The organism is Roseimarinus sediminis (genome assembly GCF_050433125.1).
In the GTDB taxonomy this organism is placed as follows: Bacteria; Bacteroidota; Bacteroidia; order Bacteroidales; family Prolixibacteraceae; genus Roseimarinus; species Roseimarinus sediminis.
The window spans coordinates 57,672-115,342 of record NZ_JBNPXV010000011.1 but is presented as its reverse complement, the minus strand read 5'-3'; the positions used below and the strand labels follow the sequence as shown (position 1 = coordinate 115,342).

The window sequence follows — 57,671 nt, the reverse complement described above, 5'->3', positions numbered from 1 at the left end:
TAAAATTCGCGAGGAGTATGACGGGAACAAGGAATTACGCAATGCAAAAATCGACCTGCGTAAAGCCGAACAGGAACTCGCCATACGCGATCATCATTTTGCTTTTACATCAAAACTAAATAGTATGCTTTCACGCGAACAGGTGGCTCAGGTGAAAGACGGATTAACTTATGGTGTACTCAACAATACTTACAATGGTTTTGTCGACATGATCCCTGACTTGAGCAACGAAGAAAAACTGCAAATCCTCACCTGGCTCACCGAAGCCCGCGAACATGCCATCGATGGTGGTACTTCGCGCGAAAAACATGGCTGGTTTGGAAAATACAAGGGAAAAATTAACAATTACCTCTCGGGAAGGGGTTACGACCTGAATAAGCTAAGTAAAGAGTGGCAGGAAAGGTTGAAGGAACAGGGAGTAAAATTATAAAAGACTGCTGAGGTGATGGTTATTAACAGGAAGAAAAGGATGAAACGATTGGTTTTTGGCTTTCACATAGCCGAATTGCTTCTGTTTTTATTTTTAGCGGCCCTTGTGATCAATGCAAAAAATGTATTGGCTGCCGATAGTAATTTGCCTCCTGTGCATCGGGGTGAAAATGGAAAACTTGAATACCTGTCTGATTCTTTAGGCAACCGGATTCCCGATTTTTCTTTTTGCGGCTATCGTGCTTCTGAAGCGGCCATCCCCCTGGTTCCGGTGAAAGTTATTGTGGAACCAATGGCTGGTGATGCCACGGCCTCCATTCAAAAAGCCATCGACTTTGTTGCTTCCTTGGGCCTCGATGAAAACGGATTCAGGGGAGCGATTCTCCTTAAAAAAGGAGTCTACCGGGTGTCCGGCCGATTTCTGATTAACACCTCGGGCATCGTTATACGTGGTGAAGGGTATCGCCCGGGAGAGACTAAAATTATTGCCGACGGCTTAAGCCGCGAAACCCTTTTCCGCTTTCAGGGCGGACAAGCTCAAACCGGCAAACAAAACATCGTCATCAGCGATCGTTATGTTCCTGTAAATGCTACAAGTTTTCAGCTAGATAATGCGGCTGGTTTAAAAGCCGGCGATCCGATTTTTATTACCCGTCCTTCTACCTGGGAATGGATCGATATGTTGGACATGCGCCAGTTTGGAGGACAAACCGGCTGGCTTGGCTGGCGCGAAGGCGAACGCGACCTGGTGTGGGATCGCACCATTACCGCAGTGTCAGGCAGCACCGTAAGCATCGATGCGCCCATCACTACCGCTCTTGATCAAAAATATGGCGGGGCTTTTATTACCCCGTACCAGTGGAATACACGGCTTAGCCATTGTGGAATCGAAAACCTGGCGCTTGAATCGGTTTTTAATGCTGAAAATCCGAAAGATGAAGATCATTGCTGGAATGCCGTTTCGTTCGAAAATGCCCGCGACTGCTGGGTTCGGCAGGTAACCTTTACACATTTTGCCGGTTCGGCCGTAGCAGCTTACGAAACAACATCGCGCATTACGGTGGAAGATGCGCTTTCGTTTGAGCCGGTTTCCGAAATTGGTGGTATGCGCCGATATACTTTTTACAATGCGGGTCAGCAAAATCTGTTTTTGCGCCTGTATGCCGAAAATGGCTACCGCGATTTTACCACCGGAGCCTGTGCTGCCGGTCCCAATGCCTTTGTGCAATGCCTGTCGCACCTGCCACACAGTTTCAGCGGCACAGCCGATAGCTGGGCTTCGGGCGTGCTGTTCGACATTGTGGATGTGGATGGCAATTCGCTCGGCTTCTCCAACCGGGGGCCGCTCGATCGTGGCGCAGGCTGGACTGCGGCCAACTCGATGTTGTGGCAATGTACAGCCTCCGATATTTATTGTTTTACACCTCCGGGAGCGCAAAACTGGGCCTTTGGAACCTGGGGACGTTACTGGGGCAACGGCTACTGGTACGAAGCCGATAGCCATGTAAAACCCCGCAGCCTGTTTTTTGCTCAGCTGGCCGATCGAATTGGAAAAGATAACATTCCCGAAGCTCCGGTTATCGAGTACACCACCAACGCAACCAGCAGCCCAACGGTTGAACAGGCCGCCGAAATTGTAGCTTATTTTCAAACTCCCGTTCAACCTATAAAAGAATGGATTTACGAAGCCTCGGAGAGAAATCCCATTTCCACCAAAGGCAATTCAGCTCCAGCTGTCGATCGTGTAAAATTGGACGTAGAAAAGAAAGCTGAACTTCAATCCGATAAGCAGAAATTTGAAATTAAAAACGGCTGGTTGCTGGCCGATGGCCGGGTATTAACCGGCGCCAGAGCACAGGTACCCTGGTGGAGCGGTAGTTTGCGTCCGCGCGATGTAAGCCGGGCCAAAATGGCGCTTACCCGTTTTGTGCCGGGGCGTGTAGGCAAAGGATATACCGATCGCTTGACCGAAGTAGTGGCCGAAATGGAAGCATCGAACCTGGTAGCCGTGGAACAAAACTATGGCCTGTGGTACGAACGTCGGCGCGACGACCATGTGCGTGTTCGCCGTATGGATGGCAATGTGTGGGCACCGTTTTACGAACAGCCTTTTGCCCGCAGCGGTCAGGGACAGGCCTGGGACGGATTGAGCCAATACGATCTGACCCGCTACAATCCCTGGTATTGGAACCGCTTGAGCGATTTTGCCAATATGGCCGAAGCAAAAGGAAAAGTGTTGGTTCATCAGAATTATTTCCAGCACAATATTTTGGAAGCTGGTGCGCACTGGGTCGATACGCCATGGCGAAGCACCAATAACATTAACGATACCGGTTTTCCCGAACCACCACCATTTGCAGGCGATAAACGGATTTTTATTGCCGACCGCTTTTACGATGTCGAGCATCCGGTGCGTCGTGAGCTGCATCGTAAATACATTCGCCAGTGCCTCGATAATTTCGCAGGAAACACCAATGTAATACAAACGACCAGTGAAGAATTTACAGGACCATTGCATTTCGTCGAATTCTGGATCGATGTCATTGCCGAATGGGAGGCCGAAACCGGAAAAAATGCCTGCATCGCGCTGAGTACAACCAAAGATGTTCAGGATGCAATTCTAAGCGACCCGGAGCGTTCTAAAGTGGTCGATATCATCGATATTCGTTACTGGAGTACGCGTGCCGATGGTACCGTTTTTGCCCCTAAAGGCGGGCAAAATCTGGCACCCCGTCAGCACATGCGCAAAATGGACCGGGGCAAGCGTTCCTTCGAACAGGTTTACAACGATGTATTAAGTTACAAAACACAGTATCCCGATAAAGCGGTGATATATTCAGAAAATCAATCGCCTTCGTATGCCTGGGGTGTTTTTATGGCCGGTGGTTCACTGGCTCCGCTTCCCCCGATTGAAGCCGATGGTTTTCTTGAAAGTGCAGCAAGCATGCAACCTTCTGAAAGCAAACAGAAGGGGATTTTTATTCTTCAAAATAAGGAAGGTGAACAAATACATTACAGCACTACTCAACGCAATGAAATAACGATTGATATGACGCCTTTTAAGGGCAGATTCGACGCGGTACTTATCAACACGGAAAGCGGAGAAGCACAGGTGCTTGAAAGTAACATCAAGGCCGGAACCACTGTTCAACTGAAGATGACTCAGCAAGGAGTTTTGTGGTTGCACCTTAGCAAAACAGAGAAAAATTAAACTGGTAACATAAGCAAAAACTTAACAAATGAAAACAAAAATTAAAGCTGCAGTTCTGGCCTTTACAGGTTTACTGGCCATTTCAACAGTTCAGGCTCAATATCCTACGCTTTCGGAGGAGATGAAAGCAAAGGGAGAAGCATACATGAATGAAGTAGAACGTCGTTCGGATGTGGCCTGGGAAAAAGCGTGGCCGGTAATTCAGGAAGAAATGCAGCATGGGCGACCCTACACTCCCTGGGCCGGTGTTCCCAATGCACTCACCAAAGCTGAAATCCCCGCTTTCCCGGGTGCTGAAGGAGGAGGCATGTTCACTCCCGGAGGTCGCGGAGGAAAAGTGTTTGTGGTAAACAACCTGAACGACAATGGCCCCGGTTCATTGCGCGAAGCCCTTGAAGCCGGTGGTGCACGCATTGTAGTTTTCAATGTAGCCGGTATCATCTGGCTGAAAGATCCGATTATCGTCAGGGCTCCATACATCACCATTGCCGGACAAACAGCTCCCGGTGACGGTATTTGTGTAGCCGGCGAATCGGTAAAATTTAATACCCATGATGTAATTATTCGACACATGCGTTTCCGCAGGGGGGCAACCGATGTACAGCGCCGCGACGACGCACTCAGTGGCGATGTAATGGGTAACATCATCATCGACCACGTTTCGGCCAGCTGGGGACTCGACGAAACCATCTCGATGTACCGCAACATGTGGCAGCCCGAACCGATCAAAAATCCGTCGAAAGTAGAAAAGCTGCCAACCGTCAACGTGACCATACAGAACAGCATTTTTGCCGAAACACTCGATACCTACAACCATGCTTTTGGAAGCACCATTGGTGGCTTGAACAGCACTTTCATGCGTAACCTTTGGGCCAATAATGTGGCCCGAAACCCCTCAATTGGCATGTGGGGCGATGTGGGTTTTGCCAACAACGTTGTCTTCAACTGGTGGAACCGCACCATGGATGGAGGCGACTACCGTTCGATGTGGAACGTGATCAACAATTACTACAAGCCGGGTCCGATTACCCCAAAAGATAAACCCATTGCCTACCGCATTGCCAAACCCGAGAAGGGAAGCATCGATTCAACCTTGTTTGGCCGTATTTACGCCCATGGAAATATTGTTGAAGGCAACGAGGCGGTTAGCAGCGATAACTGGAACGGTGGAATTCAGCCACGCGGCAAAGGCATTAACGAAGATGCAAAGGAATTGCAGCAGATCCGCTCCTACAAGCCATTTCCGATGGCTCCCCTGAAAATTATGCCTGCACAGGAGGCGTACGAATTTGTGCTTAACAATGTTGGTGCGACCATTCCGCGCCGCGACCCGGTGGATGCGCGCATTGTAAAACAGGTGCGTACCGGTGTCATTGAATATGAGGACGGATTGGAGGATGAGTTGAGTGAATACCTTTCACGCCGCCGCCTTCCGGCCGATTCATACAAAAAGGGAATTATCACCAGTGTTGATCAGGTGGGTGGATATCCCGAATACAAGGGCAAATCATACAAGGATTCCGATAACGATGGCATGCCCGACTGGTGGGAGAAAAAATACGATCTGAACCCGAACGACGCTTCCGATGCCAGTGGAGACATCAATGGCGATGGTTATACCAACATCGAAATGTTCATCAACGGCATCGATCCTGAAACGAAAATCGACTGGAGGAATCTTCAGAATAATTACGATACCTTACGCGAAAAAGGGGTACTTCATCAATAAATCAAGCTACTGAAAATGACTAAAAATATTGGATTAATTATAGCGCTCATCCTTTCGTTTTCGGCCTGCACAATTTCAAAAACCGAAGATGATCATCAAAAACTTCAACACCTGAAAGTTTCAGAAAACGGTCGTTTCATTCAGCAGGAAAACGGCGATCCCTTTTTCTGGCTGGGCGATACAGGCTGGCTTTTGTTTACTAAGTTGAATAAAGAAGATGCCGAAGCCTACTTCGACAACCGAAAAGCAAAGGGTTTTAATGTATTGCAGGTGAGTGCAATTCATATGCTGAATGCAAAAAATGTGTATGGCGATTCAGCCTTAATTAATAGGAATTTGTCTCAACCATTGCTGATCGACGATCATTACGATTATTGGGATCATGTGGATTACCTGGTCGATTTGGCAGCCCAAAAAGGACTGTACATGGCTTTGGTTGCTGTTTGGGGAAACAATGTGAAAAACGGCGGCGTTTCGTATGACGAAGCAGAAGCGTATGCTACGTTTTTAGCCGAGCGCTATGGCGATCAACCCAATGTGATCTGGATGAACGGTGGCGATACTTTTGGAAGCGATTCAACTGCTACCTGGAAGGTGATTGGCCGCACACTGAAAGAAAAAGCCCCGCAGCAACTGGTCACTTTTCACCCACGTGGTCGTTGTACCTCGGCCGATTGGTTTCATGACGAAGACTGGCTCGATTTCAACATGATACAATCGGGGCACCGGGCTTACGACCAGGACGATACCGAGCGTGGATATGGTCAGGATAACTGGCGTTTCATCAACGACGACTTTGCCATGTCGCCGGTGAAACCAACCATCGATGGCGAACCTTCGTACGAAGGTATTCCGGTTGGACTGCACGATCCGGCCTTTGGTTACTGGGACCACAACGACATTCGTCGCTATGCATACTGGTCGGTGTTTGCAGGGGCTTTTGGTTTTACCTATGGTCACAACGCCATCATGCAGTTTCATAAGCGTACCGACGGAACACCGGCTTTTGCTGCCAAAGATTACTGGGACATTGCCCTCAATTCAACCGGTTCGTACCAAATGCAATATCTAAAGGATTTGATGTTGTCACGTTCGTTTTTCGATCGGGTGCCGGCGCAGGAATTGCTGGCCGAAAATGGAGAGAAGTACGACTATCAAGTGGCAACCAAGGGCAGCAACTATGCCATGGTTTACACCTATCGGGGTGGAACAATCAAGGTCGATCTTGATAAAATGAAAGCCGAAAAAGTGGCCGTGTCGTGGTACAACCCGCGTACCGGTGCTGTTCAGAAAACCGGAGAAATAAATGCTGCCGGTGTAAAAGAATTTCAGACACCCGTAAATGTTCATGTTGATGGTAATGATTGGGTGCTGATTCTGGATTCAGTAAATTAACAGGTTACGGGATAAATTTCATTATGATGCTAAATCAATCTCCCACAAAGACACAAAGACCACAAAGAATTAGCAAAGGGATAAGATATTGACGTGATGAAATAAAGAGAATAATTACAACTATTTGTTTTGAAATATTTATCCATTGGATAAATATTTCAAAACTTTGTGGACCTTGGTGTCTTTGTGGGATAAAAATACATTCCGGTTTTAGTATAACTACAAAAAAAGATGAAAACAGCTAATTGGATATTATTGTTACTGTTGACAGGATTGCTTTCCTGCCAACAAGCAAGCGAAGAAGAAGCCTATCTTTTTACCACCTTTCGCGAACCCGCTACCGAAGGCTTGTATCTGGCTTACAGTAACGACGGATACAACTGGGAAGACCTTGGCGGGGCTTACCTTGAACCCGGGGTTGGCAAGCAAAAAGTAATGCGCGACCCATCGGTGGTGCAGGGCCCCGACGGAACTTTTCACATGGTGTGGACTTCGTCGTGGAAAGGCGACCTGGGTTTTGGCTATGCTTCAAGCAAAGACTTTATCAACTGGTCGGAACAGCACATGATTAATGCCATGGCCTTCGATACTTCGACCGTAAATGTATGGGCACCCGAAATATTCTACGACGATGTGGATGACCGTTTCATCATTATCTGGGCTTCAACCATTCCGTTTAAATTTGAAAGGGGAATTGAGGAAGAGCGCAACAATCACCGGATGTACTACACTACGACCAAAGATTTTAAAACATTTACCGAAACAAAGCTTTTTCTCGATCCCGGTTTCAGCGTCATCGACTGCGTGATTGTGAAACGTAAAAAGAACGATTACGTATTGGTAGTGAAAGACAACACCCGACCGAACAGGAACATCAGTGTTGCTTTTGGTGAAACTCCACTGGGACCCTTCAGTTCTTATTCAGAACCTTTTACAGGTTTTCTTACCGAAGGACCAACTGTTGTAAAAGTCGACAACGACTACCTGATTTATTACGACTCGTATGGCGATAAGTCGTATAAAGCAGTTAAAACAACCGATTTTGTTGAGTTTACCGATATCACGGATCAGATCAGCCTGCCCGAAGGACACAAGCACGGAACCATTGTTAAGGTGAAACAAGCGCTCATCGATCAGTTGCTCGAAAACAAGAAATAGCATGTATCCCCGTGAATCAGAATCTTTCATCCGGGTGCAAATAAAAAGTGAAAACGTTTAATCAGAAAATATGAGAAGGATAATTATTGGATTCAGTTTGCTGTTGGCAACATTTTGCTTGTCGGCTCAGGATACTGTACGATATACAGGAACAACACTTTGTAACTCCGATTATCATCACGGACAATTAAGCCCGATCGTCGGGGTACATAATATACAAGTACTGCGTGCCAGTCGCGAGCATCCCCAAATGGCCGATGTGTATGGCTGGACCTATAACCACGGTCCCAACATGGCTTATTGGAACGGCACATTTTTCGTTCAGTACCTTAGTAACCCGGTGAGCGAGCACGAAGCGCCCGGACAGGTTTATCTGAGTACTTCGGAAAACGGATACCACTGGGAACAGCCCATTGTATTGTTTCCGCCCTACAAAGTGCCCGACGGAACCACCAAAGAAGGCGTTGAGGGGGTGGCTAAAGATAACTATTCGGTCTTGCATCAACGCGTTGGATTTTATGTAGCTCCGTCTAAGCGGCTGCTTACCATGGGCTACTTCGGAATTTGCATTACCCACGAAGACAGTCCCAACGATGGCAAAGGCATTGGTCGTGCGGTTCGCGAAATCTACAAAGATGGTTCGCTGGGCCCCATCTATTTCATTCGTTACAACAAAGGATGGAACGAGGAAAATACCGACTATCCTTTCTATCAATCATCAAACGATAAAGGTTTTATCGAAGCCTGCGATGCCATGCTGGCCGACCCGTTGATGATGCAGCAATGGGTCGAAGAAGCCGACCGCGACGATCCGCTCATTCCGTTGAAAGAACAATACAAAGCATTTTCGTATTATCACCTGAACGATGGAAGGGTCGTAGGACTTTGGAAACATGCACTCACATCGATTAGTAACGACGGTGGGCAAAGCTGGGAATACACCCCGACCCGCGCACCGGGTTTTGTAACCAAGGCGGCAAAAATATGGGGACAAAAAATGAGCGATGGTACTTATGCCACCGTTTATAACCCGTCGCAATTTCGCTGGCCGCTGGCTGTTTCGTTAAGCAACGATGGGCTGGAATACACCAACCTTCATCTTATTAACGGCGAAATAAGCACCATGCGCTATGGAGGACAATTCAAATCGTACGGGCCTCAGTACATTCGCGGAATTCTCGAAGGAAACGGTACACCGCCCGATGGTAAAATGTGGCTTACTTACAGTATGAATAAAGAAGACATCTGGGTTTCGTCGGTGCCGGCTCCGGCTTTAACAGCGGCCGAAAAACACGCCAACGATGTGTTTGCTAAAATGAAGGATGGCAAAGAACTCGATAGCTGGAATATTTACGCCCCACTTTGGGCTCCGGTGAAAATTGAAAAGGATGCCAAGGGGGAAAAAACCCTCGTGTTGCGCGATAAGGATCCTTTCGATTATGCTGTGGCCGAAAAAATAATTCCGGCTTCTAAAAAATTCAGTGTTGAATTTGAAATTAACCTGGCACAAAACGATCATGGCTTACTGCATGTCGTATTGGCCGACGATAAAGGAAATGCCGCCATTCGTATGTTTTTCAACAACGAAGGTAATTTCATGAATAAGGATGGTTATGGCGTAAACCGCAACATGGTTTACGAAGCCAACCGCGATTACAAGGTGAAGGTGGTGGTCGATCTGAACCGCAATTTTTACGAAGTGTTTGTCGATGGCGAACGTAAATCGGGGCGCTTGTGCTTTCAGAAAGTGGAACATATTTCGCGTGTGATGTTCCGCACCGGCGAGCGTCGCTACTATCCAACGGTCGATTCGCCGCGCATGCAGTGGTTCGATGTCGAAAACTCTGGAGCAATCGACAAAGAAGCCGTTTTTACCATCAAATCGTTTAAAACTTCTGTAGAGAAATAAAACATTTAGAACTATGCTGAATTTTCGCAATCAAATTATAACAGCCTGTTTTGTTTTAGGCTTTCTGTTTACCGTGCAGTCGTCGATGGCCTGGGGTAAAAAATCAAAATCGGTATTGAAGTACGACGATTTTAAATCGTATGTCGATTACTTCAACCGCATGGAAGATGAAAATGTGGTTCAGGCCATTCCCGATGCCGAATCGTGGGACTGGATGCAACAAAATGTACCCTTGTTTGAGTGCCCGCAGGATAATTTTGAGGAAATGTTCATCTATCGCTGGTGGACACTTCGCAAGCACATTAAGGAAACACCGGTTGGCTATGCTTTTACCGAGTTTTTGGTGCAACGCAGTTATTCCGATAAATACAACCTCATTGCCTGTGCTATTGGTCATCACACCATGGAAGCGCGCTGGCTGCACAACCCCGATTATTTAAACCAGTACCTGCATGTGTGGTATCGGGGCAACGAGGGCGAGCCCATGGCAAAACTCAATAAATTCAGCAGCTGGACACCCTACGCCTTACTCGAAAAGTACAAGGTGGACGGCGACAAAGCTTATATGCTCGATATGTTGCCCGATATGATAAAAAGTTACCAGGAATGGGAAGAAATACGCCGGCTCGATAACGGATTGTTCTGGCAGCACGATGTGAAAGATGGCATGGAAGAGCAGATCAGTGGTGGCCGCAGAGTGCAAAATGCCCGCCCCACCATCAACAGCTACATGGCCGGAAATGCGCTGGCCATAGCACAAATGGCTGAAATGGCAGGCGATATGGCTAGCAAAAAGCTTTACGAAGCAAAGGCCGATACCTTAATTGGGTTCATTGAGAGTAAGTTCTGGAATACTGAAATGAATTTTTACGAAACCATAAAAGAAGATGGAAATTATGCCGGAGTACGCGAAGCCATCGGATATATTCCATGGTATTTCAATATTCCTTCGCTTGAACATACCGTAGCCTGGGAACAAATTATGGATGAGGGAGGCTTCTTAGCACCTTTTGGCTTAACTACAGCCGAACGTCGTCACCCTGAATTCAGAACTCACGGATGCTGTAAGTGCGAGTGGGACGGGGCTGTTTGGCCTTTTGCCACCTCGCAAACGCTTACCAGCCTGGCTAATTTGCTGAATAATTATGAACAGGATGTGATGAGCGATTCTGTTTATTTCTTTCACCTCGAACGCTATGTCGAGTCGCAGTATTATCGCGGCCGTCCGTACATTGGCGAGTACCTCGACGAAGTAACCGGCTACTGGTTGAAAGGCGATCAGGAGCGCAGCCGCTACTACAACCATTCAACTTTTAACGATTTGGTGATCACCGGCCTGGTTGGTCTGCGTCCTCGTGCCGACGAGGTAATTGAAATCAATCCTCTGCTGCCCGAAGGTACGTGGGATTATTTCTGCCTCGACCACCTGAAATACCAGGGAAAAACCCTCACCATTGTGTGGGATAAAGACGGGTCAAAATACAAAAATGGCAAAGGCTTGTATGTACTGGTCGATGGTAAGGAAGTTGGCCGCACCAGTAAGTTGGAAAAATTGGTCATTGAATAGGATTTAAAAAACCAGAGTATGAAGAAAATTCAAACGATATTTTTAGTGATGTTGTTGATGAGCGGCAATTTGTTTGCCACAACAGTTGGCAACAGCCAGGAAAAGCTGGCACAGTATGTCGAGGAGGCAGGCGAATGGGTGGCGGCTCTGAACTTAAACGATGTGGCCAAAGAACAGCGGCTGACTGATGCCATTGCCATTCATCGAAGCGCTGTAAAAAACTGGCACGATACGCACCCGGCTTCTACAGTGCCCGAAGGAATTAACCCGCGCACCGGCGACAAACTTACCGAGCTCGATCGCCAGATGATTGCCGATTCGGCCATCCCGGCGTCGGTACACGAAAACCTGATGAAAGCGCTGCGAGCCGATTTGACCGAAGAGCAGGTCGAACTTATTTTGGATAAATACACCATTGGAAAGGTCGATTTCACCATGCGCGGCTACAAGGCCATCGTACCCGATCTTACTGCCGAAGAAGAGGCCAAAATACTTGGTTATATGAAAGAAGCCCGCGAAATGGCCATCGATTATAAAAGCATGAAGCAAATTTCGGCCATCTTCGAAATTTACAAAACAAAATCGGAGCAGTACCTGATCAGCAACGGACGCGATTGGCGACAGCTTTACAAAGATTTTGTCAAATCATTAAAAGAACAAAAGAAATAGAAGGATATGAGACAAATAGCACTTTTATCGATATTGTTGGTTGTGATTTTTTCAGCTTGCAATCAGCCGCAAAAACAAAATGTTGACTGGAAAAAGGGAATTGTTGAAGAACAATTTATTTATGACGAAGCTCCATTTCCTTCATGCCATTCGGGTACACTGGCCGAAACGCCCGAAGGGCTGGTGGCTGCATGGTTTGGCGGGACCCGTGAGCGCCATCCCGATGTGTGCATCTATGTAAGTCGGCAAATCGAAGGGGAGTGGACAGCCCCCATGGAAGTTGCCAATGGTGATTGGGACGACGGCGTTCGTTACCCGACCTGGAATCCCGTTCTGTTTCAATATCCCGATGGCGAGTTGCTCTTGTTTTACAAAATAGGGCCCAAACCCTCAGAGTGGTGGGGCATGTTGAAACGCTCGACCGACAATGGAAAAACATGGGGCGAGGCCGAAAAGCTTCCCGAAGGGTACATAGGTCCTGTGAAAAACAAGCCCGTTTTACTGGCCGATGGTACCTTAATTTGCCCTACCAGTACCGAAGGTAACGGCTGGCATGTGCATTTCGAAATGACCAAAGATCAGGGTAAAACATGGACTAAAACCGATAATATTAATAACTATAAGGTGCACAACATCATTCAGCCCAGTATTTTAACCTATGCCGACGGGCGAATGCAAATTCTTTGCCGCAGTAAAAATTCGGTGTTGGTTTCGGCCTGGTCTGATGACAATGGCAAAACCTGGGGGTTGACACAGCCTTCAGGCTTACCCAACAACAACGCCGGAACCGATGCAGTTTCACTGGCCGATGGCCGTCAGCTGGCGGTTTACAACCATGTGAAAACACCCATTGGTGCTTCAAAAGGGCATCGCACTCCGCTTAATGTGGCCATTAGTGAAAATGGAAAAGACTGGTTTGCCTCGTTGGTACTCGAAGATTCCGAAATCAGTCAGTATTCATATCCCGGAGTGATACAAGGTGCCGACGGAATGGTACACATTATTTATACCTGGCGCCGTGAAAAAATGAAATACGTAAAAGTTGACCCGTCGCTATTGAATATGATTGAAATTGAGGACGAAAAATGGCCGGAGTAAAATAATGAGTGAATGAAAGAGTGAATGGATGAATGGGAGAAAACGATTGCTTCCAATTGCATTCAATCGCTTCCATTTCTTTCAAAATATAATTAAATGAAAAAAACAGCAGTCGTACTTTTATTATTAATCGGAATGTTTACGCGGCTTTCTGCTCAAACATCTGATGATAATTTTCAGCAAGCATTGAACGAAGTGCTGAACGACATTGAGTATCAGTATAAGGTGAAACTGCGCATTTCGGGTGGTAGCATCGAGGGTAAAGTACTCGACTATGCCCGTTGGCGTTATCGTCCCGATGTGGAGCAAACCTTGCAGAATGTGCTGGCTCCCTTTGATATGGTGGCCATTCCCGATGGAGACAGAAAGTACAAAATTCAAGGCTATCAATACCATCGTCGCTCAGTAAACGAAGCGCAGGAAACGCTTAATTTTTTAGCGTCAAAATATTCAAATAAAACGGAATGGGAACAGCGGCGCATGGCAATTAAAGCTTGTTTGCCCGATGCTTTGCGTTTGTCGCCTCTGCCCGATGCTGCTGAAAGTCAGCCGGTTTTAACGGAGCTACGAAAGCACAAGGGCTACACGGTTCAGAATATCGGTTTGGAAGTATTGCCCGGTGTTTATGTGGCCGGCTCCATTTACCGGCCCGCAAAAATCAAAGGTAAAATACCGGTAATACTAAGTCCGAACGGGCATTTTGGAAACGGGCGCTACAACGAGCAAATTCAAACCCGGTGTGCTGCCCTGGCACGCATGGGCGCCATGGTGGTGAGTTACGATCTGTTTGCATGGGGCGAATCAACGCTTCAGTTCGACGGTTCGGCTCATCGAAAAAGCCTTGCCAATACCATGCAGGCATTGAACAGCATTCGCTTACTCGATTACCTGCTGTCGTTCGATTATGCCGATACCAACCGGGTGGGCATTACCGGCGGCTCGGGCGGTGGAAGCCATTCAATGCTGATGGCAGCCATCGACGAGCGCATCGATGTGAGCGTTCCGGCGGTGATGCTATCGGCTATTCATTATGGTGGATGTCCCTGCGAAAGTGGAAATCCCATTCATTTGTGCGAAGGAGGAACCAATAATGTTGAACTGGCAGCACTTTTTGCCCCCAAGCCTCAGTTGGTTATTTCCGACGGGGGCGACTGGACGGCCAACGTTCCCGAAATGGAATTTCCTTTCCTGAAGCGCATCTATGGTTTTTATGGCGATGGGGCAGTGGTCGAAAATAAACATTTGGCCGACGAAGGTCACGATTACGGCCCGTCGAAGCGGGCAGCGATGTATCGTTTCATGGCCGAACACCTCGATCTTGATGCTTCAAAAGTTTTCGATCAGAAAGGACTACTTGATGAATCGGACATTACGATTGAAGATCAAAATCAACTGAAAGCTTTTGGCGAAAATGGTGAAAATCTGCCCGGCCATGCGATTTATGGCTTTGCATCGCTCGAAAAAATGTTTCAAGGCGAAGATGAAAAGGCTTGGATTGGAAGTGGTGCGCGTTACAAAATTGGCGTTTGCGACTGGATGATTCTCAAACGGCAAAAATTGGGAGCTTTTTCGCGTACGCACGAGATAGGCGCCGATGGCTTGCTGCTCGATATGGGAGGTTTAGGCAACCGGTCGACTTTCGATAGTAAGTTGTTCGACCCCATAATGCGCCGTAAGTTTCAGGATGAATTGAATAAATACCATCTCGAAGTGGCCGGTATTGCCATGTCGGGATTTTATGCCCAGAATTTTGCGGCCCGCGATGTTGAACCCATGATCGACGATTGTATCAATACCATGCACCTGATGGGAACTAAAGTTGCTTTTCTGCCGCTGGGCGTTGAGGGCGACCTGAATAAACATCCCGAACGTCGCGATTCCATTGTGGCCAAATTGCATCGTGCCGGACAGAAAGCAAAAGCTGCCGGTGTGGTAATTGGTATCGAAACTGCGCTTGATGCCAAAGGTGAACTGCAACTGCTGGGCGAAATCAATTCAGATGGAATAAAAATATATTACAACGTGGCCAATGCCTTGCAAAACGGCCGCGATTTGTATAGCGAACTGGAGACACTTGGTGCCGAAAATATTTGTCAGATACTGATAACGGACGAAGACGGTGTTTGGTTGGAGAACAACCAGCGGGTTGATATGACGAAGGTGAAACAAACCCTCGACCGTATGGGCTGGGGAGGCTGGCTGGTGATTGAACGCTCGCGCGACCAGAATAATCCGCGCGATGTAGTGGGCAACTTTGGCGCCAACACACGGTACTTGAAGAAAATTTTTCAGGAGTAGATGAAAAAAAAGATTGAAGGAAAAAGATTGAAGGAAAAAGATTGACGATAAAAGATTAAAAGAGATTGAGAGAGAAAAGATTGATGGTGTGAGGTTTACCCTGTGAAATAACGCTTTGCGTTAAAATCTCCGATTTTATTTCACAGGGTAAACCTGTAACCTGAAACCCGAAACCTGAAACCTAATTACTTAACAGAAAAAAATGAAACAACTACTAACAACAATCATTCTGCTTATTGCAATCATCCCATTGTTTGCAGTAAATATTTATGTGTCTCCTAAAGGAAACGACAAGCACGACGGCACGAAAGACAGCCCACTCCAAACGATCATGATGGCCCAACGTAAAGCCCGTGAGTTGCGACGACTGAATGCTCCCGAAATACAAGAGGGCATCAACATCATTGTGGCCGACGGAACTTATTTTCTCGACGAGCCTTTGCTGTTCAGATCTGAAGACTCTGGCAACGTAACAAGTATTACTACGATTAAAGGTGCTAGCGGAACTTTACCTCGCATAAGTGGTGGCATAGAAGTAAATGATTGGGAAAAGGCCGGAAAAGTCAACGGATTTACCAATGCATCGCGAAATCTGTGGGTTGCCGACATGCCTCGTAAAGCCGGTCGTAGCGTCGAATTCCGTCAGATGTGGGTTGACGGGGTAAAAGCCAATCGCGCATCGAATCTCGATGATGGTGAACTCGACCGCATATTGGCTGCCGATCACGAAAACGAGGTATTTTGGATTCCGCTCCCCGATGTGGATTTAAGCAAAACCCGACAGCTCGAAATGGTCATTCATCAGTGGTGGGCCATTGCGAACCTCAGGGTAAAAGATATTGAAATTGTAGGCGATAGTGCAAAAGTTTCGCTTTTTCAGCCCGAAAGCCGTATCGAGTTTGAACATCCATGGCCGGCACCCTTTATCGATTCCGAAAAAAAATACAATGGTAATTCGGCCTTCTATTTTGTTAATCATCCGGCATTGCTTAACAATCCCGGCGAATGGTATGCCGATACCGACAATGGAAAAATTTACTACTGGCCTCGTGAAGGTGAAAATATGGACCGGGCAGAGGTGCTGGTTCCTTTTCTAGAAACGCTGGTCAGCATGGAAGGAACGCTGGATCATCCGGTTGAATACATCCATTTTGAAAACCTGTCATTCGAACACACTACCTGGATGCGCCCTTCGGAACGCGGGCATGTGCCCTTGCAGGCCGGTTTCTACCTTCTCGATGCGTATAAGCTGAAAGAACCCGGAACACCCGATAAAGCCGGGCTCGAAAATCAGGCATGGCTGGGCCGTCAGCCTGCTGCAATCGAATTGCGCAATGCACAGCATAACCGCATTTTCAAGTGTAAAGTAATGCACGCTGCAGCAACGGGCATCGATCTGGTTACCGGCACCGCTTACAATGAAATAGTAGCCTGTAAAATTGAAGATATAGGGGGTACCGGTATTCAGGCTGGTTTCTTTGGCGATGCCGCGTTCGAAGCGCATTTGCCCTATAACCCGGGCGACGAACGAGAAGTTTGCCGTTTCGAAACCATTTCGAACAACCTCATTTCGAATGTTACCAACGAAGATTGGGGCTGTGTAGGAATCAGTGTTGGCTTTGCCCACGATATCAACATTGAATACAACGAAGTGAGCCACCTGAATTATTCGGGTATTTGTGTGGGGTGGGGCTGGACCAAAACCATCAACTGTATGAAAAATAATCGTGTACATGCCAATTATATTCATCATTTTGCCCGCAACATGTACGATGTGGGTGGCATTTACACCTTATCGGCGCAACCCAATGGCGAAATTAGCGAAAACCGGATCGAAAAACTTTTGAAGGCGCCATATGCCCATATCCCCGATCATTATCAATACATTTATTACGACGAAGGTTCGTCGTACATCCGGGCAGTAAACAACTGGACAGAGAAAGACAAGTTCTTTTCAAACACTCCGGGACCGGGCAACGAGTGGATCAATAATGGTCCCGATGTAGATGAAGCCATAAAGAACAAAGCCGGAATTCAGGCAGCTTACCGCTGGTAGCACGATAGTGCTGATTATAATTACCAACAACATAGCAGTATTTTCAAAAGAATAAAACCTTTAAAATGATTATAAGCGAAAGTATTAAAAACCTGAAAGGGATCGTTCCGCCTCTTATTACCCCGCTCACAGATGTTGATACGCTCGACATTGCGGGGCTGGAACGTTTAATTGAACACGTAATTGCAGGCGGTGTGTCCGGCGTTTTTATTTTGGGAACTACCGGCGAATTTTCGAGTATCAGTTACCGCTTGCGGCGCGAACTGATCGAGCGCACCTGCAAACAGGTAAATGGTCGCATCCCTGTGTTGGTAGGCATTACCGATACATCAATTGTTGAAAGCCTGCAGCTGTCTCAAAAAGCGGCCGAATGTGGCGCCGATGCCCTGGTGGCTGCACCACCATACTACTATGGAGCAGCACAGCCCGAGTTGATCGAATATTACGAGAGTCTGGCACGGAAAGTTCCGCTGCCACTATATCTCTACAACATGCCGGTTCACACCAAGGTAATGATTGACCCGAATACCGTTCGCAAAATAGCCGAAATACCCAGTGTGGTAGGATTAAAAGACAGTTCGGCTAACATGACTTATTTCCGTCTGTTGCAATATGCCATGCGCAATTATAAAGATTTTCAGCTTTACGTTGGTCCCGAAGAGATGATGGCCGATGCGGTGGTATTAGGCGCTACAGGCGGTGTGAATGGCGGAGCCAATATGTTTCCAAAACTTTATGTCGATTTGTATAAGGCAGCCCTTGCCCACGATTTCGATACCATCAGGAAGTTGCAGGAAAAAGTACTGCAAATCAGCTCATCGATTTATACGGTAGGCCGTTTTGGATCATCGTATCTCAAAGGACTGAAGTGTGCGCTCTCGGTCATGGGCATTTGCGACGACTACCTGGCCGACCCCTTCCATCGTTTCAAAAAAGATGAACGCGAAAAAATCATGAAGAACCTTGAAGCACTTGAAATAGGAAAAAGTCAATAAGTCAAGAGTCAGTAAGTCAATAGGAAAAAGTCACTAAGTCATTAAGTAGAGTGCGTTCCTTTTTCCCAATGACCAATGACTTTTTCCTTTTCCTTTTTTCAATGACTTTTTCCTTAATGACTTAATTATGAAACTACCACTCACCGACCTGATTGTTTTTATTGTGTACATGGCAGGCGTAGTGCTTTTTGGCAGCCTGTTCTATTTTCGTAACCGCAGTGCCGACCAATATACCTCGGGAGGAGGTAAAATACCCGGTTGGGTAGTGGGCATGTCGATATTTGCCACTTTTGTAAGCAGTATCAGCTTTTTGGGGCTGCCCGGCAAAGCCTATCAAAGCGATTGGAATGCTTTTGTATTTAGTCTTTCAATTCCTGTCGCTTCGGTTATTGCTGTATTGTTTTTTGTACCCTTGTACCGTAAAATGAACAGCATTTCGGCTTACGCCTATCTTGAAGAACGCTTTGGTCCCTGGGCACGTATCTATGCTTCAATGTGCTACATTCTCACCCAGGTAATGCGTGCCGGTTCTATTTTGTATTTGATGGCTTTGCCCTTAAATGCTTTGTTTGGCTGGGATGTTTCAACAATAATTCTGATTACAGGAGCCAGTATTGTGGTGTATTCGATGTTGGGAGGAATTCAGGCCGTGGTGTGGACCGATGCCATACAGGGAATTATCCTTATAGGCGGCGCATTGATCAGCATTGGGGTCTTGTTGTTCAATATGCCCGAAGGTGCCGGACAAATGTTCGAAATTGCAGCCGAAAACAACAAGTTCAGTCTGGGAGATATGGGCTGGAGCATTTCCCGTTCAACTTTTTGGGGCATGATGCTGTATGGCCTGTTTATTAACCTTCAGAATTACGGTATCGACCAAAATTATGTGCAACGTTATATGGTAGCCCGAAACGATAAGGAAGCCCGTCGCTCAACACTTTTCGGCTCTTTATTGTATGTGCCGGTTTCGCTGCTGTTCTTCTTTATAGGGTCGGCCTTATTCTCGTTTTACAAAGCACAGCCAGAGCTTTTACCTGCTACTTTGCAGTCGCTCGACATGGCTGACAAAGTTTTTCCATATTTTATCGTCAATCAGCTTCCGGTCGGTTTGACAGGAATTCTTATTGCCTCGGTGTTTGCAGCCGGTATGAGTACCGTGTCGACCAGTGTGAATGGAACAGCTACCATTGTGCTGAATGATTACTACAAGCGCTACATCAATCGTGAAGCCAATAATAAAAAGTCGATGGGAGTGCTGTATGCTTCATCGTTAATATTCGGTGTGTTTGGCGTTGCAGTGGCTTTGGCAATGATCAGTGTTAAAAGCGCTTTGGATGCATGGTGGGGACTGGCCTCAATTTTCAGTGGAGGTATGCTTGGTTTGTTTTTACTGGGGGTGCTGGCACGCAAAGCAAAAAATGTCGATGCAGCCATTGGTGTAATCATCGGTGTTTTGCTTATCTTGTGGATGAGTTTATCTCCCATCTATTTCACCGAAGGGCTGTGGTTGAAACTGCAAAGTGGCTTCCATACCAATTTTACCATTGTTTTGGGTACAACGGTAATTTTTCTGGTTGGTTTTCTTTTTTCAAAAAGAAAATTTAAACAGAAAGAATAATTTCGCAGTTTATTTTTGAAGCTGAATGCTGATGGAACTATCTGATCGTATAGTATGGGATAAAATGCGTGAAGGCGATGAGGCAGCTTTTGCCTCCATTTATCAGCAATATGCCAAACAACTCTATTTGTATGGTTTGAAGTTTACGGGCAACACGGCTTTAATTGAGGACTGTATTCAGGATTTGTTTATAAGCATCTTCAAGAATCAACGAATCAGTTCAACCGACAGCATTCGCTTTTATTTAATCCGTTCGTTCAGGAATAAGTTGCTCAGGGCCATGAAAAGAGAAGGCCTGCATCATAATGAAAACGATTACACCAACGACTTTCTGGTCATCTATTCCATTGAACGAACCATTGTCGAAAAAGAAACTTCCGACGAACAGCAGGCATTGCTCCGGAAGGCAGTCAATGAGTTGTCGGCCAGGCAAAAAGAGGCGGTCTATCTTCGCTACACCAAGGGACTTACCTATGAACAGGTGGCTGAAATTATGGATATGGAAATTGTATCGTGTCGGAACCTGATCAGCAAAGCCATAAAAAAATTACGCGAAATCGTAAAATAATCTCAAAAAAACGATGATGTTTTCATAATTGATGTCTTTCTATTAATGTAAACGTTTACATTAATAGAAAGAATGAGCAAAAAAGAAAAATATACTGTCACCGATCTGATCAGTGATCATTCGTTTATCAACTGGGTGATCGATGGTACAGCAAGTGAAAGTCAAGCCTGGACTGATTACCTGGCTTCCCATCCCGGTCAGCAGGCCGATTTTGAACAGGCAGCCTCGTTTATTCGATCGGTGTGGGCCGACGAACCAGCCATTGAACCTGAGCGCATCCTGATGATGTGGCAAAAAATACACCTGAAACTAGCCAGAAAACGTCGTGTATTGATTTTAAAACGCTGGATGACAGCTGCCGCTGCCATTGTTGTTCTGGCGGTATCGGCCTATACTTTCCAAAAACAGCAACAAGCTTCGTTTATTCCGTTCGAAGAAGGAAGCATCGCAGCCAATGAATCTATCCAGTTACTTACAGGCGATGGTCATGTGAAAGATATCGATGGTGAATCGTTGGTAATCAGGCAGCAAAGCGATGGAACCCTCCTGGCCGATGCCGACACCATTAGTATTGAGCAGCCATCTACGGAGATGAAGATGAACCAGTTAACAGTTCCTTACGGAAAACGCACCGACCTGTACCTGTCTGATGGAACCCACATCTATGTAAACTCAGGCAGCAAGCTCGCTTTTCCTTCGGTTTTTAAAGGAAAGCAGCGTGAAATATTTTTATCGGGCGAAGCCTATTGTGAAGTGGCGGCCGACAAACAACACCCTTTCATTATTCATACCGATGACATTGATGTCAGAGTGACCGGAACTGCATTTAATGTACAGGCTTATGCCAACGAAAAACATACGCAGACTGTTTTGGTGCATGGCGAAGTAACACTGGTTAACCGCGGGGGAATTTTAAAGGATAAATTGATCATGAAGCCCGGTGAAAGTGCTGTTTTTGACAAGGCCAGCGGCAATTATTCGGTGAAAAATGTCGAAACCGAACAATATACTTCGTGGATCAATGGTTACCTCATTCTCGAACACCGTCCGGTAAGCGCCATCTTCAGAAGTCTGGAGCGTTATTACAATACTTCTATTCGTTACCACGACAAGGCCGAAGCAATTACCTTTTCGGGAAAGCTCGATCTGCGCGACAGCATTGTCGATGTGCTTGGGACCATTGGCTTCGCTTCAGAACTTGAAGTGATGGCAGGTGAGAACAGTTACGAAATTCAACGTAAAACAGAAGAATAAAAAAATAACCGGGATCCGTCGCCAAACCAATCCCGGTCAAAATAAACACCCTTAGGGTGAAGTACTAACTTAAAGATTACAAATTTATGAAAAACCTAACGATTAAGCGAGGTCATCGAGATGACTTCCGAAAACTATTTTTAACTATGAAAATCTCTGTCATCCTGCTGTTTTGCTCCATGCTCAGTTTTGGTGTGGAATCTTATTCGCAGAACAAGCGTTTTACGCTTGAAATGGAACAGGCTTCTGTGAGGGATGTAATCCACTCCATTGAAGCGCAAAGTGAATTCATTTTCTTTTATCAGGATCAGAACATCGATCTTGATCAAATAGTTTCGATTGAAGGAGAGGATTTAAGTGTTGAAGAAATTCTTGACCGTTTGTTTGCTGAAACCGGAAATACTTACATGGTGAAGGACCGCCAGGTAATTATAGGGAAAGCCGAAATGCAGCAGGCTCAGACGGAATTGATTGAAAGCGAAATGCAGGCGGCACAGCAAAAAAAGACGCTTTCGGGTGTTGTAAGGAATGAAGAAGGTGTTGGACTGCCCAGTGTAACAGTAATTGTTAAAGGAACGACCATTGGTGTAACTACCGATTTCGATGGAAAATTCAACATTGAAGTGCCTCAGAATGCCGAAATCCTGATATTTTCTTTTGTCGGGATGCAGTCACAGGAGCTTGCCATCGGTAATCAGCAAACTTTTGAGGTCGTAATGAGCGAAGACGACATGGACCTTGAAGAAGTCATTGCCATTGGTTATGGTGTGCAAAAGAAAGCTGACCTCACAGGCGCCGTAAGTGTTGTAAAAACCGAAGAAATAATGCAGGCTCCTACAACCAATGCCATGGAAGCCATTCAGGGGATTGTACCTGGTATGATGATTTCGCGTACTTCGGGTGCGGCTGGTGCCAGTGTCGATATTTTAATCAGGGGAAACCGATCCATCAACGGAAGCAACGCTCCTTTGTTTGTTGTCGACGGTGTGCAGGGCGTAAATTTTGAAGACATTAACGCAAGCGACATTGAGTCAATCAACGTACTGAAAGATGCCTCTTCAACTGCAATCTATGGTGCCCAGGGTGCCAATGGTGTAATCATTATCAGCACCAAAAAAGGTGAAGCAGGAAAACCACGTGTGTCATACAATGGATACAGCGGGATCAATGGTTTTACAAAATATCCCGAAAGCCGCATGGGCGACGATTATCTGAACCTGCGCAGGGAAGCCAACCGTACAGCCGGTATTTGGAACTCGGCTGCTGATGATGAGAAAATATTTGCTGACTATGAAATGGAAGCCATCCGTAACAACGAATGGACCAACTGGAAAGATCTGGTATTACAAAATGGAGTATTGCAGAACCATGTTGTTACTGTTTCGGGCGGAGCCAATCAGTTAAAAACATTACTCACAGTTGGGTACATGAATGAGGAAGGACCATATGCCAACGACGAAATGGACAAATACACAGCCCGTTTAAATGTTGATTACGAACTGGCTTCATGGGCAAAAACAGGTCTTAATTCACAACTTACCTATTACGACATTGATCGCCGTACCGACCCGATCACGATGAGCCTTTATACTTCACCTTTTGGTGACGCTTACGATGAAGACGGTAATGTGAATATTTATCCCATCGAAGGACGAAGCATTATCAGCCCGCTGGCCGACGAAGCAGCTTCGGTAACCGCCATCGATAACCGTTTGCGCACCAATACCAATATGAATGCTTATCTCGAGCTTACACCGGTGAAAGGCCTTTCGTACCGAAGCAACCTGGCGCTTGCGCTCAGCAGTTCACGCAATGGTTCTTATTTCGACAGTGAGTCGATTGCCAAAATGGGTAGCAGTAGCGAAGCAACTTATCGCGCATCCAATTCCCGCTACCTGAACTTTGACAACATCCTGACCTATGGTGCCGATTTTGGCGACCATTCGCTGAAAGTAACCGGTTTAACCAGTTACATTAAGAGTACATCCGACTGGGTGGAAGGTTCAGGTTTGAATCAGATGCTTCCTTATCAGCTTTTCTATTCCTTACAGGGAACCGAAGAAGGAACCAAAGAAGTTTACAGTGGTTATGTTGAATATGCCAACTTTTCGGTAGCAGGTCGCTTAAATTATAGCTTTAAAGGAAAATATCTGCTCACCGGAACAATGCGCTACGACGGTGCCTCCCGTCTTGCCGAAGACAATCGCTGGGATTACTTCCCTTCGCTTGGTGCAGCCTGGAGAATCAGCGAAGAAGATTTCATGGCCGATGCTGATCTGGTCAGCAACCTGAAGTTAAGGGCCAGTTATGGTATGGCTGGTAACTCTGCCATTGCTCCCTATGGAACACAAACTTCAATGAGCCTGAGCAGCAGCTTCTCGTTCGGCGATGTAACCGCACCTTATTATTCAATCAATACTTACGGTAACTCCAGCCTTGGATGGGAAAAGTCGAAAACCAGCAACATCGGTATTGATCTGGGGATGTTCGATAACCGGATCAGTCTTACTGCCGATTATTATATGACCACTACTTCCGATATTTTGCTGAGCCGTACCCTGCCCTGGTCAAATGGAGGGAAAAACAAAAACGTTTACCAGAATATAGGTGAAACCAAAAATAAGGGCTTTGAGTTGGCTCTGCGTACCGTCAATTACGACAGCAAAGATTTTAAATGGAATACTGCTCTTACTTTCACCACTACTTCGGAATACATTTCCAAATTAATTGATGAGGAAAATATCTACTGGGTGAACGGACAGCATACTTCACTCATTATTGGAGAACCCATCTACACCTTCTACGATCACGTGTCGGAAGGAATCTGGCAACTTGGTGAAGAAGCTGAAATGGCTAAATTCAACGAAAATGGTCATAATTACAAACCTGGCGATATCAAAGTAAAAGACCTGAACAATGACTACATTATCGATGGTGATAACGACCGTCAGCCGGTAGGTTCAGAGACACCTGCCTGGGAAGGTGGCTTAAACAACACCTTTAAATATAAAAACTTCGATATGGGATTTTATATCTACGCCCGCGTAGGACAGGAAATCTGGGGTGAAGTGCTGGGACGTTACAATCCCAACGGTTTGGAAAACGGACCTGCCTTCATCGATTACTGGACACCCGAAAATCCGAGCATGCAGTACCCGCGTCCCGATGCCAATATAAACGGACTCTACCAGTACCAGCATGCCAATGTGCTTCATATCACCAATGGTTCATTTGTTAAATTGAAGAATGTATCACTGGGTTACACCCTTCCCTCGGCATGGATGGATCAGCTTTCGATCAGTAAAGTGCGTTTCTATGCAACCGGAGCCAATCTGCTTACCTGGGTGAAAGATGAAAGGCTGAAAAATTACGATCCCGAAAGAGGAGGGTCAGAATCGTCACCTTTGACCCGTCAGCTGATTTTTGGTGTAAATATCGATTTTTAATTGAGTCATGTTGAATTTTAAAGAAAGCAAAATGAATACAAAAAATATAATCATAAAATTTCTGCTGGCTGTAATCTTTACAGTGAGTTTAGCTTCGTGCGAGTTGGATGAGTACAATCCTTCAGGGACTACCGCCGAAAGTGTATGGGCCAGTTCCGACGGCATTGAAACCCTGCTGGCTTCGGCCTATCGCTGGCAACGTAAGGTGTTTTACAACGAATATGGTTTTGTTACCATGGAAATGGGGGTCGATATTTGGGAAAGTAATTCCTGGCGTCAGCTTACCCAGTACGAAGGACTGCAGCCCGATAACGACAGTAGTTGCGGTGCCCTTTGGCAATATTGCTATGAAGGCATCAACATGTGTAACATTGGAATTCAGTACATCGAAGAAGGAATTACAGCCTACAGCGATGAGGAACTGAGAAAGCAGCACTTGTCTGAATTTAAGTTCCTGAGGGCTTTTTACTACTGGTTTATTGTTGAAACCTGGGGACCTGTTATTCTGAAAACCGAACCAACCAACAGTCCGATACTGACTGCTACCCGCAGTTCGGTAGCCGATTTTTATGAGCTTATCCTTAGCGATCTTCAGTATGCTACCGAAAATGCAGCCATTGCAGAAGCACTTCCCGGCCGCGTTACTAAAAAAGCCGCCTACGGAATTCTGGCACGTGCAGCATTAAGTGGTGCATGGCAGGTCGAAGAAAAGAAGAATGAATACCTGACGCTGGCAAAAAATTCTGCCGACGAACTTATCAGCAATGCCGAAGCATGGGGTGTTGAATTGTACAGCGATTATGCCGACGTTTGGAACGAGGACAACAACAAAGACAATAAAGAAGCTCTCTACCGTGTTTCTTTCAGCACCTTCGATTATAATAACGAAGGCGATGGAAACAAATGGTGGACACTTTACAAATTCAATTACAACCAATCGGGGCAGTCGCAAATGTCGTATGAATATGGCTACCGCGACAAGGACTGGGGAAATCCGAATTTCACCTATCCTTCAAAATACCTGTTCGATATTTACAATGCATCGGTCGACAGCCGTTTCGAGAATTCCTTCCGGACCTTGTGGAAGAATAACCTGAACGATCCCATCGACCAACCAGCAACTGGCGATACGGCCATTTATATTAGCATCAACTCCGATCCAATGCCTAATCCTGCCAAGGATTACATGTACCTGAACATCGATTCGATTTACAATGCCGACGGAACCGTACGTTCATACAGCAATCCTTTCCCGGCACTGAAGAAATTCGACAGTCCGAAGTACAATGGCTATTATAAAAAGACCCGTTTTGGTTTACTCGATCAATTTGTGATGCGTTACTCCGAGGTCTACCTCATTGCTGCCGAGGCAGAACTTTTATTGGGCAATGCTTCTTCGGCTGCCGATTATGTGAATGTAGTCAGAACCCGTGCTGCCAAGGATGGCAATGAAAGCCAGATGCAGGTTAGTGCAGGTGATGTGACCATCGATTTTCTGCTTGAAGAAAGAGCCCGTGAATTCTGTGGCGAAGGCATACGCTGGTTCGACCTTAAACGTACCGGGAAATTATACGACCAGGTAAAAGCATTTAACAAAGGCCCGGCTTCGGGTTATGTAAAAGAATACCATGTATTGCGCCCGATTCCAAGCGAAGAACTGGATGCATTACTCAATCGTGACGAATTTGTAGATGGATTATCCGGCTATAACTATTGATTTTCTTAGTGTTAGTTTAGTTAAATTAGTTTAGGTGTGAGGGGGGATCAGTTGGTCCCCCTTCTTTAAATCTTTATTTCAGTTCTGAAAACGATTACACCAATAGTATTTGTGCATTTCGTCCCTTAAAAGTACGGCATTGATGAATAAGACGGCACTTTAGTAGAACAATAATCTATTGGTGGAAAGTTCAATGAGTGAGCAGTCTGTAGGCATGAAGTCATATTTGTTACTGTCTCGGGATTCTCCTGCGAAAAAGCAAGCAAAATATTCAACACTGCGGTTTTCCTGAGTATGAACCTGACCGTGAAAGTCGGATAAAAACACCAGTCACCCTATTTTAATGTTAAAAAACGATGATGTTTGTGCAAGCGATGTCTTTCTATTAATGTAAACGTTTACATAAGCTAAGAGAATGAATAGAAAACAGGCATGATAATACATAGTCACCATCGAGTTACAAGAGCATGTCAGCGCAACTTCCTTCCCGGTTAAACCCGATTTGATAGGACCTATCGCTGCTGTGTCAGAAATAAAAAGCTTTGCCTGATTAAATGAGGCCTTAGCAACTAAAGAAGCTAACAAGTTTGAAACAAATACAATAAGCAAAGCGGGATTCGTCGCCACATAGATCCTGAGAAAATAAACACCCTTTGGGTGAAATACTAACTTAAAGATTACAAATTCATGAAAAATCTAACGATTAAGCGAGGCCATCGAGATGGCTTCCGAAGATTATTTTTAACAGGCAAAATTACAGCCATCCTGCTGTTCTGCACCATGCTTGGTTTTGGTGCAGCATCTGATTCGCAGAACAAAAATTTTTCGCTTGAATTTAACGGGAAGGCCGAAATGCAGGCTGCCCAGCAGACAAAAAATCTAAGCGGCATTGTTCGCAATGAAGATGGAAGTGCACTGCCAAGCGTTACCGTCATTGTAAAAGGAACCACCATTGGCGTCACCACCGATTTTGATGGTAAATTCAACATCGAAGTACCTCAAAATGCTGAAGCACTCGTTTTTTCTTTTATAGGAATGCAGGCACAGGAAGTAGCCATCGGTAATCAGCAAACTTTTGAGGTGATCATGAGCGAAGATGCTTTGAATATTGAGGAAGTCATTGCCATTGGTTATGGAACCATGAAAAAGAGTGATTTGACGGGTGCTGTTACTTCTGTTTCTTCCGAAGAAGTGACCATCGCTCCAACCAATAACGTAATGGAAGCCTTGCAAGGCAGGGTTGCAGGTATGGACATAGTAAAAACCAGCGGACAAATTGGTTCCGACGTTGAAATTCTGTTGCGTGGTTCACGATCAATATATGGTGATAATTCACCGCTATTTATAATTGATGGAATTCCGGGGAGCTATAATCAGATCAATCCAAGTGATATTGAATCGGTCGACATATTGAAGGATGCTTCATCAACGGCCATTTACGGTTCTTCCGGATCGAATGGTGTTGTGATTATCACAACCAAACGTGGCAAAGAAGGCAAGGCCACCGTAAATTTTGATGCCCATTATGGCGTTAGCGGCACTCCCGAATTTTTACATGGAATGACGGGTCAGGAATGGACCAGCTATCAGCGCGAATCGTATAAATATATCAACGGTGATTATCCGGTAGATATGTCGTCGATTCTTACCGATGCAGGCATGTATAACGCATACAACAACAATCAATGGATTGACTGGGTTGATGAAGCAATTGGCGACGGAGCCACCAATCAAAAATACAACCTCTCGGTTACCGGAGGTACTGATAAAACAAAAATTTACTCGGGCATTAATTATGTAAAAGATGAAGGACTGCTGCCCAATGAAAGTCTTGAGCGGTATGCAATCAGAATGAACATTGATCAGGAACTGGGAAAATATGCAAATGCAGGTTTTACTACTAATATCAACTATTCCGACATGGATAGAGGGGTAAAAAATACCTTTACAAAAGCATTGTCGTCATTTCCCCTGGGTGAGGCTTATGATGAAGAGGGGCAGTTAATTCATGAATATGCCAATGGACAATATTCGCCATTGAGTGATTTTATAGAAAATCAGTTTGTTAACAACACCAGATCTATTTATGCAAATGCCATTGCTTTTCTCGAAGTTTTACCTTTTAAAGGTCTCAGCATTAAATCGGTAGTGAATGGAACGCTCAGTAATGCGCGTACAGGACAATACTGGGGTGAGCAGGCCAACGCCAACCGCCCGTCTTATGCAGGTTCACCCCATGCATCCATTACCAACAATAGTGCTTATAGTTATACCTGGGAAAATATTGCATCTTACAAGGCAACCCTTGCTCAAGATCATTCCTTGGCTGCAACTTTTGTAACTTCGTATGCTTCAAATGTTCATGAAGGGAGCATGGCATCGGGAAGTGGACAGGAACTTGATTCGTGGACGTTTTACCGACTGGCATCTGCTACTTCACAGCGCATCGAATCGAGTTTCTCAAAGACAAATAAAATGTCATATGCCGCAAGGTTGAATTATTCATATAAAGGAAAATATCTGCTTACCCTGTCAAATCGATGGGATGGTGTAAGTTGGTTCTCCGAAGGCAATAAGTGGGACTTCTTTCCCGCCGGAGCATTGGCATGGCGCATCTCCGATGAAGCCTTTATGGATTTCTCTGATGAATGGCTGAATAACCTGAAATTGCGTGTGGGCTATGGTAAAACCGGTAACTCAGGCGGCGTGTCGGCATACAGTACACATACCAATGCATATGCATACACCGGATATGGAGTGTCTGTAGATGGTGAAATTGCACCTTTTACCCAATATACAGGTACTTATGGTAATCCAAGTCTGGGCTGGGAAAAATCTTACAATATGAATATTGGATTGGATTTCGCTCTTTTGGATGGTCGTATCGATGGAGCTGTTGAATATTTTAATACCAAAACCACTGATTTGTTATTCAAGCGTACTATGCCCATTACAAGCGGTGTAACCGGATGGGGTGCCCCATTGTCAAGCTGGGAAAATATTGCTGAAACAAGCAATAAAGGTATTGAAGTAACATTGAACTCAACGAATATTCAGACAAAGGATTTTAGGTGGAATACCACCTTGTCGTTTACGCATAATAATGAGCAGATTGATAATTTGCCTGGTGGAGATCTTATTTCTGAAAGCCTTTTTGTTGGCAGCCCAATCAACTCAATCTATGGCTACAAATATCAGGGTATTTGGGGAACAGATGCATCGGCTGAAGAATTGGAAGCATATGGTGTTAAACCAGGTTGGATAAAACTGGAAACAGTTGAACAGGAAGACAGTGATGATGGTGGTGTGCACAAGTACAGTGCCGATGATAAGCAAATTATTGGACACTCGAATCCAAATGTTGTGGCCGGTTTAAACAATACAATTACCTATCGTGATTTTGACTTCACCGTATTTGTAATGGGCCGCTTTGGACAAACCATTGAAAGCGATTTGATTGGATGGTACTCGGCAAAACCTGGCGCCACAACAAATCAACCGTCTGGTATTGATTATTGGACAGAAAATAATCAAACAGCCTATTTCCCTGTACCGGGATCTGGAAGTGAGCAAAGCGAATTCTTGTCAGCTTACACCTATCAGGATGGTTCGTTTATGAAAATTAAGAATGTAACCCTGGGATATACCTTACCTAAAAACGTAAGTCAGAAAATCATGATGAGTAGCTGTCGAATTTTCGCCACTGCCTATAATCCATATATCTGGATAAAAAGCAAGCAGTTGCAAAACACCGATCCTGAAACAAATGGTTCAGACGCTTTCCCGCTCTACAAACAATTCGTTTTTGGTGTAAACATTACATTCTAATTGATTTACAAATAAGAAAATAAAAATAAAATGAGAAATACATTTAAATATATGAAGTTGGCAGCAATAGTGCTGCTTGTTGCCATCTTTCAGGGGTGTTCACTCGAGGAAGAAAATCCAGGCGGATTTACAATGGAGATAATGTCTCAAACAATTGATGGATATGAAACCTTGATCAATCAATGTTATTTTGGGATGGAACGTTATATGTATGGCACCGATTCATGGATGCATTATAGCGAAGCTGAATCAGATTTATGGACATTCAGGGGGAACGAATCAACATCGTATACCCAATGGTTTTGGTTTTTTGCCGGATCAATGCCCAATACAACTTATACCAATAGTTTATGGAATGGCATTTACGATGGAATTGGTTCGTGTAATTCGGCCATTTATTATGCGCAAAACCCACCTTATAAAACAGAGGAAGCCCGTAATGAAAAATTAGCGGAGGCATATTTTATGCGGGCCATCTACTATTTTAATGCAGTTGAACAGTTTGGCGGCATCACCGTATTAACCGAACCTGCAAAATTTATTGATTTTTCACCTGAACGCACCGATCCGCTAACAATTTACAAGGACATCATTATACCCGATTTGCAATTTGCTTTCGAATGGTTACCTGTAGGAGAACATTCAACCGCAACAAAGCCAAGCAAAAAAGCAGCATTAGGAATGTTGGCAAAGGTTTGTCTTCAATCGACTTACTGGGACGAAAGCAAGCAGTTTGCACCCAAGGCACTCGAATATGCCAAAATGTTAATCGACGATTGTGAAACCGGTGGAGCCGTTTATAATACCTACATGTACGATACTTTTGATGAAGTCTTCGCTGAAGCCAATAACAGGGAGAATAAGGAAGCTTTATGGAAACAAAGGTGGTACGCAGGAAGTGACGGTCATGGATCGAGCAATGGCAATCATAAACTCAACAGAAATGATGAATATTTTGGTTGCAATGTGTATAATTTTGGTGCCTTCCTGAAAACACAGGACTACATATTAACCTACGATGGTATGCCATCGGGACATTTTATGCCAACTCAACACTTGCTGAGCTTGTTTGAACAAACCGATGGTACATTGGATCCACGTTTTCACAAATCATTCAGAACAGAGTGGAAAGGAATGCAGGAATATACCTGGGATATTGGTACCGCCAATAAATACGATAAGAATGAAAGTATTGCAGGAACAACTTTGTCTGTCGATGATCTGGCCATTAAATTCCTCATGCCTCAGGATGAAGGTTATGAAGATGAGTTGCTTGCCAGGTCTGTAAGCCCTTATTTGCTTGTTGATTATCATGATGTTTACAACGATGAAAAAAAGAATGTAAACATGACCTATGCCTATAACAACCCGGCAAATGGTTATACTGCCGATGGATCAAATGAAAACCTCTTTCGCTTCTTCTATCCTTCACTAACAAAGCATAATAGTAGTAATTATTATGTTGCCAATGCAGCAAAAATGCGTAACGGAAACCTTAACGCTTTCTTCATTATGCGTATGGCTGAGGTTTATCTGATTGCTGCCGAAGCTGATATTTATGTTAACGGAGGTAGTAATTCCGTGGCCTATATTAACAAAGTGCGTACCCGTGCAGGGGCCGAGCCGATAAATGGTACGGCTACAATTCGGACCATTCTCGATGAGCGCGCACGTGAACTTTGTGGTGAAGGTGTACGATTCTATGATCTGAAACGTACCGGAATGTTTAAAGATGTTTCTTATTTGAACGAAACACATCCCGATTTGGCACAATATTTCGATCCAAATTATGCTTTGCGTCCAATATCAACAACCTATTCGGCAACATTGGAAGAAGGTGTTGATTACCAAAATCCGGGATATTAGTATTGATTTGAAGATGAATAGTTTTCATTTATCTTGTCTTTAAATGACCCCGTTAAAAAGTTTTTTTCATAGTTTAATTTTAATTTTTAGGTGCGAAGGGGGATCAGTTGGTCCCCCTTCTTATAATAAAGCAACTGATGAATATGCTTAAAAATACATTCTTGTCTGGCCTGATGCTTTGTACATTCCTTGTATCGGCGCAACCCAAAGCCTTTCCCACAGCCGGGGGTTTTGGTGCATATGCCACCGGAGGACGTGGCGGTGAAGTTTTTGTTGTAAGCAATCTGAACGATCATGGTCCCGGAAGCTTACGAGAGGCAATTGAAGCCAAAGGTCCCCGTATTGTTGTTTTTAAAGTAGCTGGTACCATTGAACTGAAAAAGGAATTGCGAATTACTGAATCAGATTTGACCATTGCAGGGCAATCGGCACCGGGTGAAGGCATTACCCTAAAAAATTTCCCTTTATTTGTCGATGGCGCTAACAATGTCATTGTGCGGGCCATACGTGTGCGTCCGGGCACCCGGTCGGGTCTTATTGGCAGCGAGATTGATGCTTTGCAGATCCGCAACAGTAAGCAGGTCATCATCGATCATTGTACCTTTAGCTGGTCGGTCGACGAAATGATGAATACCTGGCACGGAACCGAGGACCTCACCATCCAGTGGTGCATCGCAGCCGAATCGCTCACAAAATCGATTCATGAAAAAGGAGCGCATGGCTATGGTGCATCACTGGGCGGAAAGCGTACTTCGTATCACCACAACCTTTTTGCACATCATACGGCACGCAACCCCAGTGTGGCAGGTAATGCCGACGAAAATACCATATTAATGGATTTCCGGAACAATGTTATTTATAACTGGGGCCACCGTACCTGCGACGGAAAACCATTGAGCATCAACTTTGTCGATAATTATTACAAGCCAGGTCCGGCTACCAGCGATAAGGTGAAGAAAAGGCTGGTTCGGGTTGAAAGTGCCGATCAATACGGCTTCCGCCCTCAATGGTATATTGCCGGTAATTACATGGAAGGCTTTCCCGAAGCAGAACAGGATAACTGGAAATATGCTGTTGAGCATTCGTCCGATGTTTTGGAAAGCGATTTTAGGGTTGATCAGCCTTTTGATACGGCCCCTGTTGCAACGCAACCGGCCACTGAGGCATATAAAAGTGTACTGAAAAATGCGGGTCTTATAGCTCCGGCTCGCGATAGCTGGGAAAAACGTATTTTGAAAGAAGTAAAGAAAGGAAAAGTTCAAAACAACCAGGGACATATCAACACAATTGAGGATGCAGGTGGCTGGCCAATACTAAAAACAGGAAAGGCTCCACGCGATTCCGATAACGATGGCATGCCTGATCGATGGGAACAAAAAAATGGACTCAACCCCAACGATCCATCCGATACAAAAGGTGATCGTAATGGTGATGGCTATAGCAACATTGAGAATTATCTGAACAGTATTTTACCGTAAATCGATTGGTTTAAAACAGCGTCGGTCTTAAGTTTTACCGACAAAACTTTTTTCAGAAGCTGTTTTTTTTCAACTTACATGCAATTTGAATAGAATGCAACTAAGCTTAACCGAAAATGAAAACATTTCAAAGAATACTTATTCCACTTTTCCTGTTTGCTTTTGTTGTACAACTGCCCTTAGCCCTGCTTTCACAAAATAATGAAATAAGGTGGCGGCAGGTACATGATCAGCCGGCAGCATGGTACAACAGCGCTGAAGCCATTCGAATAGCCGATAACCTCCTGTTGTATCAGCATGACAATGGGGGCTGGTACAAAAACATCGACATGGCCAGGCCCTTGTCAAAAGCTGAACGCGAAAAGCTGGAAAAGCAAAAGTCGCAGGAAATGGGTACAACCATCGACAACGGTGCAACCCATAGCCAGATGCGCTTTTTAGCCAAAGTTTACAGTGCTACCAACTTCGACCGTTTCGAAACAGCCTTTATGAACGGGCTCGATTATTTGCTCGAAGCCCGGTATGAAAACGGTGGCTGGCCCCAGTATTACCCTTTAAGAGAAGGTTACTACAGCCATATCACCTTTAACGATGGGGCAATGATAGGCGTAATGAGCCTGTTTCGCGACATTGAGCAAGGTGCAGCTGCCTATCGTTTCGTCGACCCCATGTATAAGGAAAAGTGCCGGAAAGCCAATGAAAAGGCAATCGCTTTGATTCTCGATATGCAGGTAGTGGTAAACGGCCAACCAACGGTATGGTGTGCCCAGCACGATGAGTTCGATCTATCGCCCGCAAAGGCCCGCGCCTACGAGTTGCCTTCGCTTAGCGGAGGGGAAAGTGTTGGAGTGGTAAAGTTTCTGATGGGCATCGAAAACCCCGACTATCGTGTGGTGCGTGCCATTGAATATGCAGTGGCCTGGTACCAACGCTCCAACATTGAAGGAAAAGAAGTAAAGTGGGTGAAAGATGCTTCCTATCCGCGAGGTCGCGACCGGGTGGTAATCGACAATCCAGACGCTTCGCCCTTATGGGCCCGCTTTTATGATATCGAAAGCAATCAACCCATGTTTGTCGGACGCGATGGCATTGCTCATGATCGTTTTTCGGAAATAGAACATGAACGCAGAGTGGGCTACAGCTACTTAAGTAATTATGGTGAAGACCTGCTCGAAAAAGCGTATCCCCAATGGCTTGAAAGAATTTCGGGTAGCGGTAAAAAAGTTGCATTGTATCGTGTTTTCGAAACTTCGCTGATCAATAAAAAGCCATATGAAAACCGTTTCACCAATGTTGATTTGCTGGTACAATATCAGGCACCTTCGGGACGGGTGGTCGATTTTATGGGCTTTTACGATGGCAACGCCGATGGCTCAGGTTCTTTTGCCGAAGGTGCTGCCTGGAAAATGCGTTTCATGCCCGATGAACCGGGGCTGTGGAACTATGTTTATCGCTGGAGCGATGGAACGCCCGGCGGTCATGGTAGTTTCTACTGTACAACTCAAAATGCAGGTAAAGGCATCATCAAACCGTACAAAAAAAATCCTTATTGGTTTGCCTACAATGGTAACGAACCGGTTTATTTAAAATCGTATTACGAAACAGGACATGGTTCGCTGGGTCAGGATTTCGACTGGCTGACTAAAAACGTTTATCAAAAATTGCTTGACAATGACTACAATCACCTACAGGTAAACTGGCTGCTTTCGCTTTGCTGCTTTGGGCAATACTATCAGGATGGTCCGGAACCCGAAACGCTCGATCTGGCGCTCTTCAGCGATGAAAACATTACCGAAACCATGAACCTTGCCGTGTGGCAGCGCATGGAACAGCACATGAACTGGCTCAATGAGCGCAATGTGGGAGTGCACATGTTTCTTGGTGTTGATGGTAGCCGAAACGATGGACCAGAATGGGAAAATCTGAATGATGAAGAACGCGACTTTTATGTGAAATACATGGTAGCCCGCCTGGCTCCCTATGCCAACCTGGCAGGCTGGAATTTTGTTTGGGAAGTGCCCGGAGATCGCGAAGATTTTGAACTTGCCTACATGCGACTGATTAAAAAATACGATGTGTTTGATCATCTCACTACCTACGAAGACGAGTGCCCGCGTGAAAATTTTTATCATTTGCCCGAATACAGCTTTGCTGCGGTCGAAAACCACCGCATCGTATTTGAGGATAAATCGCTCGAACGCAAGCATCTTTGGCGTGAACCCTGGACCCACCATGTGGCCTGTTTGCTTGGCTATCGCGGGAAGCCGGTGTTTATGAGCGAAGGCAATGCACTTTGGCGCCGATACTGGCACCAGCGCTCGGGAGCCGATCAGGACGATTTGCGTCGTGCAGCCTGGGCCTGCGCCACTGCCGGAGCTTCGTTTACCTGGAACGGACATGCCAGTGAGTACGAGCTGGTAGCCGGAGGTCCCGACGGCTTGCCCTTTAACGATGAAAACGAATTTACACGGTCGGAAAGATACGTGAGCATCTTAAGCGAAACCATGCAAAATGAAATTGACTTTCACCGTATGCAGCCCGATGATGCTTTGCTATCGGAGTGTGAAGCTTTGCGCGTTTACGCCCTGGCCGAACCCGGTAAACAATACCTGGTGTTTGCTATGGATGGTGAACCTTTTACCCTTCAACTTAAAGAGGGAACTTACACCAAAGCCTTTTGGCTGAACACCGAAAGTGGTGAAATGAAAGCATTTTCTGAAATCGGACAGCTCAATAATGTGGAAGCATTCCGGTTTAACCCGCCCGACCGTATTTCGGATTGGGCACTGATCATCAGGTGATTTCAATAGATTTTTATGTTTTCCGTATTTTGTTGTAAAAAAACAACAGAATTGATTACTTGTTGTTGTAAAAAAACAACAAAACGACTACATTTGTGTTGTAAAAAAACAACAAATGGATAAATATTATGATACTTCTGCACGTCTGATTCAGGCAACTTCAACCCGAATTGTCAGATATCTGTATATGGATATCAATTGGGATCTACGTTTAATTGGCATTTTAGGGGCAAGGGGCACCGGTAAAACCACATTAATGCTTCAGCGACTGAAATTACAGTATAAGGGGAGTCGCGATGCTTTGTATATTTCGCTAGACCGCTTGGTACTTTTTAATGAATCGTTGTATGAAATGGCCGACCATTTTTATAAGCAGGGAGGCAAGATCTTATTTCTTGATGAAGTACATAAATATCCCGATTGGGCTATCGAATTGAAAAGCATTTTTGACGATTTCCCTTCACTGCAAATTGTCTTTTCCGGATCATCGGCTTTGTTATTGCAACATGCTAAGGCCGATTTGAGTCGCCGTGCATACATGTATCATTTGCACAACCTTTCATTCCGTGAATTTGTGCATTTTAAAACAGGAATTGAAATTCAGCCGGTAAGCTTAAAGCAAATCATCGAAGACCCTGCTAAAATGGCTGTTGAAGTTAATCAAAAGGTACGGGCATTGCCTTTTTTTTCTGAATATCTAAAAGGAGGAGCTTATCCATATTATTTCGAGAACCCTTTGCTTTATTATGATCAGGTGATGGCAACGGTTAAAACCATCATCGAAAGCGATTTGATGGCGTTGTCATCGTTTAGTTATTCCAGCATTGTGGCAATGCAGAAAATACTTGCAATGATTGCTGAAAGTGCACCTTTTAAACCCAATATATCGGAGCTAAGTCGTAAATCGGGAATAGCCAGGGATATTTTGTTGAAGATGATTGACTTGATGGTGAGGGCCGATTTACTGATCATGTTGCGGCAGGACAGTTCCCCAACAGGATATCTGACCAAACCCGAGAAGCTATATCTTCAAAATACATCACTGGCTTGGGCCCTTGCAATAAACAGGGAACCGAATACCGGTGCTTTGAGGGAAACATTTTTTTTGAATCAAGTGAGCAGTAGGCACAGGATTACATTGCCTAAGCATGGTGATTTTATGGTTGATAACCAATTCACGTTTGAAATTGGAGGGCCGCAGAAAACTAAAAAACAGCTAGCCGGAATTGAACATAGTTTTATCGCAAAAGATAATATCGAAACAGGGTTCGATAGGATAATTCCCTTATGGCTTTTCGGTTTTTTATATTAATTGAAATATTTGTCGACCAAGGAACTTTATCCATCAGAAAATGAAAAGCTATCCAATTGAGTCGCTTTTCATTCTATGTTTTTAGGCAAAAATATTTTGAGACTACCGTGCCAATACAATCTTTCCACTGAACCGTCGTCCATCAACCATGATGTTGTAGAAATAAACTCCGTTTTTCTGTGTCTCAGGATTCCAGTAGAGGTGTTGGTTTCCACTTTGTTGGTTCCCTTTGTAAAGCTGTTTCACCAATCTTCCGTCGAGAGAGTATATGGCAGCATTGACCATGCTGTTGTTTGGCAAATAGTAGCTTATGGTGGCCCGTTCGCTCACCGGGTTGGGATAACAACTGGCACTTACTAACTGTAGTTCATCATCCGAAGTTACAAAGTCACCGTTCAGATCGCTCCTGAACTCAGCTTTGCTGATGGCCGACCAGGTAGTACCCGATTTCACCCTCGCCCTGATGGTTCCTTTAGCGCCAATGGTGATCGGTCCATGATAGGGAAGGGCCGAAGCCGATAGCCCGCCGTCGGTATTGCGCGGATCGCTGTCATCGGTAGTGTAGTACAGCTCGCCCGAAGCATTCGGGTTTTCCATCGTAAATTCAAGGGGACTTTCCACTTTGGCTTCATAATGACTGAAAAGGGGAGCGTTGAGCGATGGATAGAAACCGGCATTTTTCAGCTGTTTGAAAACGGTTTGTGTTCGAGCCGGATAGTAGCTGTTTAGCTGATTTTCGACTTCAGGTAACCAGTGGTCATTGCGGGTGTACAGTTCGGCTCCGTCGCCAATGTTGTGCACATCGCGCCGGTAATCGCCCCAGCGTGCCGACTCAGCAATAATGGCGAAGTCGATCTCATTGATTAGTTCGCTGTACCTTTCGCTGGTGGCTTCGGGAGTTAAAGCACCTCCATTGAAAAAATGCTTGTGGATACGATCGGCCAGCAGCACCCTGAAGTTGTCGTTTGTAAGCAGGTTATTGAACAATCTGGTTGGCTCACCATCGTTCATTTTTACAATATTTTCCTGTGGATTGATCATCGAAGTTTCAGCGTCCCACACAAACATCCTGAAGCCGTTTTTTGTATTGACCTTGTTACGGGCAGCCAGCCAGTTATTGCCATCCCAGTCCTTATTTCCAATGTAGAAATTAAGCAGGATGTAATCGATCAGATTTTTTGCGTCGACGTATTTGGGATAAGCGGGGTTGTCGGTGCCATCGGGATTTTTCCCCAGCAGTTTCATGTAGGCACTGTTACTGCTTAGGGTATTCGACGAAAGACTTAGCAATGTATTCCAGTCGTTGCGGCTGCCATCGACGGTTCCGTTGTGATCTTTAACCACATCCCAGTCATCTTCATCACCGTTCATGTATGAAGCCATAAAGTCGTCGTTGATTTTTTCCGAGAGATTATAAAGCCCCCAGTACAAACCGTTAATGTAGAGATGAACAAAGCGATTGTGGGCCGAGTGATGCCCCATGTCGAGCTGAGTGTTTTTGCTAAAGGGATCGCGCAGAAAATCGGCCTTCACATTTTGGGCCTTGCTGTTTTTGGTCCATGAGTAGTTATAGCCGGCGCGCAGCACCAGGGCATTGAATTCGTTGGTTGGCTTGCGTGTGTCGTCAAACAGGTTGAAATTCAGTTTCGAAGGACCATGGCTTTCCCTGAAGGTGATGCGAAATGAATGCTTTTGGCTGTTGTCGGGCACACGACTGTTTCCCCCATGGAGTTTAAGGGCACAATTTAGTTGAAAATTCTGGCCCGTCGACGGATCAATATATTCAACCGAAGCAGGTCGTTCCCAGTCAATCCCCATGCTCCCGTCGCCACTTTTTCCTGTAAAAATGTAGATGCCACCTTGTTCATGATTTGCTTCGTGTGAGAAAAAGTTGGAACTGTTACTGATCAGGCACAGCGAGGGCACGGCCATCAATGCATCGTCGATGAGTTCGCTGTAAGACGGATTGGTAATCACCTCGGGATCCATTTCATAGTCGGCCGGCGCACGACGGTCCTGGTACACATACCGGCTCCATTCATTGGGATAGCCCTCGTGTTGAGCAGCCTGAAGGGCAATGTCGGCAGCAAAGAGGTAACTGTGCGTCACTACGCTGCTGGTGTCATTTTCCGATACGGCAATTGCACTCACCACGCTTGTTGTTGTTATGTCGATAGGCTGACTGTAAAGGCTGGCGTTTGCTGTTGTTGGAATGCTTCCATCGGTGGTGAAATAAATAGCAACACCGCTTTGGGCAGCCGATAATTCAACTTTGAAAGGAGCAGAATAAAACCCGCGTGTTTTGCTGAATACTGGATCAAGGGCCTGGTCAGAGGCGCTGTTTGCCTGTCCGGGAGTAGGCGATGTAAAAAATACATTCATTCCATTTAACCAGCCATACGAAACATCCTTTTGCTGGGCAGGAAACATTTCTTCATAGTCGAAGGCCACCTGACCACCGGGTTCATTCAGTGCAAGGTATTCGCCCGAGCCCGATAGTTTGAAATTGGTATGAAGTGTTCCCGGGGTATTTTTCCTGTTTTTATCCGAAGCAAAAACCACTATGTATGCTCCTGCATCGATGATCGTTGCCGGGAAAATCCACTTACCGGGTTCCGACCAGTCGTCGGTGAGGCTCCAGCCCGACAAATTGACCGCCTCACTGCTTGGGTTGTGAATTTCAATCCAGTCGGGATAATCACCGTCTTCATCCTGAAGGGTATTTCCGTTTACGGCCATCATTTCGGTAATCATCAGGCTGTGTGTGCCGCCGGCTATCAGTGAAAATGTTAAACATATCAGTGCAGAAAAAAGGAATAGTCGTTTGATCATCAGTTGTGCTTTGTTTCTTTATTTTGTTTGTGTATTCTTCATGCTTAATAAGAAAAGGGGAGCCACACACTCATGTCACCCTTTCCACGGTTGCCCCAGGCATAATAGGGTACCAGCTGTATTTTTGTTTTCTTTCGGTCAGCCTTTAGCGGGTGATACAATTGTTCTGCAGTTTTCTCGTTTTGTAAAGCCCATGCACTGCCTTCGATTACATACATTTTACTGCCTGCAATGTTGGCCGCTTTGGCTTTCATTGGTTTTCCTGCAGTGAGAACGATGTCGGTAAGCTGATAGTTTTTGGGTACGTCAGCCGATTCGAGGCAGTAAACCACCGGCCCGCGCATTACGGCCACCTGGTTTCGTGTTGCTTCAACCAGCGGATTGGCGGTCATCAGTTTTACTTCCATCGGAAATTCAATGGCTATTTGATCCCCCTTGCTCCAGCTGCGTTCAATTTCATAATAGGTCCCTGCCTGTGCTAGTTTTGTGATGGTGCTGCCGTTCACTTTTAGCGTGGCAGCGTCAGCCCACCCTGGTATGCGCACGAATATAGAGAATGACTGGCTGGGGCATTCATTCAGTACGATGCTTACATTTCCGTCCCAGGGATAATTACTTTCCTGTTTGAGCGACAAGGTTGAACCGTTTTTCATAGTGCTAGTAAGTTCGCTACTGCCGTACAGGTTAATCCATAATCCTTTGTCCGAAAGGGCATAGGCATAATCCTGCATTTGGGCAATGGTGCGGATGGTATTGGGCGGGCAGCAGTTGCAGTAGCTGATGTAGGGTTCGCGTGTTTTCGACCAGCGCAGCGAATCGCTTAAGCCATGCTCATGATGCACACTTAAGGGATTGGTGTAAAAATAACCTTTCCCGTCGAGGCTTACTCCGGCCAGCAGACTGTTGTAGGCCACCTGTTCGAGCACGTCGATGTAACGCGCTTCACCGCTAATGGCAAACATGCGCCAGTTCCAAAGCAGATTGCCAATGTTGGCACAGCTTTCGTTGTGGGCAGTCAGGTTGGGCAGTTCGTAGGGGCGCCCGTAAGCCTGATGTACGCGCTGTATCGAAGGCTGATCGTAGGTGGTTCCGTTGGGAGAAACACCATCGTACAGCGCACCGGTGGCACCGGTAATGTATAGCTTGTTGCTGCTTACATCGTTCCATATTTGTTCAAGGGCGTGCATCACCGAATCGTCACCGGTTTCGGCATACACATCGGCAGCACCGGCATACAGATAGTTGGCACGCACTGCATGTCCCATGGCGGTGGTTTGTTGTTTAAAAGGGATCCGATCCTGGTTGTGATCGGTGCCTTCTTTTACCATGGCCCTGATGTCGATCAGCCCTTTCGCAAGTTCCTTGTATTTCTCGTCGCCGGTGCTCCTGTATAGCTCTGTAACTCCCATGTAATGCGACGGGCAAATGGCGTTGTCGGCCAGTTTACCCGGATAGGCCTTGTAATATTTGTAAAGAAAATCGGCCGATGCTTTGGCAATATTGAGCAGATTCTCCTGACCGGTTACCCGGTGATGCAGGGTGGCCAGTGTCATCAGGTGGCCCATGTTGTAGGTTTCAAAATCGAGCCGTTCCGAAAACTCATGTTTCTTCTCGGGGTGCATGCGGGTGGCAATGGCAACGGGAGTATGAAGGTAGCCGTCGGAACGCTGGCTAGCAGTAATCACTTCGATCATGCGATCCATTCTGTCATTGATATTTTTATCGCGGGTAGCAGCGTAATCCATGACGAGTCCTTCGAAAATTTTGTAGAAATCACCATCGTGAAACGGAGGGCCAAAATGCTCACCGTCTTTTAATCCGGCAGCAATTTCGAAATTCAGAAAGGCATGGCTCACTGAGTCGTCGAGGTATTGATCCATCATGTGTGGAACCATGCTGTGCATGCATACCTCATAGCGTTCGGCCCAAAAACCATCGGTCCATGCCGCTTCGCCAACGTTTACCCCGCTCAGTTTCGCAAAAGGGCTTTCTGAAGTATTGACCAGGCTTCTTTCCTGAGCATTCAGGCTGCAAAACCCGGCAGTTAAAACAGAAATAATGATAGCGATTCTCTTCATCTTATACATTTATTTTAAATTTTAGTACTGCCTTACCTTTAATTAAGCCACATCAGGACGCATTCGTTTTTTGTTTTCAAAAAAGAATCCAATATTGAATTTTCAAAAATTTCCTATTGTGCTCTATTGATTCTATTGTGGTTCAATTATTCAGCTTTTGTTCACGAGTAATTCTTTTACGCTTGCTGCAAGTCCTTCGCCTGTAATACTGTAATGCCTGAATATTTCACCCTGCGAACCGGCAACTGTTTCTTCATCGGGAATGCCCACAATTTTGAAGGGAACATTGATCCGGGCCTGCATCAGTATGGCAGCAACTGCTTCACCCAGCCCGCCGTGTACCGAATGTTCTTCAACGGTCACAACTGCTTTGCATTTGGCTGCTTCAAGCACAGCTGCTTTATCGAGTGGTGAAAGGGTATGCATGCTGATTACCCTGCTGCTGATGTCTTGTTCTTTTAGTAGCTGTGCGGCTTCGTAGGCCGGGGCCACGGTTTCGCCACAGGCTATAAAAGCCACATCATTTCCTTCGCTGATCACTGATGCCTTCCCAATTTCAAATTGATTGTTTAAACGGGGCAGTTGGGGCATTGCTTTCTTTCCAAATTTCAAAAAAACAGGATGATCCGTTTTCGACGCGGCAATAACTGCCTCACGAGTCTCAAAATTATCGGCGGGAACAATAATTTGTATGTTGTTGATGGCGCGTAAGGCCGCCACATCGTGTAATGAGTGATGCGTTGATCCAAGCGCTCCGTAGCTTACGCCTGCACTGATTCCGACCAGTGTTACCGGCTGGTTCGAATAGGCTACATCGTTTTTCACCTGTTCGAGTGAACGGGTTGCCAGAAAGCAGGCCGGTGAAACGGCAAATACTTTTTTTCCGGCCGAAGCCAGACCGGCAGCAACGCCTACCAGGTTTTGTTCGGCAATGCCTACTTCCACGATTTGATCGGGAAATTGCTCACCAAAAGGAACCAGTTTGCCCGAGCCGCGCGAATCGCTTGTTACAGCAATGATTTGCCGGTCGGTTTGTGCCAGTTCGATCAATGTGGCTGAGAATTCTTCGAGGTTGGCTCTTCCTTTTTCCAAGTGTATTGTCATTTTTTTATTGTGTTTTTAGGGCTAAATCTGAGCGTTTAGTTGTATCAGCTGTTCTTCGAGTTCGGCTACAGCCTGTTGGAATTGCTCGTCGGTGGGGACTCCATGGTGCCATTTTTTCTGGTCTTCCATAAAACTCACGCCCTTCCCTTTGATGGTGTTGGCAATGACGAGTGTTGGCTTACCGGTTTTTGCCGGAACCTGACGGAGTGCCTGCCTGAGTTGGGCAATGTTGTTGCCATCGGCATCGACTACTTCCCAGCCAAAAGCCCTGAATTTTTCATCGATGGGGTGCGGACTGCAAACTTCGCTGTTGCGACCGGTGATTTGCAAGGTATTGTGATCGAGTATGGCCACCAGATTATCCAGCTGGTAGTGAGCAGCCATCATCGCTGCTTCCCAGTTCGATCCCTCGGCCAGCTCGCCATCGCCCAGCAGGGTATACACTTTGTAAGCTGCCTGATCTTTTTTTCCGGCCAGCGCTATTCCGGCACTGATGGGCAGCCCGTGCCCAAGCGCCCCCGTGTTGAACTCAATTCCGTGAACTTTTCGTGTAGGATGTCCAACATATTTCGACTGGTAAGCGCACAGGCTTTTCAAGTCGCTTTCGGGGAAAAAACCACGATCGGCCAAAACCACATAAAGTGCTTCAACCGAATGGCCCTTGCTTTGAATGTATCTGTCGCGCTGGGGATCATTAAAGTTATCGACACTTACATTCAGAATGTCGTTGTACAATACATTCAGGATGTCGGTACACGACAGGCTGCCTCCGGTGTGACCGGCCCCGGCCATTTTAATGTATTTCAGCAGGGCCAGGCGGTAATGAACCGATTTGATTTGTAATTCAAGATCGGTGTATTTCGATTCGTTCATTTGTTTTTGTTTCTAATATTTTCTACTTACTGGTGCAGGTACAATTCCCAGCCCAGATAGTTTCCAATGGCTTCCTCCAGAATTTCGCTGACGTGCCCGCGAACAACGGCTACGTGATGTTCGAATCCGTTTTTACACATATACTTCATGAGGGGTTGCAGGTTGGGTATTTCACATACTGCAATTCCTCCGTCCATGCCATAGGGGTCGTCGGTAATGCTTCCTTCTCCCAGGTAGGCTTTAATTATGCCTTTCCGGTCGTCGGTCGAGATTCTGAAATAGGTCATATTGCCGGCAGCCACCTTTCCTTTTACAGCACCAAAGGTATCTTCGCTGCCCAGCACGGTGCCGAGTACATCGAGACTTCCAATTTCTATTTCATTCTGGAAGAACGATTTGGGATAGTTACTGCAATGGGTCAATACCACTTTTTCGCGTTCTTCGGCAAAATTGTTGTTCCAGTCGAGAATGGCCGAAGGCGCCTGGGCTGCCAGGGCCAGTGCATACATTGAAATGCTGCCTGCCACATCAACTTCACAGGCCGAAGGTTTCAGTTTTTCGCCCATCATACTCATGGTTACACATGCGGCACAACCGTAGTTTTTTTCAATCGATTCCCAGCACTGCAATGCCGAAATGTCAATATCATTGGCTTCAATCCAGTTTTCAACGGCCAGACCAAAACGTGCCTGGTGTGCAATTTTGCTTTTTGCAGCTACTTTGCAACTTCCGTAGGCTTCAATGGCTTCGGCTTGTTTCAGTACTGCCGGATCGTCTATTTTCATGTTGTTGGCGGCAGCAATGATTTCCGACATATCGACCGGAACGATGGTAATACCTGCCTGTTGCAACAGTTTTTCGCTATAACGCATGGTTTGGAAACCCATTGGGCGGGTGCCTATGGCGCCTACGCGCAGATTTTTTAATCCTTTTACCACCCTGCATATACCGGCAAATTTCAACAGGTCGAGGGTGAACTCCTTGCTGTCGATTCTGTAGGTATGATAGGTGGTGTCGGTAAATTTAATTCCATACTGGTAAAAGTTATTACAAACCGAAAGTTTGCCACAGAAGGCATCACGACGGCTTTTAACATCTACTTTGTCGTTCTCGTCGTCGCAGGCCTGCACCAGAACAGGCACATTCAACTCCGATAATTTTATTGAGTTCACAACTCCCAGTTCGTCGCCGAAGTTGGGTAGAATGACAATAATTCCTTCAATCAGGTCACGATTGGCCTTGAACAGTTTAGCACACTTCACTGCATCGGCATAGCCTTCGATATTGCCTGTGGGTGTTTCAGTTTCAGGCAGAATTACATAATTAAATCCCAGCTTTTCAAGTTGGGCCAGGGCCTTTTTGCGGGCATCGATGGCCAGTTGAAAATTGAAAATATTGCGTGTAGCGATGATCACGCCAAATGTTTGTTGCTTTGCTTCCATAGTATTTTATTTTTTCTGTTAACTTAATTAATCCATTCTTGCCTTTTCCACTGCTTTTTTCCAGCCCTGGTAAAGTGCTTCACGTTCTGCTGCTTTCATTTCGGGCTGATAAGTGGTTCCCTGATTTCTCAGTGCCTTAATTTCTTCAATGTTTTTCCAGAATCCGCAAGCCAGTCCTGCCATCAGGCATGCACCCAGAGCAGAAACTTCTTCGATGTCGGAACAGTCGATTTCGCGGTTGAGCAGGTCGCACTGAAACTGCATCAGAAACTGGTTGCGCGTGGGGCCACCGTCTACCCTGAGTTGCCTGAGTTCAATGCCTCCCATTTCCTGCATCGGGTCGATGAGGTCTTTTACCTGATAGGCAATGCTTTCGAGGGCAGCACGTACAATGTGTGCTTTGCCGGTGTTTCGCGACATGCCCGACAGGCATGCTCTGGCTTTGTTGTCCCAGTAAGGAGCGCCTAAACCGACAAAGGCCGGTACCAGGTAAGTTCCGTTATTGTTGTCGACCGAGCGGGCCAGCTGGTCGGTTTCCGAAGCATCGCTGATTAGCTGTACTTCGTTTTTCAACCAGTTAATGGTATCGCCGGTACAATGAATGTTGCCTTCAAAAACATAGTGTATTTTTTCACCGAAACCATAGCCAATCGAGGTAACCAGGCCCTGTGGGGCTTCGAGTGCTTTTTTGCCGATATTCATCATAATGGACGAACCCGTTCCGTAGGTGGCTTTGGCCATGCCCGGCTCAAAACAGTTTTGTCCAAACAGTGCTGCATGCGAGTCGCCCATGAGTCCCGAAATTGGAACTGCAACATCGAAAATGACCGATGGATGCGTGTGGGCAAAAATCTGGTCGCTAAAATGCACCTTAGGAAACATGTTCCGATTTAAAGCGAAAAGACTGATGAGTTCGTCGTCCCATTCCAGGGTGTGAATATTGAAAAGCAGGGTACGACAGGCATTGGAAAAATCGGTGGCGTGAACGGCTCCCTTGCTGAGCTTCCACAGGAGCCACGAGTCCATTGTCCCCAGCAGGAGGTCGCCCTTGATGGCTTTTTCCTTTAAACCTTCGGTGTTTTGCATTATCCAGTGCAGCTTGCTGGCCGAAAAATAAGGATCGGGCATTAAGCCTGTTTTGGCATGAATCATTTCACTGTAGCCCTTGCTTTGTAATTCTTCACAATAGGCTGCTCCCCGCTGACACTGCCATACAGCAGCCATATCGACCGGTTTCCCGGTGTGACGGTCCCATATCAGTGCCGTTTCGCGCTGGTTGGTAATGGCAATTCCTATAAGCTGTGTTTCATGAACGGCCTTCTCATTCATTACTTTTCTGATGGCCGCAAGTGTATTTTCGAAGATTTCTTCAGCATCGTGAGCCACAAAGCCATCGTGCGGATAATATTGCCTGTGGGCAATGGTTGCACGATGCACCACCCGGGCCTGTTGGTTAAACAGGATGGCCTTGGTAGCCGAAGTACTTTGATCGATGGCCAGCAGAAATTTCTTTTCATTCATTGTTATCCTCCTTTTGTGCCTTTATCATTTTGTATGCTCCATCGATCAGAAAGATGTAGTGGCCCGATCCGGTTCTAAATACCGTTTCATCATTGTTGTTGTTACTGATTGTTTTATCATCCACAAGGTGCTTTCCGTTGAGTTGAATAATGCCGGGAGCTGCAGGCAGGTGAATGTCGGCTGTAGTGTTAAAAGGAACAAGTACATCGAGTTGCAGTCCCGAAGCTGTTTTTTCCCAGTGTACTTCGATCATTCCAAAGGGGCTCTTAAGGCTAGCTTTGGCATGACTCAGTACATCGGGAATCAATGGTTTTACCACGAAATGTTTATAGCCCGGGTGTGCAGGATCTTTCTGAATTCCTGCGATATTGCTGTACATCCAGTAACCCACGGCCCCGTAGGCATAGTGGTTGAACGAATTCATGCCTGCTGTTTGAAACGAACCATCGGGTTTGATGCAGTCCCAGCGTTCCCAGATGGTGGTGGCTCCCTGGGTAACAGGATAAAGCCATGAGGGATAGCGTTTGTTAAACAGCAGCTGGTAAGCCAGTTCGGGATAGCCGTTTTCGCTCAGTGCCTGACACAGATAGGGAGTTCCCAGAAACCCCGTGGTGAGGTGCTCGAAATGCCGGACATCGTTTGCAAGCCGAAGTGCGGCATTGGATTTCAGTTCATCATGGTATAAACCGAACATGAGTGCCAGCGCATAAGCTGTTTGCGAGTTGGAAGTAATTCTCCCGGTTTCGGTAATAAACTCCTTCTGAAAGGCTTTTTTTATTTTTGGACGAAGGGAGGCATAGCGTACGGCATCATCGGTTTTTCCCAGTATGCCCGCAATTTGTTGCATCAGCCCGGTGGAGTAATAGAAATAGGCTGTTGCCACCAGTTCCTTCTCGGTGTAGGCACCTGCATAACCATAATCGGGCGCGTTGTAGTGATAGCTCATGTATTCGGCAAACGAAAGCCAGTCGCCAAAGTGAAAGCCATAATCGAAGATGTAACGATCGGCGGCATGCCTGATCATGTATTCTTCCCAGGCCTTCATCGATTCATACTGCTCTTCGAGTATGCGCCGGTCGCCATAAGCCTGATACATTTCCCAGGGAATGATAATGGCTGCATCGGCCCAGCCGGTTGCGCCATAGCCATCTGACCAGCCAGTGCCTCCTCCGTCTTTCACTACATTGGGAACCACCCAGGGTATACTTCCATCATCTTTTTGATCGATGGGAAAGTCTTTCATCCATTTTGTATAGAAAGGGGCAGTATTCATGTTGAAGGCAGCTGTGGGTGCAAAAACCTGTGCATCGCCCGTCCAGCCGAGTCGTTCATCACGCTGCGGGCAATCGGTGGGAACATCCAGAAAATTGCCTTTCAGCCCCCATACAATGTTATGCTGAAGCTGGTTGATGAGCGGATCGGAACATTCGAAGCTGCCAATGGCTTCCATGTTCGAATGTACCACCAGCCCTTCAAAATCGTTGGTGTTGATTTCTCCTTTGTAATCGCTTACACGGAGGTATCTGAAGCCATGAAAAGTAAAGCGGGGAGACCAACTTTCAATCCCTTCACCCATGAAATAATAAACATCCTCGGCTTTGGCAGCTCTGATGTTGTCGAGGTAGAAATTTCCCTTCTGATCAAGTACTTCGGCATGATGCAGCCGGATACTTTCCCCTTTGTTTCCTTTTAATCTGAAACGAACAGAACCCACCATGTTCTGACCGAAGTCAAGAACTACTTCACCTTTTGGAGTGATTATTTTTTCAATTGCTTGGATGGTGTTGACCACTTCAACCGGACTGCCTTCGGAGGCTACAAGCCCGGTTTTGGGGTAGTTGGCCACTTTCACGGCTTTCCACCTGGAGTCGTCGTAGCCGGGCAGGTTCCAGTCAGAGAGTTCCAAACGGGCATCGTATTTCTCACCGTTGTAAATATCCGATTCAAGCAGAGGGCCTGTGGCCGATTTCCAGTGCTGGTTGCCCGTAATCACCGAAGTGGAGCCATCGGCATGCATGATATGAAGTTGTGCCAGCAGGGCTGTTTTATCTCCATAGGTATTTTTCTTTCCCTGCCAGCCCAGATAACCGCGGTACCAGCCATCGCCCAGAATAGCGCCGATAGCATTTCCGCCCTTCTGAAGCAGATCAACCACTTCGTAACACTGATACTGAATGCGACCATGATAACTGGTCCATCCCGGCGTGAAAAGCTGATCTCCGACTTTTTGTCCGTTGAGGTACATTTCGTAAAGGCCACGTGCAGTAACATAGAGCCTTGCCGACAGAACAGGTGCTGTGAGTTCAAACTCATTACGCAGAAAAGGACATGGAGTAGAAACAGCGCTGTCTTCTTCAACTCCGCTTTCTATCCATTCGGCCAACCAGTCCTGAGGGGCAAAAAGTCCTGTTGTAAAGTAAGCTGCCTGGCTCCAGTCGTACTCCTTCCCCTTGTTGTCCCACACTTTCACTTTCCAGTAAACTTTCATGTCGGAATGAAGCGGGGCTCCATTGTATTCAATGTGAAGCGACTGTTCCGAGGTTATTTTTCCACTGTCCCAAATCAGTGCGTCTCCGGAATTAAGTTGCTGCACATCGGACGCACATCGGATGTGATAAGCTGTTTGTTTCAGGTTGAAACCTTCCGCTTTTAGTTGCCAGCTAAACCGGGGTTTTGGAGTGGCGATCCCAAGGGGATTTGTTTTGTGTTCAGTAAGCAGCTTGCCAATCATTTATTTACAGTTTTCGTTTATTTCTCATCGGGTTGATCATCGAGCGAAGGACTTTTCATCCAGAATATGGCCGTTGAGAACCAAAGAATCATGCCGACAAGCATCAGGTTGAAATGAGTTTTTAACTCAACGATGCCGTTTAATACAAGGATGGATGGAACGATGGTTAAAATCAGTCCGATGAGCGAAATTATTTTGAGCAGGGTCTTCATGACAAACCTCCTTCTTTTATCAATTGTACATTGTTTTTCGATCGTTGTTGGTAAAAGCTTAAAGCCAGATAAAGCAGGGCAGCCAGGATCCACTCGGGAGCGACCAGAAAAGTAAGGTCCATTTTAAAACCTGCCAGCCATTCGGGCTGCTCACCAAAAAGCTTTTGAATTGGAGCCAGGTGATCTTTTCCATAAATCAACATCGATAAAATAAAGGGGCCAAACCAGGCAATGGCTGCGGGCCAGCTGAAGGTTTTTCCGCTTTTTTCGGTGAAATTGCTAATGAGTCCGATTTTGGGGAAGACCCACACATCGAGAATCACAAAGGCGCCCAGTGGGATAAAGAACAAGCCATAGTAGGCCACTATACGGTCGAGGTTGGCGTTAACAGCCGGAATACAGGCAGTAACAATCATGAATATTCCTGCTGCAAAGGTTACTTTCCAGCGTTTCCAGTTGGGTGTTGCAATTTGTATGGCCAGTCCGGCACGATAAAGGGTCGGGTTGGCAGTGGTCCATCCGGCAATTACCACACTAACGGCACCGGCAATTCCTGCACCGTAGAGGGCAATGGTGCCTGGTTGTGGATTAACGAAACCTTCTGCAAGGTAAGCAGCACACAAAATACCAGAAGCGATCCAGGCACCAAAGTGACCCAAAAACATTCCGAAAGCCGAAGCAAAACCCTGCGTCCAGCTTTTGGCATAACGGAAAATGGTCACATCCGACATGCCCATGTGTTGGGTGGCATTGCACAACCAGGCAAAACCGGCTACGTGCCAGAAGGTATATTTTGAGTTGTTCCCAATGGGTTCACCCGTGAAGATTCGGGTGTTCAGTATCTGCCAGAAACTTTCGTCACTTGTATTGCTGTAGCCCAGTTTGGCCAGCACGGCAATGGCTGCGGCAAAAAACACCAGCACCATCCAGGGAGCACAAATTTTTGAGAAGTGAGCAATCTTTTCAAAACCCAGAACCGCCAGCGCAGCAATTACAGTTCCAACTACAACCGCAATGGCAATCCACGACATGCTTGGGAAAAGGTCACCGGCAACATAATCGGGGTTGGGGATATTGAAAGGAATCGATATGGAAGTAACCGCAACATTTACCATGGCTCCGGCCAACAGACAAAGCACAAGAGCATAAAAGGCACTGTATGCAATGGTCAGATACGGACCAACAATTTTCCTGAGCTGCCAGTAAATGGTAAGTCGCGTTTTTACCGCTACTGGTGCCGTTAAGAGTGCCCAGCTTAATACAGCAAGCAGGTTGCCGACCAAAAGGCCCCATATAAAATCGCCGGCAGAAACGCCGTGCATTACCATCAAAGGCCCCAGTACAAACTCGGTACCTGCAACATGTTCACCGGCGAACATGGCGATGAAGGTCTTCCAGCCGTGAAGTTTCTTTTTCGATACCGGCTCCCGATCGTATTCATACATTGCATCGAGCCGTTCGATGATGGTTGATTTACTACCGGCCCCAACCGGTGTGTTTTCTGTTTGCATAGTTATTTAGTTAGTAGTTAATTTTATTGTATGCAAAAGGACTTCAGCATTAAAGTCTGCATCGCGCTCAGGTTTTCTGTTTATTTCTTCTGCGCGATTTGCAAATCTATAGCTTATAATTTACTTTTGCAATAAAACGTTTGCAATTTAAAAGAAATACTGGCAGGCTAAATATGCTGGAAAAGAGGAGATTGTAAAATGTAAACGTTAACAAAAATTAGCTAATTTAGAAGAAAAAAATGCAAACCATGGTGCAGTCAGATCGTAAAAGGAGCAGAAAGCGAAACTTTCCTTATTTGCTTTTCATCGTGTTATTTAGTGGATTAGTTTTGGCCGGAGGATGCCAAAAACGGGAGGTAAACATTGTTGTTGATCATCCCGATGAAGCCGTGTCGTTTGCTGCCAATAAGCTGGCTGCATCGTTAAACAGTATCGGTTACAGGGCAACTGTAGTTGAGGGTAATCAGCTTGAAGGTAGTAAGTTAAGTGTTAGCTTGCAACTTGATAAATCAGGCTTTAAACAAGGGGCAAACGAAGCCTTCCATGTTGGGACTTCTGAACAGGGTTTGGTGATTTCGGGAAGTGACCCTTCGGGTGTTTTGTATGGCTGTATCGAACTGATTGAGCGCATTGAAAAGGACGGTCAGTTACCCGTTGAAATCGATTACACCGACCAGCCCGACATGGTGCTTCGCGGAACCTGCATCGGTTTACAGAAAACCGAATACCTGCCCGGTCGCGATGTTTATGAGTATCCCTATACTCCGGAGAATTTTCCCTGGTTTTACGACAAGCAGCATTGGATCGACTACCTCGACATGATGGTCGAAAACCGCTATAACTCACTTTATTTGTGGAATGGACACCCCTTTGCGTCCCTGGTGAAACTCGACGAATATCCTTATGCGGTTGAAGTTGACGAAGAAACATTCAAGAAAAATGAGGAGGTATTTGCATTTCTCACCGAAGAGGCTGAGAAACGAGGCATCTGGGTCATTCAGATGTTTTACAACATCATTGTATCAAAACCTTTCGCCGAACACCACGAACTGGAAACCCAGGAGCGGGGACGACCCATTATCCCTGTTATTTCAGATTATACCCGTAAGTCGGTGGCTGCTTTTATCGAAAAATATCCACATGTTGGCTTGATGGTTTGCTTGGGCGAAGCCATGAATACCTACGAAGACGATGTTGAATGGTTTACCGAAACCATCATCCCGGGAGTTCGCGATGGAATGGAGGCTTTAGGTATAACCGAGGAACCTCCCATTGTATTGCGTGGTCACGATACCGATGCTGCAATGGTGATGGAGGCTGCTTTGCCGCTTTATAAAAACCTGTACACGGTTTATAAATACAATGGCGAATCGCTTACTACCTACGAGCCCCGCAATCAGTGGGCTTCAATTCCCAAATCGCTGAGTGAGCTCGGTTCTGTTCATATTTCAAATGTGCATATTCTGGCCAACCTGGAGCCATTTCGCTATGGCTCGCCCGATTTTATACAGAAAAGTACCAAGGCCATGCGCGATATTCAGGGTGCCAACGGACTGCACCTGTATCCACAAACCTCCTACTGGGACTGGCCTTATACAGCCGATAAGGCCGAACCGCGCATTTTGCAAATCGACCGTGACTGGATGTGGTATGAAACCTGGGGCCGTTATGCCTGGGACATGGATCGTGACCGCCAGGGCGAAATTGAGCATTTCTCGGAACGACTGGGCGACTTTTATGGCAGCAATAAGGAGCAGGGAAACAATATTTTAGTGGCCTATGAAGAAAGCGGTGAAATTGCTCCGAAGCTGCTTCGCCGTTTTGGTATCTCCGATGGCAACCGCCAAACCCTGTTGCTCGGAATGTTTATGAGCCAGCTCGTTAATCCGTTTAAGTGGAATGTGTATCAAAGCTATCTCGACTCAAATGGTCCCGAAGGTGAAATTTTGGTCGATTGGGCACGTAAGGAATGGAAAGGAGAACCGCACATTGGTGAAACGCCGCCTCAAATTATTGAAGAAGTGCTACAGCATGGCGAAAAAGCAGTCGAAGCCATTGACAAGGCTGCAAAATCGGTCAGTGAAAATAAAGATGAATTTGACCGATTACGCAACGATATGTATTGCTACCGGGAAACAGCCCGCTTTTTTGCCGAGAAAGTGAAAGCGGCTCAATATGTTTTGCGCTACAAATACTCGGCCGATGTTGCCGACCTCGAAAAAGCACTGCCACACCTTGAGAAAAGTGTTGAACACTATGGTGAACTGGTGAAATTAACGCAAAATCATTATTTGTATGCCAACAGCATGCAAACCACCCAGCGCCGTATTCCCATTTTTGGCACCGATGCCACGAACAAAACCTGGGTTGAACTGATGGTGCACTACGAGGATGAGCTGGTGAAATTCAGAAACAATGTTGAAAAACTGAAAGAAGCCGGTGGTGAAGCAGCCAAAAAGTATGGTCCGTATAAACCCGTGAATGTGCAATTGCAGGGCGAAAATGTAAAGCGCTACACCTTGAAGCCGGGAAGTAAAGTGAGTACCGATAAAAACAATACCATCATCGATGTGGCTCCTGAGTTGCAACAACTCGAAGGGGTGATGCTCAGCGATGCTGATCAGCAAAAAAACGGCACCGAAATTCGTTTTGTCAATGAAAAGCCGGTAAAAGTGGTGGTCGGGTATTTTACCGGACACAGCTTTACCATTCTGCCACCGCCACGTCTTGAAACCAATGCCCAGGCCAATAACCGTGGTCAGGCCGATATTAAAATATCAAATGCGCTGAAAGTAAAAGGCCTGTATGGTGTGAATGTATATACCTACGATTACGAAGCCGGTGAAAACATGCTGAAACTTAATCCCGGCAGGGTAATGATTCTCGGTTTTATTGATGGTAATGAAGAAATCGAAATACACGATGCCGGGATTGGTGTAGAAGGAGACGGACTGCCTGTTGACTGGCTGTTTAATTAAATCGCTTAAACGATGAAGCTGAGCAACTCCGAAAATCAACTGCCGGTCGATATTGTGCTGGCACCTGAATGGTGGTACCATAACGAAAGGATTACCTTCGACGAGGATTTCTTTTACCATCCTGTGCGCCGGGTTGAAGCTGAGCAGCACATGGAGAAAGCACTTTATCAGCGATGGGGACAGTATGGATTGGGGAAAAACCATCTTAATCGGCGTCCCGAAATTGGCGCTGTTCACCTGGCTGCCGGCTTTGTGCTTTCCGAAATGCTGGGCTGCAAGGTGAATTATTTCGAATCGCATCCGCCACAGGTTATTCCTTTACATGCTGAAGCGCTGTTTGTTAATGAAGAACAAGCATTTAAGAGTTCTTCATTTAAAAAAATAATTGAACTGGCTGAACAGTTAAAAAAGAAATATGGATACCTGAGTGGTGATATCAATTGGGGTGGAATACTGAACCTCGCCATGGATTTGAAGGGTGAATCGATTTTCATGGACATGATGATGAATCCTGAGCAGGTAAAGCTTTATTTCAGTCAGATTGCTTCAGTGATTCAGAAATTTACATCGTACATAGAAGCCGAAACCAAATCCACTTCCATCTCGGTAAATCGTGTGCTGGCGCATTTTAAGGAAGCTGTTTTTCTGCATTCTGAATGTTCGCATACCATGATTTCGGAAGAAGACTACGAAGAATTCCTTTTGCCTTTTGATGTTGAATGGAGTAAAACACATCGCCCGTTCGGGATTCATTACTGCGGCAACGATCCGCATCGCATGGCAGAGGCATTTGCAAAAATCCCAAAGCTCGATTTTCTGGATGTAGGATGGGGCGGCGATTTGGCGGTGTTGAGACAACATCTGCCCGATACTTTCCTGAATATCCGTCTGAGTCCGGTAGAGCTGATTCATCAGACGAAAGAGCAAATCAGGGAAACCATCATCAAACTGGTCGGTGATTCGGGCAATATGAAACTCACCGGCCTTTGCTGTATCAATATTGATGAAAAAGTTTCGGACGATAAAATTGAAACTTTGTTTAAAACGGTAGAAGAACTGAAGAATATACATCAGTTATCATAGATTTTACGAAGAGGCGAATACCCGACAAACAAAATTAAAAACCAGATGGCAGTCATCGCCAATTGAAGCAGATGAAGAAATTCAATACAAAAATTGCCGATTCACAGGCAACAGGCATTTTACCCCTGGCTCCCGAAAAATTCGATTTCGAAGCCTATGAAGCCTATGCCGGTGCGTTAAATAAAACGTGTGCTGATTTTTGGCAGGCTGAAACAGGCGTTTTGGTTTACCGGAGGATGCGGGTTGCCGAATGCTTTTCGTATGCCTGCGCCGACATGGAGCGATCACTCAGCTTACAGCTTGGTGCATTGGCGCAAAGCATGAAATACAAAGCCGATGTACCCAATTTTCTGGAGCCATGGTATGGCATTGGCACCATTGCCAGTGCATACGGCAGCGATTACATGTGGAGTGAAGGAAATGCACCGGCCATCAAACCAACCTTTCATGCTCTTGATGAATTACTGGCATACGAAGCACAAACGGCATCAAAAACCAGTATTGGCCGGCACACGCTGAATATGATTGAGTATTTCATGGAACAAAGCAAAGGGAAATTGCCCGTTTCGTTCACCGATTCGCAATCTCCTTTAAACATTGTAACCAATTTGCTGCCACTCGACAACTTTTTTATTGAGTTGTTGATGAATCCCGATAAAGTTGCAGTGCTGTTCGATAAGTTGGCCAATATCTCGTTGGAATTTAACAGGGAGCAGCAAAAAATCATCGGCGATGCACTGGTACTGCCTGGACATGGTTTTGCTTCATCGGTAAAATGGAAGGGGCTGGGCTTAAGCGACGATAATGCCATTATGATTTCACCCGACGAATATTCCGCACTGGCCGTTCCTTCAGCTAAGAAAATTTGTGATCCTTATGGAGGCCTTGCTTTTCATTCCTGTGG

General features: G+C 45.9%; 34 protein-coding genes (2 of these 34 cut by a window edge). 25 read left to right on the top strand and 9 right to left on the bottom strand.

The annotated features are described in order from the left end of the window. From FHS86_RS14395 to FHS86_RS14290, 22 genes are all read left to right on the top strand, one after another. A protein-coding gene (locus tag FHS86_RS14395) for a DUF3826 domain-containing protein (protein WP_429415074.1) crosses the window boundary here: on the top strand, window positions 1-430 show its 3' portion. It extends 242 nt beyond the left edge of the window; the window shows 430 of its 672 coding nt (coding positions 243-672); its start codon lies off the left edge, out of view; its stop codon occupies window positions 428-430. 39 nt (window positions 431-469) lie between these two features. Further along, a complete protein-coding gene (locus tag FHS86_RS14390; RefSeq protein ID WP_429415071.1) occupies window positions 470-3,640 on the top strand; it encodes a DUF6298 domain-containing protein in 3,171 nt (1,056 codons plus the stop codon). Between the two features lie 28 nt (window positions 3,641-3,668). After that, the gene (locus FHS86_RS14385) at window positions 3,669-5,369 is read left to right on the top strand and encodes a pectate lyase family protein (protein WP_429415068.1); all 1,701 of its coding nucleotides are present in this window, start codon (window positions 3,669-3,671) and stop codon (window positions 5,367-5,369) included. A gap of 15 nt (window positions 5,370-5,384) precedes the next feature. Next, complete coding sequence (locus FHS86_RS14380) at window positions 5,385-6,764, top strand: glycoside hydrolase family 140 protein (protein WP_429415065.1); 1,380 nt, start codon at window positions 5,385-5,387, stop codon at window positions 6,762-6,764. Between the two features lie 231 nt (window positions 6,765-6,995). After that, window positions 6,996-7,922, top strand: a complete 927-nt coding sequence (locus tag FHS86_RS14375) for a glycoside hydrolase family 43 protein (protein ID WP_429415062.1) — start codon at window positions 6,996-6,998, stop codon at window positions 7,920-7,922. Between the two features lie 70 nt (window positions 7,923-7,992). Then, the gene (locus tag FHS86_RS14370; RefSeq protein WP_429415059.1) at window positions 7,993-9,831 is read left to right on the top strand and encodes a sialidase family protein; all 1,839 of its coding nucleotides are present in this window, start codon (window positions 7,993-7,995) and stop codon (window positions 9,829-9,831) included. 13 nt (window positions 9,832-9,844) lie between these two features. Further along, window positions 9,845-11,398: an MGH1-like glycoside hydrolase domain-containing protein gene (locus tag FHS86_RS14365; RefSeq protein WP_429415056.1), complete on the top strand. Its 1,554-nt coding sequence runs from the start codon at window positions 9,845-9,847 to the stop codon at window positions 11,396-11,398. Between the two features lie 18 nt (window positions 11,399-11,416). Then, complete coding sequence (locus FHS86_RS14360) at window positions 11,417-12,067, top strand: DUF3826 domain-containing protein (protein ID WP_429415053.1); 651 nt, start codon at window positions 11,417-11,419, stop codon at window positions 12,065-12,067. A 6-nt stretch (window positions 12,068-12,073) separates the two neighbouring features. Continuing rightward, window positions 12,074-13,165, top strand: coding sequence for a sialidase family protein (locus FHS86_RS14355; protein WP_429415050.1), 1,092 nt, complete (start codon window positions 12,074-12,076; stop codon window positions 13,163-13,165). Between the two features lie 96 nt (window positions 13,166-13,261). After that, the gene (locus FHS86_RS14350; RefSeq protein ID WP_429415047.1) at window positions 13,262-15,463 is read left to right on the top strand and encodes a TIM barrel protein; all 2,202 of its coding nucleotides are present in this window, start codon (window positions 13,262-13,264) and stop codon (window positions 15,461-15,463) included. A 202-nt stretch (window positions 15,464-15,665) separates the two neighbouring features. Next, on the top strand, window positions 15,666-17,519 hold the full coding sequence (locus tag FHS86_RS14345; RefSeq protein WP_429415044.1) for a right-handed parallel beta-helix repeat-containing protein: 1,854 nt from the start codon (window positions 15,666-15,668) through the stop codon (window positions 17,517-17,519). Window positions 17,520-17,584: 65 nt separating this feature from the next. After that, window positions 17,585-18,514, top strand: coding sequence for a dihydrodipicolinate synthase family protein (locus FHS86_RS14340; protein ID WP_429415041.1), 930 nt, complete (start codon window positions 17,585-17,587; stop codon window positions 18,512-18,514). Window positions 18,515-18,641: 127 nt separating this feature from the next. Next, a complete protein-coding gene (locus FHS86_RS14335) occupies window positions 18,642-20,132 on the top strand; it encodes a sodium:solute symporter family protein (protein ID WP_429415038.1) in 1,491 nt (496 codons plus the stop codon). 31 nt (window positions 20,133-20,163) lie between these two features. Then, complete coding sequence (locus tag FHS86_RS14330) at window positions 20,164-20,700, top strand: RNA polymerase sigma factor (protein WP_429415035.1); 537 nt, start codon at window positions 20,164-20,166, stop codon at window positions 20,698-20,700. A 72-nt stretch (window positions 20,701-20,772) separates the two neighbouring features. Then, window positions 20,773-21,954, top strand: a complete 1,182-nt coding sequence (locus FHS86_RS14325; RefSeq protein ID WP_429415032.1) for a FecR family protein — start codon at window positions 20,773-20,775, stop codon at window positions 21,952-21,954. Window positions 21,955-22,100: 146 nt separating this feature from the next. Then, entirely contained in the window at window positions 22,101-25,400 is a 3,300-nt protein-coding gene (locus FHS86_RS14320) for a TonB-dependent receptor (RefSeq protein WP_429415029.1), read from the top strand. A gap of 31 nt (window positions 25,401-25,431) precedes the next feature. Continuing rightward, window positions 25,432-27,117 carry a RagB/SusD family nutrient uptake outer membrane protein gene (locus tag FHS86_RS14315; protein WP_429415026.1) on the top strand — a complete coding sequence of 562 codons (1,686 nt, stop codon included), beginning with the start codon at window positions 25,432-25,434 and terminating at the stop codon, window positions 27,115-27,117. 687 nt (window positions 27,118-27,804) lie between these two features. After that, entirely contained in the window at window positions 27,805-30,945 is a 3,141-nt protein-coding gene (locus tag FHS86_RS14310) for a SusC/RagA family TonB-linked outer membrane protein (protein ID WP_429415024.1), read from the top strand. A 30-nt stretch (window positions 30,946-30,975) separates the two neighbouring features. After that, window positions 30,976-32,811 (top strand): RagB/SusD family nutrient uptake outer membrane protein, encoded by a 1,836-nt coding sequence (locus tag FHS86_RS14305; RefSeq protein WP_429415021.1) that lies wholly within the window; start codon window positions 30,976-30,978, stop codon window positions 32,809-32,811. 143 nt (window positions 32,812-32,954) lie between these two features. Next, on the top strand, window positions 32,955-34,289 hold the full coding sequence (locus tag FHS86_RS14300) for a pectate lyase family protein (protein WP_429415018.1): 1,335 nt from the start codon (window positions 32,955-32,957) through the stop codon (window positions 34,287-34,289). Between the two features lie 116 nt (window positions 34,290-34,405). Next, window positions 34,406-37,090, top strand: coding sequence for a pectate lyase (pelA, locus tag FHS86_RS14295; protein ID WP_429415015.1), 2,685 nt, complete (start codon window positions 34,406-34,408; stop codon window positions 37,088-37,090). A 115-nt stretch (window positions 37,091-37,205) separates the two neighbouring features. After that, window positions 37,206-38,402, top strand: a complete 1,197-nt coding sequence (locus FHS86_RS14290; protein WP_429415012.1) for an ATP-binding protein — start codon at window positions 37,206-37,208, stop codon at window positions 38,400-38,402. Between the two features lie 102 nt (window positions 38,403-38,504). Here FHS86_RS14290 and FHS86_RS14285 read toward each other — a convergent pair whose 3' ends face one another. From FHS86_RS14285 to FHS86_RS14245, 9 genes are all read right to left on the bottom strand, one after another. Beyond that, the gene (locus FHS86_RS14285; RefSeq protein WP_429415010.1) at window positions 38,505-41,234 is read right to left on the bottom strand and encodes an FN3 associated domain-containing protein; all 2,730 of its coding nucleotides are present in this window, start codon (window positions 41,232-41,234) and stop codon (window positions 38,505-38,507) included. A 44-nt stretch (window positions 41,235-41,278) separates the two neighbouring features. Next, window positions 41,279-43,312, bottom strand: a complete 2,034-nt coding sequence (locus tag FHS86_RS14280) for an aceric acid hydrolase (protein WP_429415007.1) — start codon at window positions 43,310-43,312, stop codon at window positions 41,279-41,281. Between the two features lie 150 nt (window positions 43,313-43,462). Continuing rightward, window positions 43,463-44,416, bottom strand: a complete 954-nt coding sequence (locus FHS86_RS14275; RefSeq protein ID WP_429415006.1) for a transketolase family protein — start codon at window positions 44,414-44,416, stop codon at window positions 43,463-43,465. Window positions 44,417-44,437: 21 nt separating this feature from the next. Then, window positions 44,438-45,289 (bottom strand): transketolase, encoded by an 852-nt coding sequence (locus FHS86_RS14270; protein WP_429415003.1) that lies wholly within the window; start codon window positions 45,287-45,289, stop codon window positions 44,438-44,440. A gap of 26 nt (window positions 45,290-45,315) precedes the next feature. Then, the gene (locus FHS86_RS14265; protein WP_429415000.1) at window positions 45,316-46,731 is read right to left on the bottom strand and encodes an L-fucose/L-arabinose isomerase family protein; all 1,416 of its coding nucleotides are present in this window, start codon (window positions 46,729-46,731) and stop codon (window positions 45,316-45,318) included. A 27-nt stretch (window positions 46,732-46,758) separates the two neighbouring features. Beyond that, window positions 46,759-48,252 (bottom strand): glycerol kinase GlpK, encoded by a 1,494-nt coding sequence (gene glpK / locus FHS86_RS14260; RefSeq protein WP_429414997.1) that lies wholly within the window; start codon window positions 48,250-48,252, stop codon window positions 46,759-46,761. Further along, entirely contained in the window at window positions 48,245-50,983 is a 2,739-nt protein-coding gene (locus FHS86_RS14255) for a family 78 glycoside hydrolase catalytic domain (RefSeq protein WP_429414994.1), read from the bottom strand. Before FHS86_RS14255 ends, glpK begins: the two co-directional genes overlap by 8 nt. Window positions 50,984-51,000: 17 nt before the next feature. After that, window positions 51,001-51,195: a hypothetical protein gene (locus FHS86_RS14250; RefSeq protein WP_429414991.1), complete on the bottom strand. Its 195-nt coding sequence runs from the start codon at window positions 51,193-51,195 to the stop codon at window positions 51,001-51,003. After that, complete coding sequence (locus FHS86_RS14245; RefSeq protein WP_429414988.1) at window positions 51,192-52,706, bottom strand: purine-cytosine permease family protein; 1,515 nt, start codon at window positions 52,704-52,706, stop codon at window positions 51,192-51,194. The genes FHS86_RS14250 and FHS86_RS14245 overlap by 4 nt, the downstream gene beginning before the upstream one ends. A 248-nt stretch (window positions 52,707-52,954) precedes the next feature. Here FHS86_RS14245 and FHS86_RS14240 point away from each other — a divergent pair, with 248 nt between their 5' ends. From FHS86_RS14240 to FHS86_RS14230, 3 genes are all read left to right on the top strand, one after another. Continuing rightward, complete coding sequence (locus tag FHS86_RS14240; protein WP_429414986.1) at window positions 52,955-55,684, top strand: alpha-d-galacturonidase; 2,730 nt, start codon at window positions 52,955-52,957, stop codon at window positions 55,682-55,684. Between the two features lie 12 nt (window positions 55,685-55,696). Next, window positions 55,697-56,767: a hypothetical protein gene (locus FHS86_RS14235; protein WP_429414984.1), complete on the top strand. Its 1,071-nt coding sequence runs from the start codon at window positions 55,697-55,699 to the stop codon at window positions 56,765-56,767. A gap of 71 nt (window positions 56,768-56,838) precedes the next feature. Then, a protein-coding gene (locus FHS86_RS14230; protein ID WP_429414981.1) for a uroporphyrinogen decarboxylase family protein crosses the window boundary here: on the top strand, window positions 56,839-57,671 show its 5' portion. The gene runs 292 nt beyond the window's last position; only the first 833 of its 1,125 coding nucleotides appear in the window; it begins with the start codon at window positions 56,839-56,841; its stop codon lies off the right edge, out of view.

Excerpts from the sequence above, each read along its gene's own strand:
- FHS86_RS14250 (WP_429414991.1), bottom strand. The coding sequence starts at position 51,195 with ATGAAGACCCTGCTCAAAATAATTTCGCTCATCGGACTGATTTTAACC.
- FHS86_RS14355 (WP_429415050.1), top strand. The coding sequence starts at position 12,074 with ATGAGACAAATAGCACTTTTATCGATATTGTTGGTTGTGATTTTTTCA.
- FHS86_RS14305 (WP_429415021.1), top strand. The coding sequence starts at position 30,976 with ATGAGAAATACATTTAAATATATGAAGTTGGCAGCAATAGTGCTGCTT.
- FHS86_RS14235 (WP_429414984.1), top strand. The coding sequence starts at position 55,697 with ATGAAGCTGAGCAACTCCGAAAATCAACTGCCGGTCGATATTGTGCTG.
- FHS86_RS14285 (WP_429415010.1), bottom strand. The coding sequence starts at position 41,234 with ATGATCAAACGACTATTCCTTTTTTCTGCACTGATATGTTTAACATTT.
- FHS86_RS14345 (WP_429415044.1), top strand. The coding sequence starts at position 15,666 with ATGAAACAACTACTAACAACAATCATTCTGCTTATTGCAATCATCCCA.
- FHS86_RS14325 (WP_429415032.1), top strand. The coding sequence starts at position 20,773 with ATGAGCAAAAAAGAAAAATATACTGTCACCGATCTGATCAGTGATCAT.
- FHS86_RS14360 (WP_429415053.1), top strand. The coding sequence starts at position 11,417 with ATGAAGAAAATTCAAACGATATTTTTAGTGATGTTGTTGATGAGCGGC.
- FHS86_RS14300 (WP_429415018.1), top strand. The coding sequence starts at position 32,955 with ATGCTTAAAAATACATTCTTGTCTGGCCTGATGCTTTGTACATTCCTT.
- FHS86_RS14365 (WP_429415056.1), top strand. The coding sequence starts at position 9,845 with ATGCTGAATTTTCGCAATCAAATTATAACAGCCTGTTTTGTTTTAGGC.
- FHS86_RS14320 (WP_429415029.1), top strand. The coding sequence starts at position 22,101 with ATGAAAATCTCTGTCATCCTGCTGTTTTGCTCCATGCTCAGTTTTGGT.
- FHS86_RS14315 (WP_429415026.1), top strand. The coding sequence starts at position 25,432 with ATGAATACAAAAAATATAATCATAAAATTTCTGCTGGCTGTAATCTTT.
- FHS86_RS14340 (WP_429415041.1), top strand. The coding sequence starts at position 17,585 with ATGATTATAAGCGAAAGTATTAAAAACCTGAAAGGGATCGTTCCGCCT.
- FHS86_RS14280 (WP_429415007.1), bottom strand. The coding sequence starts at position 43,312 with ATGAAGAGAATCGCTATCATTATTTCTGTTTTAACTGCCGGGTTTTGC.
- FHS86_RS14255 (WP_429414994.1), bottom strand. The coding sequence starts at position 50,983 with ATGATTGGCAAGCTGCTTACTGAACACAAAACAAATCCCCTTGGGATC.
- FHS86_RS14330 (WP_429415035.1), top strand. The coding sequence starts at position 20,164 with ATGGAACTATCTGATCGTATAGTATGGGATAAAATGCGTGAAGGCGAT.
- FHS86_RS14245 (WP_429414988.1), bottom strand. The coding sequence starts at position 52,706 with ATGCAAACAGAAAACACACCGGTTGGGGCCGGTAGTAAATCAACCATC.
- FHS86_RS14350 (WP_429415047.1), top strand. The coding sequence starts at position 13,262 with ATGAAAAAAACAGCAGTCGTACTTTTATTATTAATCGGAATGTTTACG.
- FHS86_RS14275 (WP_429415006.1), bottom strand. The coding sequence starts at position 44,416 with ATGACAATACACTTGGAAAAAGGAAGAGCCAACCTCGAAGAATTCTCA.
- FHS86_RS14385 (WP_429415068.1), top strand. The coding sequence starts at position 3,669 with ATGAAAACAAAAATTAAAGCTGCAGTTCTGGCCTTTACAGGTTTACTG.
- FHS86_RS14370 (WP_429415059.1), top strand. The coding sequence starts at position 7,993 with ATGAGAAGGATAATTATTGGATTCAGTTTGCTGTTGGCAACATTTTGC.
- FHS86_RS14290 (WP_429415012.1), top strand. The coding sequence starts at position 37,206 with ATGGATAAATATTATGATACTTCTGCACGTCTGATTCAGGCAACTTCA.
- FHS86_RS14240 (WP_429414986.1), top strand. The coding sequence starts at position 52,955 with ATGGTGCAGTCAGATCGTAAAAGGAGCAGAAAGCGAAACTTTCCTTAT.
- FHS86_RS14375 (WP_429415062.1), top strand. The coding sequence starts at position 6,996 with ATGAAAACAGCTAATTGGATATTATTGTTACTGTTGACAGGATTGCTT.
- FHS86_RS14270 (WP_429415003.1), bottom strand. The coding sequence starts at position 45,289 with ATGAACGAATCGAAATACACCGATCTTGAATTACAAATCAAATCGGTT.
- glpK (WP_429414997.1), bottom strand. The coding sequence starts at position 48,252 with ATGAATGAAAAGAAATTTCTGCTGGCCATCGATCAAAGTACTTCGGCT.
- FHS86_RS14265 (WP_429415000.1), bottom strand. The coding sequence starts at position 46,731 with ATGGAAGCAAAGCAACAAACATTTGGCGTGATCATCGCTACACGCAAT.
- FHS86_RS14390 (WP_429415071.1), top strand. The coding sequence starts at position 470 with ATGAAACGATTGGTTTTTGGCTTTCACATAGCCGAATTGCTTCTGTTT.
- FHS86_RS14380 (WP_429415065.1), top strand. The coding sequence starts at position 5,385 with ATGACTAAAAATATTGGATTAATTATAGCGCTCATCCTTTCGTTTTCG.
- FHS86_RS14310 (WP_429415024.1), top strand. The coding sequence starts at position 27,805 with ATGAAAAATCTAACGATTAAGCGAGGCCATCGAGATGGCTTCCGAAGA.
- FHS86_RS14335 (WP_429415038.1), top strand. The coding sequence starts at position 18,642 with ATGAAACTACCACTCACCGACCTGATTGTTTTTATTGTGTACATGGCA.
- pelA (WP_429415015.1), top strand. The coding sequence starts at position 34,406 with ATGAAAACATTTCAAAGAATACTTATTCCACTTTTCCTGTTTGCTTTT.